The sequence below is a fragment of the Allocatenococcus thiocycli genome (genome assembly GCF_921292965.1).
Lineage (GTDB): Bacteria > Pseudomonadota > Gammaproteobacteria > Enterobacterales > Vibrionaceae > Vibrio > Vibrio natriegens.
In genome coordinates this window covers 57672-113095 of the sequence record NZ_CAKLCK010000026.1, presented here as the reverse complement: position 1 = coordinate 113095, position 55424 = coordinate 57672, and the positions used below count along the sequence as shown (strand labels likewise).

General features: G+C 46.1%; 66 protein-coding genes and 1 pseudogene (2 of these 67 cut by a window edge). 45 read left to right on the top strand and 22 right to left on the bottom strand.

Annotated elements, in window-relative coordinates; genetic code table 11:
- The 5 genes from hslU to priA form a co-directional block, all read right to left on the bottom strand.
- Positions 1–229: the 5' end (the start) of an ATP-dependent protease ATPase subunit HslU gene (gene hslU, locus L9Q40_RS09465; protein ID WP_014230657.1), read on the bottom strand. 1103 nt of this gene lie to the left of the window's left edge; only the first 229 of its 1332 coding nucleotides appear in the window; it begins with the start codon at positions 227–229; its stop codon lies beyond the left edge, outside the window.
- A gap of 23 nt (positions 230–252) precedes the next feature.
- Positions 253–804, bottom strand: a complete 552-nt coding sequence (gene hslV, locus L9Q40_RS09460; protein WP_014230658.1) for an ATP-dependent protease subunit HslV — start codon at positions 802–804, stop codon at positions 253–255.
- Positions 805–957: 153 nt separating this feature from the next.
- Positions 958–1503: an SPOR domain-containing protein gene (locus L9Q40_RS09455; protein ID WP_014230659.1), complete on the bottom strand. Its 546-nt coding sequence runs from the start codon at positions 1501–1503 to the stop codon at positions 958–960.
- Between the two features lie 161 nt (positions 1504–1664).
- Positions 1665–2672: a DNA-binding transcriptional regulator CytR gene (cytR, locus tag L9Q40_RS09450; RefSeq protein ID WP_118117602.1), complete on the bottom strand. Its 1008-nt coding sequence runs from the start codon at positions 2670–2672 to the stop codon at positions 1665–1667.
- Positions 2673–3007: 335 nt separating this feature from the next.
- Entirely contained in the window at positions 3008–5212 is a 2205-nt protein-coding gene (priA, locus tag L9Q40_RS09445) for a primosomal protein N' (RefSeq protein ID WP_498793099.1), read from the bottom strand.
- 297 nt (positions 5213–5509) lie between these two features.
- Here priA and rpmE point away from each other — a divergent pair, with 297 nt between their 5' ends.
- The 29 genes from rpmE (at position 5510) to rplQ (ending at position 19851) form a co-directional block, all read left to right on the top strand.
- Entirely contained in the window at positions 5510–5731 is a 222-nt protein-coding gene (rpmE, locus tag L9Q40_RS09440) for a 50S ribosomal protein L31 (protein ID WP_014230662.1), read from the top strand.
- 458 nt (positions 5732–6189) lie between these two features.
- On the top strand, positions 6190–6501 hold the full coding sequence (rpsJ, locus tag L9Q40_RS09435; protein WP_004410492.1) for a 30S ribosomal protein S10: 312 nt from the start codon (positions 6190–6192) through the stop codon (positions 6499–6501).
- Between the two features lie 14 nt (positions 6502–6515).
- On the top strand, positions 6516–7145 hold the full coding sequence (gene rplC, locus L9Q40_RS09430; protein ID WP_014230663.1) for a 50S ribosomal protein L3: 630 nt from the start codon (positions 6516–6518) through the stop codon (positions 7143–7145).
- Between the two features lie 17 nt (positions 7146–7162).
- Positions 7163–7765, top strand: coding sequence for a 50S ribosomal protein L4 (gene rplD, locus L9Q40_RS09425; protein WP_014230664.1), 603 nt, complete (start codon positions 7163–7165; stop codon positions 7763–7765).
- Positions 7762–8064 carry a 50S ribosomal protein L23 gene (gene rplW, locus L9Q40_RS09420; RefSeq protein ID WP_004398471.1) on the top strand — a complete coding sequence of 101 codons (303 nt, stop codon included), beginning with the start codon at positions 7762–7764 and terminating at the stop codon, positions 8062–8064. The genes rplD and rplW overlap by 4 nt, the downstream gene beginning before the upstream one ends.
- 15 nt (positions 8065–8079) lie before the next feature.
- Positions 8080–8904 (top strand): 50S ribosomal protein L2, encoded by an 825-nt coding sequence (gene rplB, locus L9Q40_RS09415; protein WP_014230665.1) that lies wholly within the window; start codon positions 8080–8082, stop codon positions 8902–8904.
- A 21-nt stretch (positions 8905–8925) separates the two neighbouring features.
- Positions 8926–9204 (top strand): 30S ribosomal protein S19, encoded by a 279-nt coding sequence (gene rpsS / locus L9Q40_RS09410; RefSeq protein WP_004394525.1) that lies wholly within the window; start codon positions 8926–8928, stop codon positions 9202–9204.
- A 10-nt stretch (positions 9205–9214) separates the two neighbouring features.
- Positions 9215–9547 carry a 50S ribosomal protein L22 gene (rplV, locus tag L9Q40_RS09405; RefSeq protein WP_014230666.1) on the top strand — a complete coding sequence of 111 codons (333 nt, stop codon included), beginning with the start codon at positions 9215–9217 and terminating at the stop codon, positions 9545–9547.
- 18 nt (positions 9548–9565) lie between these two features.
- On the top strand, positions 9566–10264 hold the full coding sequence (gene rpsC / locus L9Q40_RS09400) for a 30S ribosomal protein S3 (RefSeq protein WP_014230667.1): 699 nt from the start codon (positions 9566–9568) through the stop codon (positions 10262–10264).
- Between the two features lie 11 nt (positions 10265–10275).
- The gene (gene rplP, locus L9Q40_RS09395; protein ID WP_005379577.1) at positions 10276–10686 is read left to right on the top strand and encodes a 50S ribosomal protein L16; all 411 of its coding nucleotides are present in this window, start codon (positions 10276–10278) and stop codon (positions 10684–10686) included.
- Positions 10686–10877 (top strand): 50S ribosomal protein L29, encoded by a 192-nt coding sequence (rpmC, locus tag L9Q40_RS09390; RefSeq protein WP_005379576.1) that lies wholly within the window; start codon positions 10686–10688, stop codon positions 10875–10877. The genes rplP and rpmC overlap by 1 nt, the downstream gene beginning before the upstream one ends.
- A complete protein-coding gene (rpsQ, locus tag L9Q40_RS09385) occupies positions 10877–11131 on the top strand; it encodes a 30S ribosomal protein S17 (protein ID WP_005379575.1) in 255 nt (84 codons plus the stop codon). The genes rpmC and rpsQ overlap by 1 nt, the downstream gene beginning before the upstream one ends.
- A 163-nt stretch (positions 11132–11294) precedes the next feature.
- Entirely contained in the window at positions 11295–11666 is a 372-nt protein-coding gene (rplN, locus tag L9Q40_RS09380) for a 50S ribosomal protein L14 (protein WP_004410450.1), read from the top strand.
- 13 nt (positions 11667–11679) lie between these two features.
- Positions 11680–11997: a 50S ribosomal protein L24 gene (gene rplX / locus L9Q40_RS09375; RefSeq protein WP_014230668.1), complete on the top strand. Its 318-nt coding sequence runs from the start codon at positions 11680–11682 to the stop codon at positions 11995–11997.
- A gap of 24 nt (positions 11998–12021) precedes the next feature.
- Positions 12022–12561: a 50S ribosomal protein L5 gene (gene rplE, locus L9Q40_RS09370; protein ID WP_005455660.1), complete on the top strand. Its 540-nt coding sequence runs from the start codon at positions 12022–12024 to the stop codon at positions 12559–12561.
- Positions 12562–12578: 17 nt separating this feature from the next.
- The gene (rpsN, locus tag L9Q40_RS09365) at positions 12579–12884 is read left to right on the top strand and encodes a 30S ribosomal protein S14 (RefSeq protein WP_004745888.1); all 306 of its coding nucleotides are present in this window, start codon (positions 12579–12581) and stop codon (positions 12882–12884) included.
- Positions 12885–12913: 29 nt separating this feature from the next.
- A complete protein-coding gene (gene rpsH / locus L9Q40_RS09360) occupies positions 12914–13306 on the top strand; it encodes a 30S ribosomal protein S8 (protein WP_005450567.1) in 393 nt (130 codons plus the stop codon).
- Between the two features lie 13 nt (positions 13307–13319).
- A complete protein-coding gene (rplF, locus tag L9Q40_RS09355) occupies positions 13320–13853 on the top strand; it encodes a 50S ribosomal protein L6 (protein ID WP_014230669.1) in 534 nt (177 codons plus the stop codon).
- Between the two features lie 9 nt (positions 13854–13862).
- A complete protein-coding gene (gene rplR / locus L9Q40_RS09350) occupies positions 13863–14216 on the top strand; it encodes a 50S ribosomal protein L18 (protein ID WP_005435088.1) in 354 nt (117 codons plus the stop codon).
- 14 nt (positions 14217–14230) lie between these two features.
- Positions 14231–14734, top strand: a complete 504-nt coding sequence (gene rpsE, locus L9Q40_RS09345; RefSeq protein ID WP_004745894.1) for a 30S ribosomal protein S5 — start codon at positions 14231–14233, stop codon at positions 14732–14734.
- A 7-nt stretch (positions 14735–14741) separates the two neighbouring features.
- The gene (gene rpmD, locus L9Q40_RS09340; RefSeq protein WP_000201159.1) at positions 14742–14918 is read left to right on the top strand and encodes a 50S ribosomal protein L30; all 177 of its coding nucleotides are present in this window, start codon (positions 14742–14744) and stop codon (positions 14916–14918) included.
- Positions 14919–14923: 5 nt separating this feature from the next.
- Positions 14924–15358, top strand: coding sequence for a 50S ribosomal protein L15 (gene rplO / locus L9Q40_RS09335; RefSeq protein WP_498793098.1), 435 nt, complete (start codon positions 14924–14926; stop codon positions 15356–15358).
- 20 nt (positions 15359–15378) lie between these two features.
- On the top strand, positions 15379–16713 hold the full coding sequence (gene secY, locus L9Q40_RS09330; RefSeq protein WP_014230670.1) for a preprotein translocase subunit SecY: 1335 nt from the start codon (positions 15379–15381) through the stop codon (positions 16711–16713).
- Between the two features lie 38 nt (positions 16714–16751).
- Positions 16752–16865 carry a 50S ribosomal protein L36 gene (gene rpmJ, locus L9Q40_RS09325; protein ID WP_000868186.1) on the top strand — a complete coding sequence of 38 codons (114 nt, stop codon included), beginning with the start codon at positions 16752–16754 and terminating at the stop codon, positions 16863–16865.
- Between the two features lie 149 nt (positions 16866–17014).
- Positions 17015–17371: a 30S ribosomal protein S13 gene (gene rpsM, locus L9Q40_RS09320; protein WP_005383154.1), complete on the top strand. Its 357-nt coding sequence runs from the start codon at positions 17015–17017 to the stop codon at positions 17369–17371.
- Positions 17372–17389: 18 nt separating this feature from the next.
- Positions 17390–17779 (top strand): 30S ribosomal protein S11, encoded by a 390-nt coding sequence (gene rpsK, locus L9Q40_RS09315; protein WP_001118870.1) that lies wholly within the window; start codon positions 17390–17392, stop codon positions 17777–17779.
- A gap of 27 nt (positions 17780–17806) precedes the next feature.
- Positions 17807–18427: a 30S ribosomal protein S4 gene (gene rpsD / locus L9Q40_RS09310; RefSeq protein WP_014230671.1), complete on the top strand. Its 621-nt coding sequence runs from the start codon at positions 17807–17809 to the stop codon at positions 18425–18427.
- 24 nt (positions 18428–18451) lie between these two features.
- Complete coding sequence (locus tag L9Q40_RS09305) at positions 18452–19444, top strand: DNA-directed RNA polymerase subunit alpha (protein ID WP_014230672.1); 993 nt, start codon at positions 18452–18454, stop codon at positions 19442–19444.
- Positions 19445–19470: 26 nt separating this feature from the next.
- On the top strand, positions 19471–19851 hold the full coding sequence (rplQ, locus tag L9Q40_RS09300) for a 50S ribosomal protein L17 (protein WP_005383141.1): 381 nt from the start codon (positions 19471–19473) through the stop codon (positions 19849–19851).
- Positions 19852–20019: 168 nt separating this feature from the next.
- On the opposite strand, the gene L9Q40_RS09295 is transcribed toward rplQ, so the two are convergent.
- Positions 20020–20496 carry a DUF2780 domain-containing protein gene (locus tag L9Q40_RS09295; RefSeq protein WP_498793097.1) on the bottom strand — a complete coding sequence of 159 codons (477 nt, stop codon included), beginning with the start codon at positions 20494–20496 and terminating at the stop codon, positions 20020–20022.
- A gap of 144 nt (positions 20497–20640) precedes the next feature.
- Positions 20641–21261 (bottom strand): BamJ family beta-barrel-assembly machinery protein, encoded by a 621-nt coding sequence (gene bamJ, locus L9Q40_RS09290; RefSeq protein WP_014230674.1) that lies wholly within the window; start codon positions 21259–21261, stop codon positions 20641–20643.
- A 230-nt stretch (positions 21262–21491) separates the two neighbouring features.
- Between bamJ and L9Q40_RS09285 the strand changes: the two genes are divergently transcribed.
- Entirely contained in the window at positions 21492–22091 is a 600-nt protein-coding gene (locus L9Q40_RS09285) for a LysM-like peptidoglycan-binding domain-containing protein (RefSeq protein WP_014230675.1), read from the top strand.
- A gap of 89 nt (positions 22092–22180) precedes the next feature.
- Here the strand turns inward: L9Q40_RS09285 and L9Q40_RS09280 are convergent, their stop codons facing one another.
- Positions 22181–22642, bottom strand: a complete 462-nt coding sequence (locus tag L9Q40_RS09280; RefSeq protein ID WP_014230676.1) for a GNAT family N-acetyltransferase — start codon at positions 22640–22642, stop codon at positions 22181–22183.
- A gap of 146 nt (positions 22643–22788) precedes the next feature.
- Here L9Q40_RS09280 and dbpA point away from each other — a divergent pair, with 146 nt between their 5' ends.
- A complete protein-coding gene (gene dbpA / locus L9Q40_RS09275; protein ID WP_014230677.1) occupies positions 22789–24168 on the top strand; it encodes an ATP-dependent RNA helicase DbpA in 1380 nt (459 codons plus the stop codon).
- 54 nt (positions 24169–24222) lie between these two features.
- On the opposite strand, the gene L9Q40_RS09270 is transcribed toward dbpA, so the two are convergent.
- On the bottom strand, positions 24223–24795 hold the full coding sequence (locus L9Q40_RS09270; protein WP_498793096.1) for a Crp/Fnr family transcriptional regulator: 573 nt from the start codon (positions 24793–24795) through the stop codon (positions 24223–24225).
- Between the two features lie 117 nt (positions 24796–24912).
- On the bottom strand, positions 24913–26874 hold the full coding sequence (locus L9Q40_RS09265) for a bifunctional 2',3'-cyclic-nucleotide 2'-phosphodiesterase/3'-nucleotidase (RefSeq protein WP_498793095.1): 1962 nt from the start codon (positions 26872–26874) through the stop codon (positions 24913–24915).
- A 263-nt stretch (positions 26875–27137) separates the two neighbouring features.
- Between L9Q40_RS09265 and cobA the strand changes: the two genes are divergently transcribed.
- The 5 genes from cobA (at position 27138) to cysC (ending at position 33040) form a co-directional block, all read left to right on the top strand.
- Positions 27138–28013, top strand: a complete 876-nt coding sequence (gene cobA, locus L9Q40_RS09260) for a uroporphyrinogen-III C-methyltransferase (RefSeq protein ID WP_020335811.1) — start codon at positions 27138–27140, stop codon at positions 28011–28013.
- A 58-nt stretch (positions 28014–28071) separates the two neighbouring features.
- Complete coding sequence (cysD, locus tag L9Q40_RS09255; protein WP_014230681.1) at positions 28072–28980, top strand: sulfate adenylyltransferase subunit CysD; 909 nt, start codon at positions 28072–28074, stop codon at positions 28978–28980.
- A gap of 18 nt (positions 28981–28998) precedes the next feature.
- Complete coding sequence (gene cysN / locus L9Q40_RS09250) at positions 28999–30429, top strand: sulfate adenylyltransferase subunit CysN (RefSeq protein WP_014230682.1); 1431 nt, start codon at positions 28999–29001, stop codon at positions 30427–30429.
- 244 nt (positions 30430–30673) lie between these two features.
- The gene (locus L9Q40_RS09245; protein ID WP_118117613.1) at positions 30674–32398 is read left to right on the top strand and encodes an SLC13 family permease; all 1725 of its coding nucleotides are present in this window, start codon (positions 30674–30676) and stop codon (positions 32396–32398) included.
- Positions 32399–32422: 24 nt separating this feature from the next.
- A complete protein-coding gene (cysC, locus tag L9Q40_RS09240) occupies positions 32423–33040 on the top strand; it encodes an adenylyl-sulfate kinase (protein ID WP_498793094.1) in 618 nt (205 codons plus the stop codon).
- A 90-nt stretch (positions 33041–33130) separates the two neighbouring features.
- On the opposite strand, the gene L9Q40_RS09235 is transcribed toward cysC, so the two are convergent.
- The 7 genes from L9Q40_RS09235 to L9Q40_RS09205 form a co-directional block, all read right to left on the bottom strand.
- A complete protein-coding gene (locus L9Q40_RS09235) occupies positions 33131–34036 on the bottom strand; it encodes a TIGR03899 family protein (protein ID WP_498793093.1) in 906 nt (301 codons plus the stop codon).
- Between the two features lie 482 nt (positions 34037–34518).
- Complete coding sequence (locus L9Q40_RS09230; protein ID WP_014230686.1) at positions 34519–35016, bottom strand: DUF3299 domain-containing protein; 498 nt, start codon at positions 35014–35016, stop codon at positions 34519–34521.
- A gap of 4 nt (positions 35017–35020) precedes the next feature.
- Positions 35021–36280, bottom strand: a complete 1260-nt coding sequence (locus L9Q40_RS09225; RefSeq protein WP_498793092.1) for an ABC transporter permease — start codon at positions 36278–36280, stop codon at positions 35021–35023.
- Complete coding sequence (locus L9Q40_RS09220; protein ID WP_498793091.1) at positions 36277–37005, bottom strand: ABC transporter ATP-binding protein; 729 nt, start codon at positions 37003–37005, stop codon at positions 36277–36279. Before L9Q40_RS09220 ends, L9Q40_RS09225 begins: the two co-directional genes overlap by 4 nt.
- 52 nt (positions 37006–37057) lie before the next feature.
- The gene (gene zrgA, locus L9Q40_RS09215) at positions 37058–37723 is read right to left on the bottom strand and encodes a zinc uptake protein ZrgA (protein WP_498793090.1); all 666 of its coding nucleotides are present in this window, start codon (positions 37721–37723) and stop codon (positions 37058–37060) included.
- 107 nt (positions 37724–37830) lie between these two features.
- The gene (locus tag L9Q40_RS09210) at positions 37831–38154 is read right to left on the bottom strand and encodes a DUF2607 family protein (RefSeq protein WP_014230690.1); all 324 of its coding nucleotides are present in this window, start codon (positions 38152–38154) and stop codon (positions 37831–37833) included.
- A gap of 146 nt (positions 38155–38300) precedes the next feature.
- Complete coding sequence (locus L9Q40_RS09205) at positions 38301–38852, bottom strand: YtfJ family protein (protein WP_118117623.1); 552 nt, start codon at positions 38850–38852, stop codon at positions 38301–38303.
- Between the two features lie 280 nt (positions 38853–39132).
- Between L9Q40_RS09205 and L9Q40_RS09200 the strand changes: the two genes are divergently transcribed.
- Complete coding sequence (locus tag L9Q40_RS09200) at positions 39133–39336, top strand: DUF1107 domain-containing protein (RefSeq protein ID WP_014230692.1); 204 nt, start codon at positions 39133–39135, stop codon at positions 39334–39336.
- Positions 39337–39419: 83 nt separating this feature from the next.
- Here L9Q40_RS09200 and msrA read toward each other — a convergent pair whose 3' ends face one another.
- The gene (msrA, locus tag L9Q40_RS09195; RefSeq protein WP_065296290.1) at positions 39420–40058 is read right to left on the bottom strand and encodes a peptide-methionine (S)-S-oxide reductase MsrA; all 639 of its coding nucleotides are present in this window, start codon (positions 40056–40058) and stop codon (positions 39420–39422) included.
- A 175-nt stretch (positions 40059–40233) separates the two neighbouring features.
- Between msrA and tamA the strand changes: the two genes are divergently transcribed.
- From tamA to L9Q40_RS09180, 3 genes and pseudogenes are all read left to right on the top strand, one after another.
- On the top strand, positions 40234–41949 hold the full coding sequence (gene tamA, locus L9Q40_RS09190; RefSeq protein ID WP_014230694.1) for an autotransporter assembly complex protein TamA: 1716 nt from the start codon (positions 40234–40236) through the stop codon (positions 41947–41949).
- A pseudogene (gene tamB, locus L9Q40_RS09185) lies at positions 41946–45852 on the top strand (autotransporter assembly complex protein TamB). Before tamA ends, tamB begins: the two are co-directional and overlap by 4 nt.
- Positions 45853–45879: 27 nt before the next feature.
- Complete coding sequence (locus L9Q40_RS09180) at positions 45880–46227, top strand: gamma-glutamylcyclotransferase family protein (protein WP_014230696.1); 348 nt, start codon at positions 45880–45882, stop codon at positions 46225–46227.
- 146 nt (positions 46228–46373) lie between these two features.
- Here L9Q40_RS09180 and ppa read toward each other — a convergent pair whose 3' ends face one another.
- Entirely contained in the window at positions 46374–46904 is a 531-nt protein-coding gene (ppa, locus tag L9Q40_RS09175; RefSeq protein ID WP_014230697.1) for an inorganic diphosphatase, read from the bottom strand.
- A gap of 114 nt (positions 46905–47018) precedes the next feature.
- Complete coding sequence (gene fbp / locus L9Q40_RS09170; RefSeq protein ID WP_020335825.1) at positions 47019–48032, bottom strand: class 1 fructose-bisphosphatase; 1014 nt, start codon at positions 48030–48032, stop codon at positions 47019–47021.
- Positions 48033–48343: 311 nt separating this feature from the next.
- On the opposite strand from fbp, the gene mpl reads away from it, so the two are divergent.
- The 5 genes from mpl (at position 48344) to thiQ (ending at position 53955) form a co-directional block, all read left to right on the top strand.
- Positions 48344–49702: a UDP-N-acetylmuramate:L-alanyl-gamma-D-glutamyl-meso-diaminopimelate ligase gene (mpl, locus tag L9Q40_RS09165; protein WP_498793089.1), complete on the top strand. Its 1359-nt coding sequence runs from the start codon at positions 48344–48346 to the stop codon at positions 49700–49702.
- Between the two features lie 5 nt (positions 49703–49707).
- Positions 49708–50343 (top strand): flavin prenyltransferase UbiX, encoded by a 636-nt coding sequence (locus tag L9Q40_RS09160; RefSeq protein WP_065301908.1) that lies wholly within the window; start codon positions 49708–49710, stop codon positions 50341–50343.
- A gap of 319 nt (positions 50344–50662) precedes the next feature.
- Positions 50663–51655, top strand: coding sequence for a thiamine ABC transporter substrate binding subunit (gene thiB / locus L9Q40_RS09155; RefSeq protein WP_498793088.1), 993 nt, complete (start codon positions 50663–50665; stop codon positions 51653–51655).
- 9 nt (positions 51656–51664) lie between these two features.
- The gene (gene thiP, locus L9Q40_RS09150; RefSeq protein ID WP_498793087.1) at positions 51665–53257 is read left to right on the top strand and encodes a thiamine/thiamine pyrophosphate ABC transporter permease ThiP; all 1593 of its coding nucleotides are present in this window, start codon (positions 51665–51667) and stop codon (positions 53255–53257) included.
- Complete coding sequence (gene thiQ, locus L9Q40_RS09145) at positions 53251–53955, top strand: thiamine ABC transporter ATP-binding protein (protein ID WP_498793086.1); 705 nt, start codon at positions 53251–53253, stop codon at positions 53953–53955. The genes thiP and thiQ overlap by 7 nt, the downstream gene beginning before the upstream one ends.
- Before the next feature lie 75 nt (positions 53956–54030).
- Here thiQ and L9Q40_RS09140 read toward each other — a convergent pair whose 3' ends face one another.
- The gene (locus tag L9Q40_RS09140) at positions 54031–54468 is read right to left on the bottom strand and encodes a universal stress protein (RefSeq protein ID WP_014230704.1); all 438 of its coding nucleotides are present in this window, start codon (positions 54466–54468) and stop codon (positions 54031–54033) included.
- Positions 54469–54511: 43 nt separating this feature from the next.
- Positions 54512–55424 carry the 3' end of a TRAP transporter permease gene (locus L9Q40_RS09135; protein WP_498793085.1) on the bottom strand. The gene runs 1667 nt beyond the window's last position, so only the last 913 of its 2580 coding nucleotides appear in the window; its start codon lies beyond the right edge, outside the window; it ends in the stop codon at positions 54512–54514.

The window sequence follows — 55424 nt, the reverse complement described above, 5'->3', positions numbered from 1 at the left end:
GTGCATTTGCAAGCTTCGCGAGGCGGCGTGCAATTTCAGTTTTACCAACACCAGTTGGACCGATCATCAGGATGTTTTTAGGTGTAACTTCGACACGTAGGCTTTCTTCAAGCTGCATACGACGCCAGCGGTTACGAAGAGCAATCGCAACCGAACGTTTTGCTTTGTCTTGACCAATAATATGGCGGTTCAGTTCATGAACGATTTCGCGAGGGGTCATTTCAGACATATTCTTTCCTTAGTTCGTTACGATTACTCGGCTGGAGCGGCCAGCTCTGCAGTTGATTCTAGCTCTTCTACAGTGTGATTGTGGTTGGTGAATACACAAATATCGCCCGCAATGTTCAATGCTTTTTCTGCGATTTCACGGGCATCCAGATCTGTGTTCTCTAACAGTGCCGTTGCTGCCGCTTGTGCGTACGCACCACCAGAACCGATCGCAATCAAGTCATTTTCTGGCTGAACCACATCACCATTACCGGTGATGATTAAAGATGCGGTTTCGTCTGCAACAGCAAGTAGTGCTTCTAGCTTACGAAGCGCGCGATCACTACGCCAGTCTTTCGCCAGCTCTACAGCGGCTTTGGTCAAATGGCCTTGGTGCATTTGCAGTTTGCTTTCGAAGCGCTCGAAAAGGGTGAAGGCGTCCGCAGTACCGCCGGCAAAACCAGCCAGTACTTTATTGTTGTAAAGGCGGCGAACTTTACGCGCGTTACCTTTCATTACGGTATTGCCTAGAGATACCTGGCCATCACCCGCGATGACGACTTTATTATTTCGACGTACAGATACAATGGTAGTCACAGTCGACCTCTTAATTATTTCTCTTTGGAAGTAATATTGTATATGGGGGAGAGGAAAAGGGGATTCAAGGGGAAATTAAAGGATGGGGTTTCGGTGGAGTAGGTTTCTAGTGACCTAGGGCCGATTAAACTGGCCCCAGGTTGTACTCTATCGCTAGAAATTCTCTTTCCAAATCGCACACGGCTCGATTTTAGCGCGTTGCAATTTATGGCGATCTTTTTCTGCATCGCGCTTAAATTTGTATGGGCCTAGAATAATTCGGTACCAAGAGCTGCCTTCTTTCTTAACAATTTTGCTGGTTAAGCCCTGGAAAGCGATGGCGAGCTTACGCTCTTCTGCCTGTGCCTGGGTCTTATAAGCGCCACACTGCATGATGTAAGGGATTTTCGAGACTTGAATCTCTTTGGCGACCACTTCCACTTCGCGATTTGGGAGAGATTCTACGTATTCCCATTTTTCTTCGGGTGGGGGAGGTAAATCTGTCTTTGCCTTAGGTTTGCTGACCGGAGCCGTTGATTGCTGCACAACTTGTGGCTGAGGCTCTGGATCATTGTTTAGCAAATATAGCCCGTAGCCAAAACCACCCACTAGCACGATTGCCAGTAGACCACTACGCCAAGGTTTCTTTCTTGAAGGCTGTTTTTTTGTCGACTTTTTTGGGGTACCACGCCCCCTTCTTACATAATCTTTGTTTGCCACGGTCATTTCTGGTCATCAAGAATTCTTCCAAATATGTTAATCCAGAACGAGTTGAGAAAACACCCTGTTTCTCTAATCTTGATAGATACATATAAAAAAGCAGCACCAAATGAGTGCTGCTTTTAATGGACAGAAACTTAACTGATCTTAGCGAGAAAAGCTTACGCTCGCTGAGGAGGCGCCGTACTTCCGCGCACAATCAGGTTAGTCTCCAGAAGACGAGATCCAGAATGCACATCGTGGCCTTTTAAAAGCTCTAACATCATTAGCATCGCTTGTCGGCCAATCTCGTAGCGAGGTTGAGAGATAGTCGTTAACGGTGGATCAGAGTACTGCGCGAAATTGATGTCGTCAAAACCTACGACCGATAGATCTTGTGGTACACAGAAGCCGAGCTTCTTCGCTTCTTGAATGGCGCCGATTGCCATCGTGTCACAGTGGCAGAAAATCGCGGTTGGTGGCTCCGCTAGTTCCAGCAGTTTACGCACTGCTTTTGCACCGCCGTCAAAAGAGAACTCGGTGACAATACTGTATTGCGGGTCTTTATTTATCCCTGCACGACGCAGTGCTTGCTGGTAACCTTGTTGACGGAATTGGCACAATACCGCGGTATCAGGACCTGAAATTTGCGCAATACGTTTGTGGCCGAGCTGAGTCAGATAATTGACCGCTTCAAAGGCAGAAGTCAGGTTATCGATATGAACGGTTGGCAGTTCCAGCTCAGGCGCAAATTCACACGCCATGACCATTGGTGGCAGGTTTTTCTGCTCTGGCTTACTCACATCAAACGGTAAGTCAGTACCAAGTAGCAGCATCCCGTCTGCTTGCTTTGTAAATACCAAGTTTACGAATGAGCTTTCGCGTTTCTTCTGCTGGCCACTGTCTCCAAGTAAAACCAGGTAGCCGTGCTCCATCGCTGCATCTTCGATACCACGGATGATTTCGGAAAAGTAAGGGTCGCAGATGTCAGGAACGATCGTAACAATCGTCTTCGACTCATTTCGTCGTAAATTACGCGCTAATGAATTTGGTGAGTAACCTGCTTCGAGTATCGCGTCTTCAACTCTTTTTCTGGTTGAAGAGGAGACTTTCTCCGGATTCATTAATGCTCGAGATACCGTCGCGGTAGACACTCCCGCAAGCTGGGCAACATCCTTCATTGTCGCCATAGTGTTTTAACCTCTCAAATTGTTCGCCAAGGTGACGTTATTCCCTGTAGTGAAATTACTGTCATTGAGTACAGATAAATTCGCACTTTACCATCACATTTCTGGTGTTTATTTGCCGAGTAAAGTACGTCTTTATTACCAGAACAACACTTCAAATTTGGGGAATCGCTATGGTGTTCATTTAAAGTCTTTTTCTGCAAAGCACTAAAGACTTTACTAATTGGGATAGTCTATTCATTTCTATAGCGAAAGTTACGGTCTGTTTAACAAAATCCACAATGACAACGTGACGTGTATCACATTAAAAGGTAATTCATTACATAGCTAAACGTTTGCTAGCTGAGATCCTGTGGTTCTATGTCTAAATTCCAACGTACTTTCTTGGCATTAGGTAACAACTCAATAGCAGGTTTTGCACTGGTTAATAACTTTTGCATTAATGACCGGTGTTGGGTTTGCAGCAAGAGTTGCCAGCGATATTTGCCCGCCCGTTTAGCCAAAGGTGAGGGGGTCGGGCCAAGTACCATACAAGTGTCGTCAAACAGTGGGTGAGACTCCAGCGTAAAACGAACTTGGCGCAGGAAGTCTTCGACTACCTCACTTTGGTTTGCCTCTGCTTTAAATAGAGTCAGGTAACTGTAGGGAGGTAGTTGCGCTAACTTCCGCTCCTCTAATGCGGTCATGGCAAAGTGGCGGTAATCTTTTTGCAGCAATGCTTGTAACAAACTGTGCTCGGGGTGGTGAGTCTGCAAAATTACTTCTCCAGGCTTACTCGCACGACCAGCCCGCCCCGCAACCTGAATGAAAAGCTGCGCGAGGCGTTCCGCAGCCCGGAAATCACTGCTGTATAAAGAGCCATCCACATCCAACAAGGCAACCAGCGTTACGTTGGGGAAGTGGTGTCCTTTAGCAAGCATCTGGGTACCAATTAAAATCTGGAACTCACCTTTACGAATCGATTCAAGGGCATCTTCTAAGCTGCCTTTACGGCGGGTGCTGTCTCTGTCGATACGAATGGCTTTGTATTCTGGGAAGAGTTGCGCCAATTGATGCTCTAACTGTTCTGTGCCAACACCGACCGTTACTAACTGAGTGGAGCCACATCCCTGACACTGATGAATTACAGGTTGCTGTGAGCCGCAATGATGGCAGCGTATTTCGTTACTGTATTGATGGAAGGTGTAGTAGGCATCACAGCGCTTACACTCGGCTATCCAGCCACATTCATGGCACATTAGTGCAGGGGAGAAACCTCTGCGGTTAAGAAACAGCATTACCTGATTGCCCGCTTTTAGGTGTTTACGCATTTCAGCAATCAGTGGCGCAGACAAGCCGCTTTCTAAATATTGACCTTTCACGTCGAGCACTTTATTTGTGGTCGGTACCGCAGAGCCTGCACGCTGAGTTAGTGTCAGGTGATGATATTTACCCGTCAACGCATTGTGCAGCGTTTCAAGTGCCGGAGTCGCAGATCCCAACACAATAGGCACTTGCTCTTTGTGCGCACGCATTACAGCAACATCACGAGCGTGGTAGCGCAAACTGTCTTGTTGTTTATATGAAGAGTCGTGTTCTTCGTCGACAATAATAATGCCGAGATCAGCAAATGGCGTCAGTAGGGCGGAGCGTGTCCCAATGATAATTCCAGCCGCTTTATCACGAGCCGATAACCAAGCGTTTAAACGTTCGGTATCATTTAATCCTGAGTGGATAACATCAACAGGGACATTGAAGCGGTGCTTAAAACGGTTGATGGTTTGTGGTGTCAGGCCAATTTCTGGCACCAGAACTAACGCTTGTCGTCCTTTTTCCAACACCGGCTTGATCAGATTGAGGTAAACCTCGGTCTTACCAGAGCCTGTTACGCCCTCTAATAAATAGCAGGCAAAACCACTTTGGCTATTGACGCTGGCGATGGCTAACGCCTGCTCATGGTTAAGTTTGGGTTTGTCGACGTCGTTTTCGACTTGCTGAGGCCAGTTTGAAATCGTTGGCATCTTCTCAATTCGCTCAATCCAACCTTTCTCTTCGACCGATTTCAGCACTGTTGAGGCGATCTCTTGCTCTACAAATTCTTGGTGCGGTACGGCTCCGTCTACCAGGATTTGCAGAACTTTTTGTTGCTTCACGGCCCGACGATCAAGCCCTTGCATCAGTTTGTCTTTACCCGCTTCGGTGATCTGCCATTCCTGCAAGGTGGCAAAATCGGCTGGTTTTCCTTTTCTCAGCGCGGCTGGCATCGCATTGTGAAGCGTATCGCCTAATGGATACTGATAAAAATGGCTACACCATGTGAGCAATGAATACAGCTTTTCTGACCAGATAGGTTGTGAGTCCAATACGGCTTTAATTGGTTTAAGCTGCTCTTTAGGAAAATCAGAGTGATTCACCATCGCAGTAACGATGCCGACTAAGGTCTGGCGTCCAAAAGGTACGGAAACGCGCCCACCAATGATCGGGAACAGGTGCCCCGGGATGGCATAATCAAACTGTTTGTCGAGTGGAACGGGTAATGCCACTCTGGCAATGGATGGACGCATAAAGTTCAGCTGTAATATAAAGAGGGAAAGGAGCTTAGAGTCTATTAAAGTTGGAATGAAAATTCGAGTAAAGCTCACTGATCTCAGTTCAAACAGGCGATGAGCAGTAGACTGGCTAAAAAAGTGGCGAAAAAATTGCCAAATGTGTTGATCCCATCAGTGCGATTCATTAGTATATCGCGCCTTGAGATATGGCTTCAGCATTATGCTGATGCGGTATCGCACTTTTGATATTAATTACGTGTGGTGTGCGGCTTAGACTCGTATAGCGACACGGCCTACTATTGAGGTTATCCCATGAAAGCTGGTATCCACCCAGAATACAAAGCAGTACAAGCTACTTGTTCTTGCGGCAACTCTTTTGAGTTCAACTCTACTCTAGGTAAAGAGTCTATCCACCTAGACGTATGTGACAAGTGCCACCCATTCTACACTGGTAAGCAACGTATCGTTGATACAGGCGGCCGTGTTGATCGCTTCAACAAGCGTTTCGGTGCACTATCAAGCGGTAAGAAATAATAGCAACTGCTATTACGATTACAGTTTAGAAAAGGACGCTTCGGCGTCCTTTTTGTTTATGGTAACACTGGCTGGTGGTAGTAAATCAGTGAGTTAAAAATTGTCTCGATTATTTTTCACTCAATGCTTGCAACCTAAAATGTGATCTGTATAATGCAGCGCACTGGTTAAGCCAGTTGTGAACCAATGAGCAGTGAGGAGCTAATAAATCCAAGGATTTATTAGGTAATGTAGACTCAGCTTATGTTCGCGGTTAATACAATTAGCTATCTTTTCTTCGGAAAAACTATCCCCAAAGGTGACTTTGGTATGTAGGGATAGTTAATCGAAAATTAACTGACAATGCGTCCTAATCTTGGATGCTACGGTTTCACATAAATCAATCGGCATTCTCTCGTCTTGACGAGTTTGAGTGGCGATATTGTTTGTGTAATTTATTTAATTTGGAGCTCTGTCTCATGCAGAACCAACGTATCCGTATCCGCCTAAAAGCTTTCGATTACAAACTAATCGACGCTTCTACAGCGGAAATCGTTGAAACAGCTAAGCGCACTGGCGCACAGGTTCGTGGTCCAATCCCACTACCAACTCGTAAAGAGCGTTTCACAGTTCTTATCTCTCCACACGTTAACAAGAAAGCACGTGACCAGTACGAAATCCGTACTCACAAGCGTCTAATCGACATCGTTGAGCCAACAGACAAAACTGTTGATGCTCTAATGCGTCTAGACCTTGCTGCGGGCGTTGACGTTCAAATTAGCCTAGGTTAAGGGAGATTAGAAGAATGATTGGTCTAATCGGTCGTAAAGTGGGCATGACCCGCGTATTTACTGAAGACGGCGTTTCTATCCCAGTAACTGTTGTTGAAGTTGAAGCTAACCGCGTTTCTCAAGTGAAAACTCTAGAAACTGACGGCTACGCTGCAATCCAGGTTACTGCTGGTGCAAAGAAAGCTAACCGCGTAAACAAAGCTGAAGCAGGTCACTTTGCTAAAGCTGGCGTTGAAGCTGGTCGCGGTCTTTGGGAATTCCGTTTAGAAAACGGCGAAGAGTTTGAAGTTGGTTCTGAACTAACTGTTGAACTATTCAACGAAACTAAGAAAGTAGACGTTACTGGTACATCTAAGGGTAAAGGCTTCCAAGGCGCTGTTAAGCGTTGGAACTTCCGTACTCAAGATATGACTCACGGTAACTCATTGTCTCACCGTGCTCCTGGTTCTATCGGTCAATGTCAGACTCCAGGTCGCGTATTTAAAGGCAAGAAAATGGCAGGTCACATGGGTGCAGAGCGTGTAACGACTCAAAACCTAGAGATCGTACGTGTTGACGCTGAGCGCAACCTGCTTCTTATTAAAGGTGCAGTCCCAGGCGCAACTGGCGGCAACGTGATCGTTAAACCAGCTGTTAAAGCATAACGTCTCAGGAGTAAGTAATGGAACTAATGGTTAAAGGTGCTGATGCACTAACTGTTTCCGAAACTACTTTCGGACGTGAGTTTAACGAAGCTCTTGTACACCAAGTAGTTGTTGCGTACGCAGCAGGTGCTCGTCAAGGTACTCGTGCTCAAAAAACACGTTCAGAAGTTTCTGGCGGTGGCGCTAAGCCATGGCGTCAAAAAGGTACTGGCCGTGCGCGTGCTGGTACAATCCGTAGCCCAATCTGGCGCTCGGGTGGTGTTACTTTTGCTGCGAAACCACAAGATCACAGCCAAAAAGTAAACAAGAAAATGTACCGCGGTGCTATGAAGAGCATTCTTTCTGAGCTTGTTCGTCAAGAGCGTCTAATCGTTGTTGATAACTTCTCAGTTGAAGCACCAAAGACTAAAGAGCTAGTTGCTAAGCTTAAAGAGCTTGAGCTAACTGACGCTCTAATCGTGACTAGCGAAGTAGATGAGAATCTATTCCTAGCGGCTCGTAACCTATACAAAGTTGACGCACGTGACGTAGCTGGTATTGATCCAGTTTCACTAATCGCGTTCGACAAAGTTGTAATGACTGCTGAAGCAGTTAAACAAGTTGAGGAGATGCTAGCATGATCACTGAAGAGCGTATCCTAAAAGTTCTACGTGCACCGCACATCTCTGAAAAAGCAACTATGGCAGCTGAGAAAGCGAACACTATCGTTTTCAAAGTAGCTAAAGATGCAACTAAAAAAGAGATCAAAGCAGCTGTAGAAAAGCTATTTGAAGTTGAAGTTAAGTCTGTAAATACTCTTATCACTAAGGGTAAGACCAAACGTCAAGGTCTACGCCAAGGTCGCCGCAGCGACGTTAAGAAAGCGTACGTTACTTTGAAAGAAGGTCAAGATCTTGACTTCGTTGGCGGCGCGGAATAACAGGAGTAGTTAAAAATGGCTATTGTTAAATGTAAGCCGACTTCCCCTGGTCGTCGTCACGTTGTTAAAGTTGTTAACGCTGACCTACACAAGGGCAAGCCATACGCACCTCTTCTAGAGAAAAACTCTAAGAATGGTGGTCGTAACAACAACGGTCGTATCACAGTACGTCATATCGGCGGTGGTCACAAGCATCACTACCGTGTAATTGACTTCAAACGTACTAAAGACGGTATCCCAGCGACAGTTGAGCGTCTTGAATACGATCCAAACCGTAGCGCAAACATTGCTCTAGTTCTTTACAAAGACGGTGAGCGTCGCTACATCCTAGCACCTAAAGGTGTTGTAGCTGGTGATGTTGTTCAGTCTGGTGTTGATGCACCAATCAAAGCTGGTAACACTCTACCAATGCGTAACATCCCAGTAGGTTCAACAGTACATAACGTTGAACTTAAGCCTGGTAAAGGTGGTCAGCTAGCTCGTTCAGCTGGTGCTTACGCTCAAATCGTTGCTCGCGACGGTACGTACGTAACTATCCGTCTACGTTCTGGCGAAATGCGCAAAGTTCTTTCTGAAGGCCGTGCAACAATCGGTGAAGTTGGTAACTCTGAGCACATGCTACGTGAACTTGGTAAAGCTGGTGCTACTCGCTGGCGCGGTGTTCGTCCAACCGTTCGCGGTGTGGTAATGAACCCGGTTGATCACCCACACGGTGGTGGTGAAGGTCGTACTTCTGGTGGCCGTCATCCAGTATCTCCTTGGGGTATGCCAACTAAAGGCTACAAGACTCGTAAGAACAAACGCACTGACAAGTACATCGTACGTCGTCGTAACAAGTAATCTATATAAAGAGGAATCGCCATGCCACGTTCTCTCAAGAAAGGTCCTTTTATTGACCTACACTTGCTGAAGAAGGTAGAGAAAGCGGTGGAAAGCGGAGACAAAAAGCCTATTAAGACTTGGTCCCGTCGTTCAATGATCATCCCTACGATGATCGGTTTGACCATCGCTGTCCATAATGGTCGTCAGCACGTACCAGTATTTGTAACTGATGAAATGATCGGTCACAAACTGGGTGAATTCGCACCTACACGTACTTACCGCGGTCACGCTGCGGATAAGAAAGCTAAGAAGCGCTAAGGAGTAGATAATGGAAGCAATTGCTAAACATAACTTTGCTCGCATTTCGCCTCAGAAAGCTCGCTTAGTTGCGGATCAAATCCGTGGTAAATCTGTTGACCAAGCTCTAGAAATCCTAACTTTCAGCAACAAAAAAGCTGCTGAACTAGTTAAGAAAGTTCTTGAGTCTGCTATCGCTAACGCGGAGCACAACGAAGGTGCAGATATTGACGATCTGAATGTCGCAAAAATCTTTGTAGATGAAGGCCCAACCATGAAGCGTATTATGCCTCGTGCTAAAGGTCGTGCGGATCGTATCTTGAAGCGTTCAAGCCACATCACTGTTGTTGTAGCAGATCGCTAGAGACTAGGAGAGTAAGCAATGGGTCAAAAAGTACATCCTAATGGTATTCGTCTAGGCATCGTTAAGCCTTGGAATGCTACATGGTTTGCTAACACCAAAGATTTCGCTGACAACCTAGACGGCGACTTCAAGGTACGTCAGTTCCTTACAGGTGAACTGAAAAAAGCGTCTCTATCACGTATCGTTATCGAGCGTCCTGCTAAGAGCATCCGTGTGACGATTCACACTGCTCGTCCAGGCGTTGTTATCGGTAAGAAAGGTGAAGACGTAGAGAAGCTACGCGCAGCTGTAGCTAAAATTGCAGGTGTACCAGCGCAAATTAACATCGCTGAAGTACGTAAGCCTGAACTAGATGCGCAACTTGTTGGTGACAGCATCGCGTCTCAGCTAGAGCGTCGTGTTATGTTCCGTCGTGCTATGAAGCGCGCGGTACAAAACGCAATGCGTCTAGGCGCTAAAGGTATCAAAGTGGAAGTAAGTGGTCGTCTAGGCGGCGCTGAAATCGCACGTTCTGAGTGGTACCGTGAAGGCCGTGTGCCTCTACACACTCTACGTGCTGACATTGATTACGCAACTTCTTCGGCTCACACTCAATACGGTGTGATCGGCATTAAAACGTGGATCTTCAAAGGTGAGATCCTAGGTGGTATGCCAGCAGCTAACGCTGTAGAGCCTAAAGGCGACAAGCCTAAGAAGCAGCGTAAAGGCCGTAAGTAAGGAGTCGACAGATGCTACAACCTAAACGTACTAAGTTCCGTAAGGTTCAGACTGGTCGTAACCGTGGTCTAGCTAAAGGTACTGATGTAAGCTTCGGCGAATTCGGTCTTAAAGCTGTTGGCCGTGGTCGTCTAACTGCTCGTCAAATCGAAGCGGCACGTCGTGCAATGACACGTCACGTTAAGCGTCAAGGTAAAATCTGGATCCGTGTGTTCCCAGACAAACCAATCACAGAAAAACCACTTGAAGTTCGTCAAGGTAAGGGTAAAGGTAACGTTGAGTACTGGGTAGCCCAAATCCAACCTGGTAAGGTTATGTACGAAATGGGTGGTGTACCTGAAGAATTGGCACGTGAAGCGTTCCGTCTTGCGGCACGTAAACTGCCTTTCAAAACTACATTTGTAACTAAGCAGGTGATGTGATGAAAGCACAAGATCTACGCGAGAAAAGCGTTGAAGAGCTTAACGCTGAGCTAATGAATTTGCTACGTGAACAGTTCAACTTGCGCATGCAAGCTGCAACTGGTCAACTACAGCAAACTCATACTCTGAAAGCTGTACGCCGTGATATCGCACGTGTGAAAACTGTTTTGACTGAGAAGGCAGGCGCATAATGAGCGAAGTAAAACGTACTCAACAAGGTCGTGTTGTTAGCGATAAGATGGACAAGTCTATCACTGTTGCTATCGAGCGTTTCGTAAAACACCCTATCTACGGTAAATACGTTAAACGTACGACTAAAGTACACGCACATGACGAGAACAACGAGTGTGGCCTAGGCGACACAGTTGAAATCGCAGAGTGTCGTCCACTGTCTAAGACTAAGTCTTGGACTTTGGTAAAAGTTCTAGAAAAGGCGAAGATTTAATCTCGTTAATTCTATGAAACTAAAGCGGCTCCAAAATATTTTTTGGAGCCGTTTATTTTTTGACTACCCAATCACAAAAAAGGGTGGTACAATTCGCGTCCCTTTTAAAGAGGCAGCCCGACCCGTGATGGGTCTAGTTATTAATATTTAGCGGAGCACTAACATGATCCAAATGCAAAGTATGCTGGACGCAGCTGATAACTCAGGCGCACGCAGCGTAATGTGTATTAAGGTTCTGGGTGGCTCTCACCGCCGTTATGCACATATCGGTGACGTCATCAAAGTTACTGTGAAGGAAGCAATTCCTCGCGGTAAAGTAAAAAAAGGTGATGTTCTGAAGGCGGTGGTAGTGCGCACCCGTAAAGGCGTACGTCGTCCTGACGGTTCTGTCATTCGCTTCGACCGAAATGCTTGCGTATTGTTGAACGACAATACAGAGCAACCAATCGGTACACGTATCTTTGGTCCTGTGACACGCGAACTTCGTGGCGATAAGTTCATGAAGATCGTTTCACTGGCTCCAGAAGTTCTGTAAGGAGCACGTAGAAATGGCAGCTAAAATCCGTCGTAACGACGAAGTAATCGTTCTTGCTGGTAAAGACAAAGGCAAGAAAGGTAAAGTAACTAAGGTTCTAGCAACCGGTAAAGTTATCGTTGAAGGTATCAACCTTGTTAAGAAGCACCAAAAGCCGGTTCCGGCTCTAGGTCAACAAGGTGGCATCGTTGAACAAGAAGCAGCAATTGATGCTTCTAACGTTGCAATCTTTAACGCAGCTACTGGTAAAGCTGACCGTATCGGTTTCCGTTTTGAAGATGGTAAGAAAGTTCGTTTCTTTAAGTCTAACGGCGAAACCGTTTCTAACTAATTAGAAGTAATTTGGAGTTCTACTATGGCGAAACTGCATGATTACTACAAGTCGTCTGTAGTCGCTGAACTGACCAAACAGTTTAGCTACACAAGCGTCATGCAAGTCCCTAGAATCGAGAAAATCACCCTAAACATGGGTGTTGGTGAAGCAATCAACGATAAGAAACTGCTAGAAAATGCAGCGTCTGATATGGCAACGATCTCTGGTCAAAAGCCACTTATCACAAAAGCGCGCAAATCTGTTGCAGGTTTCAAAATCCGTGAAGGCTACCCTATCGGTTGTAAAGTAACCTTGCGTGGCGAACGTATGTGGGATTTTCTTGAGCGTTTGATTAACATCGCTCTTCCACGTGTACGTGACTTCCGTGGCGTTAGCGCTAAGTCTTTTGACGGACGCGGTAACTACAGCATGGGCGTTCGCGAGCAAATCATCTTCCCGGAAATCGACTTTGATAAAGTTGATCGAGTACGCGGTCTAGACATCACTATTACGACGTCTGCTGGTACTGATGAGGAAGGCCGTGCTCTGCTGGCTGCCTTTAACTTCCCATTCCGTAAGTAAGGTGAAGGGTTACTGTTATGGCTAAAAATTCAATGAAAGCACGTGAAGCAAAACGTGCAAAGCTAGTAGCTAAGTTCGCTGAAAAGCGTTCAGCGCTAAAAGCTATCATTAGCGATGTAAACGCATCTGAAGAAGATCGTTGGAATGCAGTTCTTAAATTGCAATCTCTTCCACGTGATTCAAGTGCATCACGTCAGCGCAACCGTTGCAACCAAACTGGTCGTCCACACGGTTACCTACGTAAGTTCGGTCTAAGCCGTATTAAGGTTCGTGAAGCTTGCATGAAAGGCGAGATTCCGGGTCTTCGTAAGGCTAGCTGGTAATTGCCACTTAATCATTTGGAGTAAATCATATGAGCATGCAAGATCCGATTTCGGATATGCTGACCCGCGTTCGTAACGGTCAGGCAGCAAACAAAGTTGCTGTAAAAATGCCTTCTTCAAAGCTTAAAGTTGCAATTGCTGCACTACTAAAAGCTGAAGGTTACATCGTTGACTTCGCTGTTGAAGGCGAAGCAAAACCTGAGCTAGAAGTTACACTTAAGTACTTCCAAGCTAAACCAGTAATCGAGCAACTTAAACGTGTTTCTCGTCCAGGTCTACGTGTTTACAAGAAGAAAGATCAACTTCCTTCTGTAATGGGTGGTCTTGGTATTGCTATCGTTTCTACTTCCAAGGGTCTTATGTCAGACCGCGCTGCACGTAAAGCAGGTCTTGGTGGTGAAATCATCTGCTACGTAGCTTAATAAGGAGTAGACTATGTCTCGTGTTGCAAAAGCACCTGTCGCTATTCCAGCTGGCGTAGAGGTGAAACTAAACGGCCAAGAAATCACTGTAAAAGGTGCTAAAGGCGAACTAACTCGCGTTCTTAACGATGCAGTTGTTATCGCTCAGGAAGAAAACAACCTAACTTTCGGTCCTAAAGAAGGTGTTGTTAACGCTTGGGCACAAGCAGGTACTGCTCGTGCACTAGTAAACAACATGGTTGTTGGTGTTACTGAAGGCTTTACTAAGAAGCTAACTCTTAAAGGTGTTGGTTACCGTGCTGCTATCAAAGGCAACGCTGTAGGTCTAACACTAGGCTTCTCACACCCAGTTGAGCACGAGTTGCCAGCGGGTATTAAAGCTGAATGTCCAAGCCAAACTGAAATTGTGATCACTGGTGCTGACAAGCAACTAGTTGGTCAAGTTGCGGCTGACATTCGTTCTTACCGTCAACCTGAGCCTTACAAAGGTAAAGGTGTTCGTTACGCAGATGAAAATGTGCGTACTAAAGAAGCTAAGAAGAAGTAAGGTAACACTATGGATAAGAAAGCATCTCGCATCCGTCGTGCTACACGTGCACGTCGTAAGATTGCAGAACTGGGTGCGACTCGCCTAGTTGTACACCGTACTCCTCGTCACGTGTACGCACAGGTTATCGCGGCTAATGGCTCTGAGGTTATCGCAGCAGCTTCTACTGTAGAAAAAGCGATCCGTGAGCAAGTGAAATACACTGGTAACGTTGATGCAGCTAAAGCAGTAGGTAAAGCTGTTGCAGAGCGCGCTCTTGAAAAAGGCGTAACTGCAGTTGCATTTGATCGTTCTGGTTTCCAATACCACGGTCGAGTAGCGGCGCTAGCAGAATCTGCTCGCGAAGCTGGTCTGAAATTCTAAGGTAGGGTTGGAAGATGGCTAAAGAACAACAAGTTCAAGCGAATGATTTGCAAGAAAAATTAATCGCAGTTAACCGTGTTTCTAAAACGGTTAAAGGTGGTCGAATCATGAGCTTCACTGCACTAACAGTAGTTGGTGACGGTAATGGTCGTGTAGGTTTCGGTTACGGCAAAGCTCGTGAAGTACCTGCAGCGATTCAAAAAGCAATGGAAAAAGCGCGTCGTAACATGACTACGATCGCTCTAAACGAAGGCACTCTTCACCACCCAGTGAAAGGTCGCCACTCGGGCTCTAAAGTTTACATGCAGCCTGCTGCAGAAGGTACTGGTGTTATCGCAGGTGGTGCGATGCGTGCAGTACTAGAAGTTGCTGGTGTACACAACGTACTATCTAAAGCATACGGTTCTACGAACCCTATCAACATCGTTCGTGCTACGATCGATGCACTAGGTAGCATGAAGTCACCAGAAATGGTTGCTGCTAAACGTGGTCTAACTGTTGAATCTATTTCGGAGTAAGAACACCATGGCAACTATTAAAGTAACTCAAACTAAAAGCTCAATTGGTCGTCTACCTAAGCACAAAGCTACTTTGCGCGGTCTAGGTCTTCGTAAAATCAACCACACAGTAGAACTTGAAGATACTCCGTGCGTACGCGGTATGATCAACAAGGTTTACTACATGGTTAAAGTTGAGGAGTAATCAGAATGCGTTTGAATACTCTAGCACCGGCTGCTGGCGCGAAAACTTCTGCGAAGCGAGTAGGTCGTGGTATCGGTTCAGGCCTAGGTAAAACTGGTGGCCGTGGTCACAAAGGTCAAAAATCACGTTCTGGCGGCAGCGTTCGTCCAGGTTTCGAAGGCGGTCAGATGCCTCTGAAACAACGTCTACCAAAATTCGGTTTCACTTCTCGTAAGAGCCTAGTGTCTGCTGAAGTTCGTCTAGCTGAGCTAGCGAAAGTTTCTGGTGACGTAGTTGATCTTAACAGTCTTAAAGCTGCTAACATCATCACTAAGAACATCGAATTCGTAAAAGTTGTTCTTTCTGGTGAAATCAACAAAGCAGTGGCTGTAAAAGGTCTACGTGTGACTAAAGGCGCTAAAGCTGCAATCGAAGCTGCAGGCGGTAAAATCGAGGAATAATCTCGAGGAACGAGGTACAGATGGCTAAGAAACCAGGACAAGATTTTCGTAGTGCTCAGAGCGGCTTAAGTGAGCTGAAGTCGCGCTTATTATTCGTAATTGGTGCACTTTTAGTATTCCGAGCAGGCTCTTTTGTGCCGATCCCTGGTATTGACGCTGCTGTACTTGCCGAATTGTTCGACCAGCAAAAAGGTACCATCGTAGAAATGTTTAACATGTTCTCCGGTGGTGCTCTTGAGCGTGCATCTATATTAGCATTGGGCATCATGCCGTATATTTCGGCATCTATTGTTGTCCAATTGCTAACTGTAGTTCATCCAGCGTTAGCTGAACTCAAAAAAGAGGGTGAAGCAGGCCGTCGTAAGATAAGCCAATACACACGCTACGGCACGCTTGTACTTGCAACCTTCCAGGCTATAGGTATTGCAACGGGCTTACCAAACATGGTCGATAATCTGGTTGTTATCAACCAAACCATGTTTACGCTTATTGCTACCGTAAGTTTAGTAACCGGCACCATGTTCCTAATGTGGTTAGGTGAACAAATTACAGAGCGTGGAATTGGTAACGGTATTTCGTTACTAATTTTTGCAGGTATTGTTGCTGGATTGCCTTCTGCAATCGGTCAAACAATCGAGCAAGCGCGTCAAGGTGAATTGCATGTACTTCTTCTGTTGCTAATCGCGGTATTGTCTTTTGCAGTCATTTACTTCGTTGTTTTCATGGAGCGTGGTCAACGTCGAATCGTTGTTAACTACGCGAAGCGTCAACAAGGTCGTAAAGTATTTGCTGCACAAAGCTCGCATCTGCCACTTAAAATTAATATGGCAGGTGTTATTCCAGCGATTTTCGCATCAAGCATTATCCTGTTCCCAGGAACACTGGCTCAGTGGTTTGGTCAGAACGGTGAGAGCAGCGCGTTCGGTTGGTTAACTGACGTGTCTTTGGCTCTTAGCCCAGGTCAACCGCTGTATGTAATGCTTTATGCTGCAGCAATTATCTTCTTCTGTTTCTTCTACACAGCGTTGGTTTTCAACCCTCGCGAAACAGCAGATAACTTGAAGAAGTCAGGTGCATTCGTACCCGGCATCCGCCCAGGTGAGCAGACAGCGAAATACATTGATAAAGTGATGACACGTCTTACCCTTGCAGGTGCACTGTACATTACCTTTATCTGTCTGATTCCCGAGTTCATGATGGTCGCGTGGAACGTACGTTTCTACTTCGGCGGTACATCACTACTAATCGTAGTGGTTGTAATTATGGACTTTATGGCACAGGTACAGACTCATATGATGTCTCAACAGTATGATTCTGTGTTGAAGAAAGCGAATCTGAAAGGCTACGGCCGTTAATCCGGCGGTAGACTCAGTTTCATTTACGGAGTTTAGCAATGAAAGTTCGTGCTTCCGTTAAAAAAATCTGCCGTAACTGTAAAGTAATCAAGCGTAACGGTGTCGTTCGCGTGATTTGCAGTGAGCCAAAGCACAAACAGCGCCAAGGCTAATTAGCAGAAATTTTTACTTGAAAACGAAGGTTAGGTCGAGTATATTCCTCGGCCTACCTTTTGCGTGCAAAAGAAGTAGTACTCCGCAGCGTATCCATAACGGGCTTTGCTGCGGCTAATTCTTTTATAGAAACACTTAGGAGTGAATAATGGCCCGTATAGCAGGCATTAACATTCCTGATCAGAAGCATGCTGTAATCGCACTAACTGCGATCTACGGCATCGGTAAAACTCGCTCTCAAGCTATCCTAGCTGAAGTGGGTATTGCTGAAAATGTTAAGATCAGTGAACTAACTGAAGAGCAGATCGATCAACTGCGTGATGGTGTAGCTAAGTACACTGTAGAAGGTGATCTACGTCGTGAAGTATCTATGAACATCAAGCGTCTTATGGACCTTGGCTGTTACCGTGGTCTTCGTCATCGTCGCAGTCTACCACTACGTGGACAGCGTACTAAAACCAACGCTCGCACCCGTAAGGGTCCGCGTAAGCCGATCAAGAAATAATCGGGAAGGTAGAGTACAATGGCTAAACAACCAACTCGCGCTCGTAAGCGCGTACGCAAGCAAGTTGCAGATGGCGTTGCGCACATCCATGCTTCTTTCAATAACACAATCGTAACCATTACTGACCGTCAAGGTAACGCTCTTGCATGGGCTACTGCAGGTGGTTCTGGTTTCCGTGGTTCTCGTAAGTCTACTCCGTTCGCTGCACAGGTTGCTGCTGAGCGTTGTGCTGAAATGGCTAAAGAATACGGCCTAAAGAACTTGGAAGTTATGGTTAAGGGTCCAGGTCCAGGTCGCGAATCAACTGTTCGTGCACTGAACGCTGCTGGTTTCCGCATCACAAACATCGTTGATGCTACACCAATCCCTCATAACGGTTGTCGTCCACCTAAGAAACGTCGCGTATAACGTTTCTAGGACAATTGGAGAAGAATCATGGCAAGATATTTGGGTCCTAAGCTGAAGCTTAGCCGTCGTGAAGGCACTGACTTATTCCTTAAGTCTGGTGTTCGCGCGATCGATACCAAGTGTAAAATTGATAACGCACCAGGTGTACACGGCGCTCGTCGCGGTCGTCTATCTGAGTATGGCGTTCAGCTTCGTGAGAAGCAAAAAGTTCGTCGTATGTACGGCGTTCTAGAAAAACAATTCCGTAACTACTACAAAGAAGCTGCTCGCCTGAAAGGCAACACTGGTGAAAACCTACTTCAGCTTCTTGAAGGTCGTCTTGATAACGTAGTTTACCGCATGGGCTTTGGTGCAACTCGCGCAGAAGCACGTCAGCTAGTTAGCCACAAAGCTATCCTAGTAAACGGTAAAGTTGTAAACGTTCCTTCTTTCAAAGTAGCGGCTAATGACGTTGTTTCTATCCGCGAGAAAGCTAAACAGCAATCTCGTATTAAAGCTGCTCTAGAAGTTGCTGAACAACGTGAAAAACCAACTTGGATTGAAGTAGATGGTGGCAAGATGGAAGGTACATTCAAGCGTATGCCTGAGCGTTCTGATCTATCAGCTGACATCAACGAACAATTGATCGTCGAGCTTTACTCTAAGTAAGGTTTAAACTAAAGAGAGGACACAATGCAGGGTTCTGTAACAGAATTTCTTAAGCCACGTCTAGTTGACATCGAACAAATCAGCTCGACTCACGCAAAAGTAACTCTTGAGCCATTAGAGCGTGGCTTTGGTCATACTCTGGGTAATGCACTTCGCCGCATTCTTCTATCTTCTATGCCTGGTTGTGCAGTGACAGAAGTAGAGATTGAGGGCGTACTTCACGAATACAGCACTAAAGAAGGTGTACAAGAAGATATTCTTGAAATCCTTCTAAACCTTAAAGGTTTGGCAGTGCGTGTGGCTGAAGGCAAAGATGAAGTGTTCATTACTTTGAACAAATCAGGCTCGGGCCCTGTGGTTGCAGGTGACATCACCCATGATGGTGATGTAGAGATCGCTAACCCTGAACACGTTATTTGTCACCTAACTGATGACAATGCTGAAATCGCTATGCGTATTAAAGTAGAACGTGGTCGTGGTTACATTCCAGCTTCTGCGCGTATCCATACTGAAGAAGACGAGCGTCCAATCGGTCGCCTACTAGTAGATGCTACTTACAGCCCAGTAGACAAAATTGCCTACGCTGTAGAAGCAGCTCGTGTAGAACAGCGTACTGATCTAGACAAGCTTGTTATCGATATGGAAACAAACGGTACTCTAGAACCTGAGGAAGCAATCCGTCGTGCAGCTACTATCCTAGCTGAACAATTGGATGCATTCGTAGATCTTCGTGATGTACGTGTTCCTGAGGAGAAGGAAGAGAAGCCAGAATTCGATCCGATCCTACTGCGTCCTGTAGACGATCTTGAACTAACAGTTCGCTCTGCTAACTGTCTGAAAGCAGAAGCGATTCACTACATCGGTGATCTAGTACAACGTACTGAGGTAGAGCTACTTAAAACGCCTAACCTTGGTAAAAAATCTCTTACTGAGATTAAAGACGTACTTGCGTCACGTGGTCTGTCTCTGGGCATGCGCCTAGAAAACTGGCCACCTGCATCAATCGCTGAAGATTAATCGATACTAGTTAGAAGGATTAGGTCATGCGCCATCGTAAGAGTGGTCGTCAACTCAACCGCAACAGCTCACATCGCAAAGCGATGTTCAGCAACATGGCTAGCTCTCTAGTACGTCATGAAGTTATCAAGACTACTTTGCCAAAAGCAAAAGAGCTACGTCGCGTAGTTGAGCCTTTGATTACACTAGCTAAGACTGACAGTGTTGCTAACCGTCGTCTAGCATTTGCACGTACTCGTGACAACGAAGTAGTTGCAAAACTATTTAACGAACTAGGTCCACGTTTTGCTGCTCGTCAGGGCGGTTACACTCGTATCCTAAAAGCTGGCTTCCGTGCTGGTGACAAAGCTCCAATGGCTTACATTGAGCTTGTAGATCGCCCAGCTGCTGAAGAAGCTGCTGAGTAATCAGTTCGTAAGAACGAAAAAGCCGAGCGTTAGCTCGGCTTTTTTGTATCTGTAACTTTTCAAATAAGTAAAAATCTAAGCGCGTTATAACTTTGTGACGTTAAGAAATTCACTCTAGTCTGAATATTGAATAACAACGCTTAGCTCTTATTACTTCGCAGCTCTTACTTATTCACCAGACCATAAACCAGTTAAAGAGTCGAGCAAGCCTGTGCTTGCGCCCTGTTCGTTTAGGTATTGCAGAATAACTGGCGCAAACTGGCTAATCATCGAAGCATCAAGTCCTAGCGTATCAAATGCACTTTGTACCGCGCTTAGGCTTTCGACATTACCTAATAAGCTTTGTGCTCCACTCAGGCTAGACAGTCCAGGAATAAGGGACTCTAACTCACTGCTATTTTCACCAGACAGTTGGCTTTGTGCTAGCGCTAGTAATGCACTGCTGCCACCTGCAGCTTGTTCAGTGGATACTGGTAATTGACTTGTCAGCAATTCAGTTAATGGTGAAGACTCGGTACTTAAACTTTTACCGATCATGTCCATCAGTCCGCTCTCGTTACTTTTTTCTACTACTGAATCAAGGAAAGCATGTGCACTGCCGATATTCATCGATAGCAGTGCTAGAGTTAGGAGTGTTTTACGCATAGTACCTCCAACGGTTGAGCGTGTTTTTAATTATTAGGTCGTTAGAGTGACAGTTTATGTTTAAGAGAACAACGACTTTTAACTTAAACAAAAAAAGCGGCGCAAGAGCGCCGCTTTAGAAACCGTAATTGAAATGAATTTCAATTATAGGATGTCTAGTAGTTCTACTTCGAATACTAGTGCTGCGAATGGAGGGATTGCAGCACCTGCGCCACGCTCACCGTACGCAAGATCTTGTGGTACGTATAGTTTCCACTTAGAACCAACTGGCATTAGTTGTAGTGCTTCAACCCAACCTTTGATTACGCCCGTTACTGGGAACTCAGCTGGTTGACCGCGAGAAACAGAGCTGTCAAATACAGTGCCGTCTGTTAGCTCACCGTGGTAGTGAACACGTACAGATTTGTCTGCTGTTGGGATTTCGCCAGTACCTTCAGAGATAACTTCGTACTGTAGGCCAGATTCTAGAACTTTAACTTCTGGGCGTAGAGCGTTGTCTTTTAGGAACGCTTCGCCGTCAGCAGCTGCAGCTTTAGCTGCTTCTTGACGAACTGCTTCAGCGCGAGTGTGTAGCTCTTGTAGCGCTTTGTTGATTTCGTCGATTTCAATTGCTGGCATGTCACCAACTAGTGCAGTAGCAATACCTGCTGCGATTGCATCAACGCTAAGACCTTCTAGACCAGAACCTGCTAGTTGCTGACCCATTTGCAGACCAATGCCGTAGCTTGCTTTTTGTTCTGCAGTTTCAAATTTAATTTCAGACATAAATGTCGCTCTTATTAGGAGTGTTAAAGGTCACAGGATATCAGTTTCGAGCTAAGGTTTAAATGATTGGCTCAGATTGTCTCGTCTGACCATTGAGGGTGTGACTTATCTCTTACTCCAAGTGAATTTTCTGCTAATTTAATCCAAATTCCATTTTACTTGAGTGAAAAACATATACTCTCCGCGCTGGTATTTTTATACTGGCAGTAAGCATTAAGGGGTCTATCGCAATGAATCGTCGCAGAAAGAAAAAGCAGCAAGTCGACTACGTCGAGTTGATCAAACAAAAATACGCTGCTATCGACTGGAAGCAGCCGTTCGACAAAACTAAGTGGTTAGAACGCGTACAGCCAGTTACTGCGTTTTGGCAACGTCTACCTAAATTCCATCAACGAGCATTGATGGTGTTGGTGCCACTGCTGCTTTTGATTCTTATTGTCCCGATGCCAAAGAAAACCGAAGAGTTAGTTGAGCAAACTCAGCCTGTTGATCATCAACGTGTTGCGATTAATTTGAACACCCAAAGTTTGAGCCAGCAACGCACGTCCCAGAACTCTGGTCCAAAGTCTGAAAATTGGAAAGAGTATCAAGTGAAGAATGGCGATACGCTCGCGCAGGTCTTCCGCAATAACCAGTTGTCTATGGCCGATCTCAGCTCGCTGGTCAAAATAGAAGGCAGCGACAAGCCACTGAGTCATATCAGGCAAGGGCAGTTGATTCGCTTTAAGTTCTCTGATGATGGTCAGCTTGATATGTTACAGCTCGAAAAGGGCGACCATTCGGTTATGTTCTTCCGCTTATCTGATGGAACTTTCGGACGCAATAAATAGCGATATCGGCTAAAAGACATGTTGTAAAAAAGACGCGCTCAAGTCGCGTCTTTTTTGTTGGAAGATTGCGGGGAGGTCATTGTCTCGGTTTACTTCGTCGCGGCTTCTCTACGCATGTCGACATGCGGAATACCATCTTCAAGGTAGCTGTCTGAAATGACATTAAACCCGTGGCGTGAGTAGTACTCAATGAGGTGTTCCTGAGCGCCAATATCGATGGTTTGTTCAGGCCAAAGTGCTTCACACTGTGTTAATGCTTCTTCCAGCAGTTTATGACCTAAACCCCCGCCGCGAGCCGTCTTTTTAGTAACGACGCGACCAATACTGACGTTGTCGTAGGTTGTTCCTGCCGGTAATAAGCGAGCGCAAGCAACTAATTCATCATCGTGATAGCCGAGCAGGTGATAGACTCCGTCCAGTGTGTCTTTGCCATCTAGCTCCGGATATGGGCAGGTTTGCTCTACAACAAACACATCGACACGTAATCTCATTAGCTCGTAGAGTTGTAGTGTGGTCAGTTGAGCGAAAGGCAAAGTCATCCAGGTAAGCATTTCTCTATTCCGTTATTGATTTTGTGTTACTGACTTTACTCGGTTTTCTGCTAATACTCATTAACAATGGTTAATTTTAACTGGTCTTCCTGACAAATCTGGCGATAATGTGCCCTCTTTTTCATCCCACCTGAGGATATTCCCCTGTGAGCAAACAAACTTTTGACCACGTAGGGCTAAGCCCGGCGTTACTCGCGACGCTTGATTCAATGAATTACACCCACATGACGCCAATTCAGGCATTAAGCTTGCCGGCGATCCTGAACCAGCGTGATGTGATTGGTCAGGGTAAAACTGGCTCGGGCAAAACCGCTGCGTTTGGTCTTGGGGTTTTATCTAACCTAAATGTGAAGCGATTCCGTGTGCAGTCTTTGGTGTTATGTCCCACACGTGAACTGGCCGATCAGGTGGCGAAAGAAATCCGCACTTTAGGGCGTGGTATCCACAACATTAAAGTTCTGACATTGTGTGGCGGTATGCCAATGGGACCACAAATTGGTTCACTGGAGCATGGCGCTCATATTCTGGTTGGTACTCCAGGGCGTATTCTTGATCACCTTGAGAAAGGCCGAATTGATCTTTCTGAGCTCAATACGCTGGTACTGGATGAGGCTGACCGCATGCTAGACATGGGCTTCCAGGATGCGCTGGACGCTATCATTGATGCAGCGCCGAAAAAACGTCAAACGTTGCTTTTCAGTGCCACTTTCCCTGAAAAGATCGAGCAAATTGCCCAACGTATCATGCAGTCACCTGAGATGATTAAAGTGGAATCGACACACGATACCTCAAGCATCGCTCAGTATTTCTACAAAGTCGAAGGCTCGGAAGCGCGTGATGAAGCATTGGCAAACCTTCTTCTTACTCATCAACCTGAATCTGCGGTTGTATTCTGTAACACCAAAAAAGAAGTGCAGAGTGTGGCGGATGAGCTGCATCACCGTGGCTTCAGTGTGATTGATCTTCATGGTGACTTAGAACAGCGTGAGCGCGATCAGGCGTTGGTTCAGTTCGCGAATAAGAGCGTTTCTATTCTGGTTGCAACAGACGTTGCGGCGCGCGGCTTGGATGTTGATAACCTGGATGCAGTATTTAACTTTGAATTGTCTCGCGACCCAGAAGTACACGTGCATCGCATTGGTCGTACAGGCCGAGCGGGCAGTAAAGGTTTGGCGTTCAGCTTCTTTGGTGAGAAAGATGGTTTACGTGTTGCACGTATCGAAGAATATTTAGATATGGATATCCTTCCTGCGACGTTGCCAGAGAAATCAAAACAACAGCCTTACCAAGCAAAAATGGTGACGATAAATATCGACGGTGGCAAAAAACAAAAAGTGCGTCCGGGCGATATCCTAGGCTGTTTAACCGGGAAAAATGGTATTCCGGGAGCTCAAGTGGGCAAAATTCATTTGTTCCCAATGCGTGCTTATGTGGCGGTAGAGAAGTCTGCGGCGAAGAAAGCTCTGCAAACCATCAGCACGGGTAAGATGAAAGGACGTCAGTTCCGAGCTCGTCTTCTTAAATAAGTATTTAATTTTAAGTAAAGGCTCTTCTATTGAAGAGCCTTTTTTGTTTTTTGCTTACTGGTTGTCTTTTGCTAACCGCGTTTTAATTCGGCTCAAACTGATGGCTGTGATCCCAAGATAGGCGGCAATTTGGCTATCGGTAATTCGTTGTTCTAAATCGGGGTAGTGCTGGCAGAACAACTGATAACGTTCTTCCGGCGAGTAAAGCAGCATAAAGCGTTCTTTGTGCTCTTTATTTAGCAACTGTGTTTCCAGCAGTTTGAGATAAATAGAATGCTTGTCTGAACGCCAACGGTGAAGTGTCTCGATAGGTAAGCAAAATAAACGACAGGCAGTGAGTGTTTCCAATAAATAGAGAGAAGGCTGGTTGTTGATGACGCTTTCGAAACCAATTACCCAGTCTTTTTCCCAATAGAATTCTTTACTGAATTCCTTACCTTGTTCAGTGAGGTAGCTAGCATGGCATAGTCCCTCGAGAATGAAATAGATATGCGAGCCAAATTCTCCCTGAATGCAGAGAATATGTCTGGTCGGCAATTCGAGTTCTTGCCCATGCTCTATCAGTTGTGCGGCTTCTTGTTCGGAAAAGCCATTTTTAGTCAGGTCAGAAAATACGTCGTTTGGCATCAAGGGGAGAAAAGTCTAAAAGTCGTTGATACATTCTAACGTTTCTTGCTCAACAACAGAAAGTCGCTTAATAAAAAAAGCGGCCCTGAAGAGCCGCTAATAGCTATAGAACCTTGATTACTGGTTCAGATTAATTTGATAGATTGCAAAGCCGATTTCATCGGTCGCCACTTGCTTCATCGGGTATTGCGCTTTGTCTTTGATGAACTTCGCTGCTTTATCACTTGGTGAAGTCTCAAAGCGAATATCCAATGGTTTGTCCGATTTAATTGGCGCGAATGACCAGTTGTTGTCTGCACTTGGTGTGACTTCGCCTTGTTCTTCACTGACTCGTGAAATATAAGCCGCCACGACCGAACGGTTTTCATCTGGTGAGTCAAACGCGATAAAGTCTGGCCCTGTACCTGGGAACGTGTTGCTGTATGCTCGATAGTTGTTGGTGGCGATAAGGAAGTCTTGTTTAGGATCGAGTGGTTTGCCGTTGAAAGTCAGATTCACAATACGCTGCGACTCTGGGTTTATTTCTTTACAGCTTGCATCATACTTAGGTGCTTTGGTTACATCGATTTGATAATTAACCCCGTCAATCACGTCGAAGTTGTAGGTACGGAAATTATCCCAGTCAATCAGAGACTGAGGTTGGGTGTTAGCAACATCAATCTGCTTAAACTGACCAGCGCTGCACTCTAACCATTCCTGAACTTGTTTGCCTTTCACTTTTAGCGCGACCAGTGTATTTGGGTACAAATACAGATCGGCAGCGTTACGGAAAGTCAGTTGACCCGATTCCACTTCCGTAAAGTTATTGGGATCGTTTTTACGGCCGCCGGCTTTAAATGGCGCAGCTGCACTGAGTACAGGAATGCCTTCTAAATCCGGGTCGCCCTGAATAAATCGTTCAACATAATCTTTTTGCGCTAAATTCACGATTTGGATCGTCGGGTCGTCCTGAACCAAAGACAGGAAGCTGTACATCACGTCATTCGCTTTACCAATCGGTTGATTAACGAATTCGCGAGTTCCTTTATGGTCACCTTCTAACGCCTTTACGATGTCCGGGTCAGCTTCTGCCAAAGATGCCTCGTTGGCCTTATCAAAGATTGGACGTGCTTCAGATTGCCCGTCAACCACGTGCCATTTGTCATCTTTTTGTTTTAGGACCAAGTCCATGACGCCGACATGACTTCCCCAGCGGCCTGGCATCACCGCAGTTACACCATTAATAGTGCCATTCTTGTTGTCTACACCTTGTAGGTTTTCAAATCCTTTTCCTGGGAAGACCGCATGAGAGTGTCCAAAAGCAATCGCATCAATCTCTTCAACCTGGGTTAAGTAGTAAACCGAGTTTTCTGCCCCTAGCTTATATGGATCTGTCGAAACGCCAGAGTGGGGGATGGCCACAATCACGTCTGCGCCTTCCGCTTTCATTTGAGGGACAAGCTTCTGAGCGGTTTCTTTAATGTCTTTGGCGAAGACTTTTCCTTCCAGGTTCTTTTTATCCCAGACCATGATCTGCGGCGGCACAAAACCGATATACCCGACCTTGATTTGGTGCGTTTCACCATCTGTGTCTTTCATGGTGTAGGTTTTGATTAGATAAGGTTTGAACAAGTGCTCACCGGTTTCTTTATCAAAGACGTTGGCGTTGATGTAGGGGAAGTTGGCACCTGCGAGCGCTTTTTGCAAAAAGTCCAAACCGTAGTTGAATTCATGGTTACCGATATTGCCGACCTCATAATGAAGTTGGTTCATGGCTTTGTAGACGGGGTGAATTTCGCCATCTTTAATTCCTTTTGCCGCCATATAGTCACCCATAGGGCTGCCCTGAATGAGGTCACCATTATCCACTAACACGTTGTTTACGGATTCTGATTGAGCTTGTTTAACCAGAGTAGCGGCTCGGCTTAGACCAATTTGCTGAGACGGCTGGTCTTTGTAGTAGTCGTAGTCCATTACGTTGGTGTGAATGTCAGTCGTTTCGATGATGCGTAGCTTGATCGTGTCAGCCATTGCTGGTCCGGCAAGCGTTAACATTCCGCTCAAAACCGCGACGGAAATAGGATTAACAGCCAATTTCATTAGGTGCTCCAATTCAAGGGGTAAAAGATAAATGTAACGAAATTCTTTGCAACATGATGATTTAAGAGCAGAAAATTGTGAACAAACGCATTTTACTGAACCCTTTTCATATAAAACGCCCCCTTTTTCACGCTTTTGAATGAGACCAAACAAAAACTTCTTAGCAGATTTTTGAATAAAAAATGAAATTTTAGAATTTCAGGTAATATAAACGCCCCGCCATAATGCACGCATACCAAAATCTATGGACGATGAGCAAACACATGGCAGCGAAAGATACAGTCACCACTTTTCCCACATCAAAGCCTCGTTTGGTTTCTGATAACCCAACGGCAGTGACAACGCGATTTGCAAAGCGCTCACTGCAGCCTGGTGAAGTTGCACTCGTTGGTGCGGGTCCGGGTGACCCTGAACTTTTGACTGTCAAAGCACTGAACTGCTTACAGCAAGCCGATGTAGTTTTGTATGACTACCTTGTTTCTGAAGAGATCATGGCGTTGATCCCAAGCGATACTATCTTGGTTTGTGTTGGCAAGCGCGCTGGACACCATAGCGTACCGCAAGAGAAAACCAATCAACTGCTGGTAGATTTCGCTCAACAAGGATACCGAGTTGTACGAGTAAAAGGTGGCGATCCATTTGTGTTTGGTCGTGGTGGTGAAGAGCTCGAAGTTCTGGCTGATGCAGGTGTGCGCTTTCAGGTTGTGCCTGGCATTACCGCGGCGGCTGGAGCAACAGCTTATGCTGGGATTCCTCTGACTCACCGTGATTACGCTCAATCAGCCATTTTTGTCACTGGCCACTTGAAAGAAGAAAGTGATGAGATGGATTGGTCGACACTGGCTCGCGGCAATCAGACTTTAGTGATCTACATGGGGCTGATGAAATCACACTATATTCAGAGTCAGCTTATTAAACATGGTCGCTCAGCCTCAACACCGATAGCTATTATCGAACGTGGTACGCAAATAGAACAGAAAGTATTTACGGGAGAATTGTCCCAACTATCTGATTTATCGAAGGACGCTCAATCTCCTTCTTTAATCGTGGTAGGTGAAGTGGTGCGATTGTCTCAAAAGTTAGACTGGTTTTTGTCTAGTACTGAAATCAACAAAAGTGCTATTGCCAACTCCATATAATTTCAGTCCAAAGATTAGAGACGTAATGCGCCTTCAAGCTTAAAAGGAAATACAAAACATGGACCAACAACGTTTAACTCACCTTAAACAACTCGAAGCGGAGAGTATTCATATTATCCGTGAAGTTGCGGCTGAGTTTGGTAACCCAGTCATGATGTATTCGATTGGTAAAGACTCATCAGTGATGCTGCACCTAGCGCGTAAAGCGTTTTACCCGGGCAAAATTCCATTCCCACTTTTGCATGTCGATACGGACTGGAAATTCCGCGAGATGATTGAGTTCCGTGATCGTACTGCAGAAAAATACGGTTTTGAGCTTTTGGTTCACAAGAACCCAGAAGGTCTTGCGATGGGTTGTAGCCCATTTGTTCACGGTTCTTCAAAGCACACTGACATCATGAAGACTCAAGGTCTTAAGCAAGCACTAAATAAATACGGTTTTGATGCGGCTTTCGGTGGTGCGCGTCGTGATGAAGAAAAATCACGTGCGAAAGAGCGTGTGTATTCATTCCGCGATAAGAACCATACGTGGGATCCGAAAAACCAACGTCCAGAGCTTTGGAAAACCTACAACGGTCAGGTGAACAAAGGCGAGAGCATTCGTGTGTTCCCTCTATCAAACTGGACAGAACTGGATATTTGGCAATACATCTATCTAGAAAATATTGAGATCGTACCGCTTTACCTTGCTGACAAGCGTCCGGTTGTCGAGCGCGATGGCATGTTGATCATGGTTGATGATGACCGCATGGAAATTCAGCCAGGTGAAGTAGTAGAAGAGAAGAGTGTTCGTTTCCGTACTTTAGGTTGCTACCCGTTAACCGGCGCGATCGAATCCGAAGCCAATACGCTGACGGGCATCATTGAAGAGATGCTGGTGGCGACATCGAGTGAGCGTCAAGGGCGAGCGATCGACCATGATCAGTCAGGATCGATGGAACTTAAAAAACGTCAAGGTTACTTCTAAAGGATCTAAGGAAAGATAATGAACAGTGCAGTTGAAGCTCAATTAGCCGAGCTTGGTATCGAAGGCTATTTAACCCAACACCAGTACAAGTCTTTACTTCGATTTCTGACTTGTGGTTCTGTTGATGACGGTAAGAGTACCCTTATTGGTCGCTTACTCCATGACTCAAAACAAATTTATGAAGATCAACTAGCGGCAGTGCACTCAGACAGCCAACGAGTAGGTACAACAGGTGAAAAACCTGATTTAGCCCTACTTGTTGATGGTCTGCAGGCAGAGCGCGAACAGGGTATCACTATCGATGTGGCTTACCGTTACTTCTCTACACAGAAGCGTAAGTTCATCATTGCTGATACTCCAGGGCATGAGCAATACACTCGTAACATGGCAACAGGCGCTTCGACGTGTGATTTAGCCGTGATTCTTGTGGATGCGCGTAAAGGCATTCTTGACCAGACTCGTCGTCACTCATTCATTTCAAACCTATTGGGCTTGAAGCATTTCGTTGTTGCAATCAACAAAATGGACTTGGTTGACTACTCACAAGCACGTTTTGAAGAGATTCGTGATGAGTACCTTGAGTTCTCTGAAAAGCTGACCGGTGATATTGATATTCAAATCATTCCGATTTCAGCGCTTGAAGGCGATAACGTGGTCGACAAAGGTGAAAACCTGGATTGGTTTGAAGGTCCGTCACTGCTTGAGCTACTGGAAAACGTTGATATTGACCACGAGAAAGGCAGCGGTGAATTCCGCTTCCCGGTTCAGTACGTTAACCGTCCTAACCTAGATTTCCGTGGTTTCGCTGGCACGATTTCTTCAGGTTCAGTGAAAGTGGGAGACAAGATCAAAGCACTTCCATCAGGTAAAACGTCGACAGTTGCACGAATCGTAACTTTTGATGGCGATATCGAAGAAGCACGCGCAGGTCTTGCAGTAACGCTGACTTTGAACGACGAAATCGATATTAGCCGTGGTGATTTGATTGTTTTAGAAAATGCTCAGGTAGAAACCACAAACCATCTTCTTGCAGACGTTGTGTGGATGACTGAACAGCCACTTCAACCAGGTCGTGATTACGATATTAAGATCGCGGGCAAGAAAACGGTTGGTCACGTTGAGACGATTCGCCATCAATACGACATCAACAACCTTTCTAGCCATAGTGCGGCCGAGTTGCCACTGAATGGTATTGGTTTGTGTGAGTGGTCATTGAACGAGTCTGTTGCACTTGATAATTACCAAGATTGTGCAGACACGGGTGGTTTCATCATTATCGACCGTCTGACTAACGTTACTGTTGGTGCCGGGATGGTAAAAGAAAGCCTGGCATTGGTAGAGCGTGATCTGACCGATATCTCTGCATTTGAACTGGAGCTTAATGCACTGGTTCGCAAACACTTCCCGCATTGGGAAGCTAAAGACCTAAGCCAATTACTTAAAAAGTAATTGGTGTTCCTGAGCAGTGAAGGAGCCAATTTTGCCTCTTTTTCTGCTCAGGTTTTTAGCCCGACTGAGTTGCGAAATGCAGTCTGGCTCTTTTCCCCCAGAAACCAGAATGCACGATGAAGTGTGAGTCATTCTGGCTTTCTTTTTCGCTTGCTTTGCTCTGGTTACTTATTTTCTCGCTCTGCAACATTTGATGTGCAGTCGCTGTTTTCGCCCTGTTCGGGCTATTTGGTAAGGAAAGGCTATGTGGGAACAAGGATTTGTATTAGCGATTTTGCTTGGCATTATCACTTGTTTGCTTGTCACGAAAATTAAGCCTAGTTATGTTTTTGCTGGTGCAGCCTTTATTTCGTTTCTAGCTGGTATGATGGATTTGACATCCATTGCCTCTAACTTTACCAACTCGTCATTACTAACCTTAGTGTTACTAATACTTGCGTCGTGTGCCTTAGAAAAAACGCTTCTTATCAGCTGGGTCAGTCGCAGTATCTCTGAAGGACATTTAGGTAGTGTTATCGCTAAGTTGGGACTCTCTACGGCGTTGCTATCATCGTTCACCAATAATACGGCTGTTGTCGTATCTCTGATTGGCGCTATCAAACGAAACCAGCAGCATGCGCCGTCAAAGCTATTAATCCCACTTTCATACGCGGCTATTTTGGGCGGCACATTGACCTTGATCGGCACGTCGACCAACCTCATTATCAATAGCTTCGTGGAAGATGCAGGCTTACCTAGCTTAGGATTTTTTACTCCGACGCTGATTGGTTTAGCGGTTTTGGCTGGTGGCTTACTGATCTTGATTCCACTGAGCTACCTGCTGCCGAATTATGATGATCAAACTCAGGAAGATCTGCCTTATTTCCTTGAATCACGCGTTGAACCGGGCTCGCCATTAGTTGGGCGTACGGTTAGCGAAAATAATTTACGTGCGTTACGTAAACTGTTCTTGGCAGAAGTCATACGTGATGGCGTTACTGTCTCGTCAGTCGGGCCTGAGTTTGTGCTTAATGCAAAAGACCGCTTACTGTTTTGTGGCGATGTCGAAAGTGTCGCGACGTTGCAGGAAATCCCTGGCCTGACGCTGTTTGGTCATCAGCACTTGAATGGACAAAACTTCCGAGAAGTTGTCGTCAGTTCTTCGGCTACTTTTTGTCATAAAACGCTGAAAGAGAGCCGATTTCGTGACCGTTTTGATGCGGTTGTTGTCGCTATCCGCCGTGGCCATGAGCGACTAGAAGGCGGGTTGGGCAGTATTAAACTTGCCCCAGGTGACACCTTAGTGTTGGTTCCGGGTAAGCGATTTGAATCTGAGCGTCGTGCGCATCGTAAAGAGTTCGTATTGGTGCATGATTTGGACTCGAGCGCACGTCTGGACGCAAACAAATCTTCTATCGTATTACTCGGTTTCGCCGCGGTCATTGGCTGTGCGTTACTGGATCTGGTGCCAATCATAAAAGGGCTGGCGGTTTACATTTTATCCCTGCTGGCATTTGGCATTGTGCAAGTTTCTGAACTTCGCCGACGTTTTCCGATCGACATTGTTGTGATTGTTGGCTCTGCGCTTTCCATAGCTCAGTTAATGATCTCTTCGGGGTTATCCGTCAGGATGGGTGAGATGTTTATCCAGGCCTTTAATGGCTGGGGCGTTTTCGGCGCGTTGGTTGCGACGTATATCATGACGCTGGTGTTAACTGAATTAGTCACCAATAACGCAGCTGCAGCGCTCTCTTTTCCTATCGGCTACAGTATGGCGATAGGGTATGGCGTCGATCCAATGCCATTTATTATGGCGGTACTGTTTGGCGCAAGTGCGAGCTTTATTTCTCCCTACGGTTATCAAACTAACTTGTTGGTTTACAGCGTAGGTAATTACAAATTGACCGATTATGTGCGAATTGGTGTGCCGATTTCTATTGTGTATTCCGTATTAGTACTGACACTGATTCCGGTCTTCTTTCCGTTTTAATTCCGATATTTACAAGGATACGTTATGACAGCCGACACCACGGTAAAAGATGAAAACATTGTTTGGCATCAGCACTCGGTTGATAAAAAGTTTCGTGCTGACTTAAAGCAACAAAAACCAGCAGTACTCTGGTTTACGGGCTTATCTGGTGCGGGTAAATCAACCGTAGCGGGCGCATTGGAAAATCGTCTTGCTGAGCTTGGTTACCATACTTATTTACTTGATGGTGATAATGTTCGTCACGGGTTGTGCAGTGATTTAGGCTTTTCTGAGCAGGATCGTCGCGAGAATATTCGCCGCATCGGGGAGTTGGCTAAGTTGATGGCCGACGCAGGTTTGATTATTCTGTCTGCTTTTATTTCTCCTCATCGAGCTGAGCGCCAACTGGTACGCGATCTATTACCGGAAGGTGAGTTTATCGAAGTGTTTGTCAATGCTTCTCTGGAGGTGTGTGAAGGACGTGATCCTAAAGGGTTGTACCGTAAAGCTCGCGCAGGGGAAATTCCAAACTTCACGGGTATTGACTCGGAATATCAAGCACCTGAAAACCCAGAAATAGATTTACCAGCGGGAGAAAAGAGTGTCAATGAGTTGGTAGAACTGTGTATCAATGACTTAAAACAGCGTGGTGTGATCCGCTAAATAAGCATTTAGATCATGGGTGACTCAAAAGTCGTGAAAGTGTTTAAAGAGCTTTTGGAACATAGGTGACCAAAAGCTCTTACTGCATAACTAAACGGTGTGGTCTACGCGACTGTGTGATTCTGTGTTTACAGTAAACTTATGATTTATAAGTGCTATTAATTGGTCGTAGTAATCTGTGTTGAGTTTGTTGCCAAGTAGCTTACACAGTTCGTTGCCCGTTAAGGTAAATCGATAATAAAGCAACCTTACTCCTTTGGTGTTGGCGTGGAGTGATAGGTTTTTACCTTGGTAAGTGAGAATTAAGGGTGTTTCAACACTGATTTCTCCAGACTCGAGCTCGGCACTGTGCAGCAGTCCCAACTCAATTAACATCAATAAGCTGGAGTAGGGGAGCTGGAACGTCCCCATGTTCAGATTGCTGGTGGTATCCCGCTTGCCAAAGCTGAAAATACCGTTCTGAGCTTTATAACCAATCAACAACTTACGGCTGCCATCACCACCAAAGCTGCAAGCCAAAGAGGCCGCTCTTTGTAGTGTCTGTGCTTCTTTAGGTGACATGTCTTTGAGGGCTTTAAGCGCCTTCATCGATGTGGAACCGGGGTTGGTCACCTCCCGCTTGAGCACCTGCGCCCATAGTTTCTGCATCGCACTGTTGTGAATATCCTGAGCCATGTCGAAAAAGCGATACAACCAATCCTGTTCCGGCTCGCCCGCAGTTTCGTCTCGGCAAGCACCGTGGGCCAATTTTAACACCTGTTCAAGGTTCTGTTGCCGTTGCTCCTGACGTCGTTGCTCGCGCAGCTGAGCTCTCTCAAAGGTCGATTGCTTCGGAGTATCGGCTTGAAGCAAGGCATCGAGCCCATAACTTTGTGCAATGTTTTGAATTCGACTGGTACTGTCTTTGATATAGCTGCTTTTCGTGTCGTTTTTAGGACGTTGCTGGGAGTTGGGCTGTTGTACCATTACGCTAGGTTTCTTTGCTGATTCTGCCATTTATGTTCCTACTCAGGTAGCGACGAGTCACGCTTGCCTCAATTTACATCTTAATCCGCTTAACGACCAGAAAGTGACTATCAAAATTTGATCAAATTAAGGCTATCCAAGATGATAACAAATTGTTAAAATTGTTATCGTTATTTTGGAGGGGCAATGAAGTTCTCGGAAGCAAGCAAACTGAAAAAGCACCTGTCGATAGCGTTTCTTTTGATTCTCTATGTGGGCGTTCTAGCGTACCTGTCTCGCTATATTATGTAACACCAATCTAAATAAGCATTTGCTTATTCATTCGGGTGGAGATCACTGATAGCTGCGTTATATGTTTTGTCATTAGAATAACCAGTTACCGCAAGTTGTACTTTGACCTAAGCTATTTTTCCTGCACAGAGCCTGACTACTTATTTATCCAGACTGGTATCTCTTCACATATGAAAATGGCGCCTAAGCGACGCCATGGATTTACCTAAAAATTCGAGATATTACATATCGTCGTAACTTTCTATTTTTGTCCCTTCGATCAAATACGCTGTTTGAGCTAGCTCATGGCTAATGACTTCGGTTTTAAGCGTTCCGACCACGTAAACCACATCCCAAAGCTCCTGAACTGGCGCTCCTTCTGGGAACTTCACGTAAATGATTTGATTTGGTGGTGGCGGTGGGACGTGAATACATGCCCCGAAGTAGGGTACCAACAGAAACTCAGTCACTGTGTTGGCGTCACCTTCTAGCGGAATGACAAATCCTGGTATTTTTACCAAACTGCCATTCAGCTCCGTTCTCACACTGCCAATCTTAGATTGTTGTGCTGCGCCACCACTATGCTCTGACGCCGAAGGCATGCCGACACTATCAAACAGTTTCCGTTCTGATTCTGGAACCAGATCAAGCCAGTCGATCTTCAATGGCTCGTCACTTGCCATTACCGGTGCCGTAAAAGAAATCACCAGCAAGCAGCTAGCGAGTATTTTTTTCCACATTTGTTTATATCCTTATTGTCATTCCATCACTCAGAGATTGTCGATAAGCACGTAGTGCTGGGATGAAACCAATCATAATACCAGCGCATTGGACAAAACCGAGTAGCATCCATTCATATGAAGAAAGAAAGCTTAGTGTCAGATGTATACCATAATGTTGCTGCATGATCGGTTGCAATAGAGCCAGAATGGAATAAAGCCCCGCAACTCCAGAGATAATACCCGCAGCGGTCAGTAAACTGGCTTCGCTTATCAATAGTGAAAACACATGGCGTGGTCTTGCGCCCATGGCACGCAGAATAGCCATTTCCCGGCGTCTCTCCTGCAAGCTTGTCAGCAGGCTGCTTAGCATGCCAAGTAACCCCGCTACGACGACAAAACCGGATACAGCCATCAACGCTTGCTCTGCGACGGACATCATTCCCCACAATTCATGCAGTGCAACGCCCGGCATGATGGCACTGAGCGGCTCTTGCGGGTAGGTATTGATTTGTCGTTGCAAGGCGAACGTTTGGATGCGTGATTTTAAACCGACGAGCATCGCCGTGATCTGCTTTGGTTGAAAGTCGACGGTTTTTAAAACTTCGGCTTTTGGTGCTGCCCCTAGATTCGCACCACTTTCCCACCCTACGTGAATGGCTTCGATCGCTTCTAAAGATACGTGAACGGTTTTATCTACTGGTGTCCCCGTTGGGGCTAAAATGCCCACGACTTTAAAAGGCAGATTGTCATGGCGGCTAAAGCCCACATCACTGATGCCATGAGCTATGATGATCTCGCTACCTATTTGGTAACCCAGTGCTTTCGCAACATCTGCCCCAATGACGGTTTCAAATAATTCATTGAACTCTCGACCTTTTTCGAAAGTAAGTGGTTGCTTACTTCCATACTTGAAATGCTCGAAGTAGCTGTGGTTGGTGCCCATGACACGAAAGCCTTTGTGGGAGTCTCCCAGCGAAATTGGGATAGCCCAATCAACGGAGCGGTGCTGACTGAACTCTTGATAGCTCTTCCAGTCGATGTTGTTGGTGGCATTGCCGATACGAAATACTGAATAAAGCAATAGGTTTACCTGACCTGAACGGCCACCAATAATTAGGTCGGTACCAGAAATCGTATTGGCAAAACTGTCTTTGGCCTGTGTTCGAATTCGCTCAACGCCAAGTAGCAAAACCACAGAAATTGCAACGGTCATCACGGTGAGCAATGCCGTCGCCTTACGGTTCATCAGGCTCTTCCAGGCGAGTGTCACTACCGCTGTCATGACGAACCTCCAGCGCTACTACATTGGTTAATATCAGGAAGGTTAATGGTCCGGTTGAATAGAGGCTCCAGAGTTGGGTCATGGCTGACAAATACCAAGGTCGCGTTGACTTGATTGGCTTGCTCCATGAGCAGTTCAATAAAAGCCATTCTATTGTCATGATCCAAAGCGGAGGTTGGTTCGTCAGCAATGACTAACGCGGGATGCCCCATCAGAGCTCTGGCTGCTGCAACGCGCTGCTGCTGGCCGATACTCAATTCGGATACCGGACGCGAATGCAGGCTTTGTGGCAAATGCAGCCTTTCTAATAATGCCGAAGCCTGTTCAGCTAACGCCTGATTGCTGGCATTCGCTGCAATACGATTACGTCTGACTTTGCTAAATTGGCATGGAAGCAAGACATTTTCGATTACGTTGAGGTAGGGCAACAGATTGAATTGCTGGAAAATATAGCCAATATGATCTGCTCGAAATTTGTCTCTTTGGCTGGCAGTCAGAGTCGATAAGTCGGTGTCGAGTACCGATAGAGAACCCGCACTCAATGTATTAATACCGGTCAGCAGCGCGAGAAGCGTCGACTTACCACACCCGCTCGGTCCTTTGATGAATACATGTTCACCGGGCGTGATGCGTAAGTGAGGTATATCGATGGTAGCGATGTCTGAACTCGGCCAAATAAACTGGGCGTTATTGAGTTCAACAACGCTTGATATTGAATCAGTCATAGAAAGTTACCAAAGTAATAGCGTGTAAGTGGGTACTTACACGCTATGTGGTTTATTTGATTACGATTTCGGCGTTGTCTTTGTTCAAACTGGTCGCTGATTGCGTGGTATCCGTGAACAGGTTAACGCTGACTGATTCTGTATTCGGGAATTGATTGAACCAAGCCGTTTTGATTGTGCTCAGCTCGCTGACCTTTTCACAGTTGAAGCGGTACTGTGCTGAGAACTCACCATGGCTGCTGTGCGCATCATGGTCGTGACCTTCGTGACCTTCGTGACCTTCGTGATCATCATGGTCATCGTGGTGTTCATGTTCGTCATGGTCACTGTGATCATGGTCTTTATGTTCATCATGATGTTCATCATGGTCATGACCTTCATGTTCGTCATGCGCGCCACCAAGGGTATGCTCTACATGTACATCTGCGATGTCACATTCCGCTTGTGAATTGATAGTAAAAAGGCTGCTGGTGTCTTCCAGCTTTGCGACCGCTTGTTTTAATTGCTGCTCTTGCTCTGCGTTCTCTGGAGCGTGTTCGAAACCAACCACATCGGCACCCGGAGCGGTGATTTCAACTAACAAATCTTTGCCGTCTTGTGCGATGTTAAACTCTACATGGCCATGCTCGTGCGCATCGTGTTGGCGATATTCTTCTGCCATTGCTGTAGTAGACAGAGACAAGCCGATAACAAGAGCCAAAGTGTGTTTAGATGGCATTTTATTTTCCTAATTTTGCGTCTATCAATTTGAATGATTATGCATCCCAATTGATACTAAGTCTTTTAATACATTATTAAAAATCGCGAATGTGCGAGTTAATAACACTAAATGGTTTGGGTTAATGAAACTTGAGCAAAATTAGGCGGTGCGCGGGCAGAACTGCGTATTTCTTCTAGGTGGAGTGAGTTTTCAACTACATCATGAAACTTGAGCCGAGTGTAAGTCTGGGCTGGTATGGTGGGTTGAGCTTTTGCCAGACCATGGTGAGTCCCGGCAAACATTTGACAGTGATGGTGCGTGTGATGCTCAGGTGTTACATCCATTTGATGAAATAGGCTGGCAAAATTCCATACGATCAGCAAAGCCGTACTGAAAAGTACAACAGTACGATAGCAATGTTGAATTGTTGTTTGCCTGGAGAGAACCATCATAGCGCCTGAGACCCAAATGAGTGTTATAATATAACACTCATTTTTGGTAAAAGTTCACTCTTTTGTCAGTTAAGGGAAAATTCAGACAATGCTGAGAAACTGACTCCTTGTACTTGCCGAAACAAGGAGCCTATTGGTAGCCGTTAAATATTTTGCTTGATTAACTCAATCACTTGCGTGATTTCGTTTTGTTCTAAAGGTCCTTCTTTGCTGAAAAGCACTTTTCCTTGCTTATCCTGAACGATGATCGCTGAACTCTCTTGCTCTAATCCCCAAGCTTTTGCGACTAAGCCATTTTCATCCAATACCATTGATGACCAAGGAAATTCCTTCTTGCTGTCTTGTGCTGAAGACTTGACGAAGGAGCCTGTACCCCAAATCGCATCATCCTGATTGATGATGGTTGTGGTTTGGTAACTTTCTTGAGGAAACTTCGCGGCAGTAATGGCAGACATTAGCGGGGCGTTCATCTCTTTCGCACTGCTGCGTCCGGCTATCGCCTGAATAACGCGTACTTTGCCCAGCATGTTTTGCGCAGCCCACGGTTGATACGCAACGCCTTCGCCCTGCATGACAATTTCACCATAAGCACCAACTCGAACGTCTGGAACATTTTCGCCGATGGTTAAATTATTTGCGAATGAAAGGCTTGGCGTCATAGCCAGCAGAAGTGGTAGGAGAGTCTTAATTTTCATATTGTTATATTCCATATATGTGAGAGCTTTATAACCAAGTAACCATCTGGATGATGGATACAATCAGACGAGCTTGGTTTATAGGAACCATCTGGATGTCGCCAGTATATAAGTAGAACAAGTAAAATTACAGCGAGCTTGTTAACATTTATTTAACGTTTGAGGTGATGTAACATTGCGTTGTTTTTAGGATTTGCTAGAATGAAGTCGTTCGCAAATTGCGCTACAAGATTGTTAAGGATAGACAATCTGTACTTTCTCAAAGGAATTGAGGTGAATTATGCTACGTGAATTCGCGGTATACCGACCACTCCAGGTGGCTCGTTTTGTAAAGACGCTATTTAAAGGTCAGTTTTTCATCGCAGGCGTCGGGAACTTTGATTTTGATAATGGCAAGGTTCTTCTACCAGACGTGAAAGATCAGAAAAGACTCTCTGTGTTCAAAGAAGTGAACCAGGAGATCGCATCGTTGAAACTACGATGAGCAGGTTACAAGCAACGTTATGGTAAGAGCGACTAAGGTCGCTCTTTTTCGTTAATGGCTGTTGATTTTAAGTTGTTTCTCAATCAGCTTTGTAAACTTGGTGGAAAGCACACACCTGTACCACCAAGGCCGCAGTAGCCTTCAGGGTTCTTCGCCAGATATTGCTGGTGGTATGTTTCAGCAAAGTAGTACGTCCCTGCCGGTTGGATTTCCGTGGTGATAGAAGCTCTTTGTTCCTCTTGCAGTGCTTGTTGGTACTGATGCTTTGAATGCTCTGCAATGTCTTGTTGTTCTTGCGAAAAAGTATAAATAGCGGAACGATATTGCGTGCCTAGGTCGTTCCCCTGACGCATCCCTTGTGTAGGGTCGTGCTTTTCCCAAAATGCAGCCAGAAGTTGCTCCAGAGAGATAACTTGCTCATCAAATACTACTCTGACGACTTCAGCATGTCCGGTTTGTCCTGTACATACTTCTTCATAAGTCGGGTTTTTCGTGTACCCACCAGAGTAACCTACTGATGTTGAGATGACGCCATCCAGTTGCCAGAACAGGCGCTCCGCTCCCCAAAAACAACCCATACCTAATAGAATTTGCTGTTGGTTAGACTGCAATGGTGCCGTTAAACTGGATTGATTAACAAAATGCGTATCTTCAATTTGCATTGGCTGCTCTCGACCTGGTAGAGCATCTTCTATACTGATTAGTGTCTGTTTGTTGAGCATGCTATCTGTCCTTTAAATTTGTCTTAAATTTGCGAACTTTTCCCAGTTCGTCTTTATGTGAATACGGATTTACAAAGGCTGCGGTAAAGTTATGAATATTACAGACTTAGCCTTTAATTGGCGCTATTATGACACAAGTTTCTTTAATCTCACGAATCTCACGCATCTAAAACGCATGATAAAAAAAGCTCTCCCGATCATTGTTGTTGGCTTGTTTGCCTTTTCCCATAACGCCTCTGCCAAAGTATCTATTAAGCTACAAGGTATAGACGGCGCGTTAGAAGAAAATGTCAACGCTTATCTGACTTCGATTCCTGAAGAAGATTACTCGACTTCGTTGCGTTTTCAAGCGCGATTAGATGAAAGCATCACTGAAGCACTCAACGCACTTGGCTATTATCACGCAGATATCTCATATTCTGTTACTGAAAATAATGATGAACTGATCATCGATATTGCGAAAGGCTTACCAGTCAAGATCAAAGTTATGGATGTCGTGATCACTGGTGAAGCGCAAGACGATGAAGCATTTGAAGCGCTTCTCGCGGCGTCTCCTTTAAAAGTTGGCCGGGTTCTGAATCAAAGCGAATACGATAGCCTCAAGTCAGGAATACGTAATTTAGCGTTGCAGCGCGGTTACTTCAAAGGGGATTATCTACTCAGCCGTTTGGAGGTGGTACCTGCATTCAATGAAGCGAACATTCGTTTGCATTATGACAGTGGTATCCGCTATCACTTTGGTTCCATTAATATCACCGGCAGCCAGATTTGGGATGAGCGCGTCGCTTCGTTAAGTCCTTTTGAGGAGGGCGAACCTTACTTAGTTTCGAGTGTTGGTGAGTACAACCAGAACTTGTCTAATACTGACTGGTTTTCGTCTGTATTTGTTGAGCCTGATCTGGCAATGCTGGAGGAAGGACGTGACTTACCAGTAAAGGTTTCTCTTGCTCCGGCGGCCAAAAACCAGATAGAAACGGGTCTTGGTTACTCCACTGATACTGGCGTACGTGGCACATTGAAATGGAAAAAGCCCTGGATCAGTTCCCGTGGCCACAGTCTAGATACCGCACTTTCCCTGTCCCAACCGGAACAAACCATTACAGCAGGCTACAAAATACCGCTTGATGACGTTTTGCATGAATACTACCAGCTTCAGTTTGGCTTAAAGCATTTGGACAACCGTGATACCGAAAGTCTAGAAACGAATTTAGCGGTAGAACGCCACTGGATCGTCGATGGTGGCTGGCGTAAGACTTTGTATATACGTCACTTGTACGAAAACTTCTCTCAGGGTCTACAGGAAGACGGTGTGCAGTTCTTGCTTCCTGGCGCTACGTTCTCACGTACAAGAAGTCGAGGCGGCAGCATGCCAATGTGGGGCGACAAGCAAACCATCACGTTTGAATATGGCGACCCAGCCGTTTTATCTGCGACCCGAGTCTTTCGCTTTTTGGGCCGAACCTCTTGGATCCGTGGGATTGGTGAAAACCATCGTGGACTTTTCCGCTTAGAAGGCGGCGCTAACTTTATGGACGAGTTTGATAAGTTGCCTCCATCGTTGCGTTTCTTTGCTGGTGGTGACAATAACATCCGTGGTTATGGTTATGAATCTATCTCGCCTGTCGATGAAAGTGGAGCGTTAACGGGGGCAAAATATATCCTGAGTAGCACACTTGAGTATCAATATCGTCTTACCGGTAACTGGTGGGGGGCGACTTTCTACGATATTGGTGATGCATTTGATGATACCCCCGTATGGAAAGCGGGTGCCGGGGTAGGTATCCGCTGGGCTTCGCCGGTTGGTCCGGTCAGCTTTGATTTTGCATGGGGATTGGATGACCCACAGAAGAACGAATTTCGTATCCATTTCTCATTGGGGCCTGAACTATGATGCAAAAGATGTTTAAGTGGACCAAATGGCTATCGCTAGGTTTGATTGGTCTTCTGTTGTTGATCATCATTTTAGTCTCAACAGTTCTCTTTACTCACCCTGGGTTAAAGCTCGCCATATGGGGGGCAGAAACAGCCGTGCCACAATTGAAAGTGGAGAACGTCCAGGGCTCGTTATTTCCGCGTTTTGCATTGGAAAACGTCAGCTTTGTTGATGAAACACTGAATGTTGATGCGAAAGTTGAACGCCTGACCTTAGCAGTTAACTTTCGTTGTTTTTTCGATCCTAGAGTGTGTGTCGATGAGCTTTCATTGCAGGGCGTCAACTTTCAGATGCCGGAACTGCCACCTGCGAACGACGAGCCAGAAGAAGAGACGCCTCCGCTGCGTTCAATCAGTACGCCAGTGCCAATTTTCGTCAACAAAGTTAGCCTTAATGATATCAATCTGAATGTTCTGGGTAATCAAGTTGACTGGCAGGATTTCACGACCGCGTTATCGATGCAGGGCGACCGCTTAGTCATTGCGCCAACAGCATTAAAAGAGATAAATGTTGCATTAGCGCCAACGGACACCGAGCAAGCACCTACTGAAACTGATGTCGCAGAAGCCCGGACAGCCACAGCCGAAGGGGCTGACAGCGAGGGGGATGAGACCCAGAGTGCTCCAGTCGCGGGCACTGATACTGAAGTCGCTGATTCCCAGACCGATGCAACTAACGCAACGGATTCGGAAATAGTAAAAACAGCCGATGCAGAGCCGCAAGATATTGTTTTACCTGAAGTCTGGATTCCGTTGACCGTCGATGTACGACGTCTCGATATTCATAACTTCAAGTTAGCTGGTGAAACGCCGGTTATTGTTTCATCATCTCGGTTTGGTGGCGAAGGCGGGCCGTGATCGTGTTGATTTGCAAACACTTGAGCTCGACATGCCTGAAGTTGAGGCTACGCTGAGTACGCAAGTGACACTTTCTGCAGACTATCCTCTTAGTGCCCAGCTGGATGCGCTAGTGAAACATGCGGAAGCGAAAGGACAGAAGTTGTCGCTGTCAGCATCTGGCTCAGCAGGCGACTTATCGCTGCAGGCAACATTGTCTGAACTGACTAAAGCTGAAATCCAAGCCAAAATTCAGCCACTGAAAGTGCAGTTACCGTTTGATGTAACCCTCAACAATGTCGAAGCGCAGTGGCCTTTGTTGGGAGAAAGTGACTATCAGGTTGCTGTACCGAGTCTTACCGCTAAAGGTTCGTTAGAGGGCTACGAGGTAGCGCTGGAAACTAAAGCATCTGGTAAGGATATTCCTGCGGTAGATGTGGCACTAAACGGAAAGGGCACCTTAGAGCAAATTGATCTGGAAAGTCTTGTGGTGAAAACCTTAGGCGGCGAACTGTCGGGCAAGGTTATGGCTAACTGGGCGGCGCCAATCAACTGGCAAGCCGATCTCAACTTACAACACATCCAGCCGGGTCTTCAGTGGCAGGAAGCGGAAGGGGACATCAGCGGTAGCTTATCAACCTCTGGGTCGCTGACGGAGCAAGGCGGCTGGCAGGTTAGCCTTCCTACCCTGGATATTGATGGTGTTTTACGTGGTTACCCACTAAAAGTGAAGGGGCAGTTAGAAGCCTCTGATAAAAATGGCAAAGCCGAAGATATCCAGCTTACAACTCAAGGTTTAGTATTGGCTCATGGTCCTAACCAGTTGAGTGCCAAGGGTAAAATCGATAAACAAATCTTGATGGACGTTGAGGTTAACTTCCCTGATTTTGCGAAAAGTGTGCCTGATCTTAGCGGCAATATGAACGGTAAAATTGCGGTACGAGGCAGCTTAAAAGAGCCGAACATCAACCTGGATCTTGCCGTCAATAAAGCGAACTGGCAGCAGTTAGCCAAAGTAGAAACGGTCACGCTGAAAGGGGATGTTTCACCGTTACCCGTACCAAAAGCTAACGTGAGCTTAGTAGCAAATAACATTAACTATGACGGCATCAAGATTGATAGCGCTGATCTCGATGTCTCAGGTGATGAAAAGCAGCATCAACTTACCTTAGATGTGGCCTCGGATATCGTATCAACCAGCCTGGAGATTCAGGGCGCATTTACTCAGAAGCCTGAAATGATCTGGGACGGTGCGCTAACTCGTTTGTCGCTTGATACCATTCAAGGGCCTTGGGCACTGGAAAAGTCGACGGCAGTGAAGGTCAATATCGACAAGCAGATCGCGGATGTTCAGGCGCACTGTTGGTTACAAGCTGATTCAAGTGTGTGTTTATCTGAAAACATCAGTGTAGGCAAAAGTGGTGAGGCGAAGTTAGCGGTGAATAACTTTGACTTTAGCCAAATCAAGACACTATTGCCGGCAGAAACGAAACTGCAAGGTGAAGTGAACGCACAAGCCTTTGCTAAATGGGCTCCAAACATGAAGCCTGAAGTGACGTTGAATGTCGATATGCCACAAGGTCAGGTGGAACAAGCGCTGGAGCAACCAATTACGGTTGGTTGGGAAAGTGTTAGCTTTAAAGCGGCGTTAGCAAAAGACAAGCTCGATGCTCAGTGGCTCGTCGATGTGGCGGATAACGGTGATCTCTCCGGTAATGTGTCACTGATTAATGTCTCTGCTGAGTCTCCTGAGATCGCGGGTAACGTGTCACTTTCGACACTCCATCTGGACTTCTTAGCGCCATTGATTGGCGAATACAGCTTGTTTAAAGCCAATATGAATACCGATTTGGCGTTATCTGGTGATGTCATGCACCCAAGGGTGAACGGCCAGTTCCTGATTGACCAAATTAAACTGAACGGTGAAGTGACGCCAATTGATATCGACTCAGGTCAGGTAGAAATCAACTTTAAAGGCCATCAAGCTGACCTCAACGCTGGCATCAACACCCCAGATGGCAAATTGGAAATTACCGGTGATGCGGACTGGCAAGACCTACAGGACTGGCATACCAAAGCTCGAGTGTTCGCTAAAGAGCTGAAAGTAGATATGCCTCCTATGGTGAAAATCAAAGTCGAGCCAGATATGACGCTTGAGGTGACGCCAAATTTAGCCAAAGTTCAAGGTAATATTAATCTGCCGTGGGGACGCATTGTCGTTGAAGAGTTACCACCAAGCGCGGTTGGCGTTTCGAGTGACGTAGTCATTTTGGATGAAAACTTACAGCCAGTTGATGACACTGTGGCAGTACCGTTTAATGTCGAGACCGATATTAATATTAAGATTGGCGACGATTTTCAGCTGTCGGCATTTGGTCTGAAAGGTGGTCTGAGGGGTAACCTCAATGTGACTCAAAAAGACAAAGGTCCATTTATTGTTGGTGAAGTTAACATTGTCGATGGTTCCTACCGCTCATTTGGCCAAGATTTGGTGATTGATGAAGGTAAAATCATGATGAATGGCCCAGCGGATGAGCCTTATCTGTCGATTTCTGCCATCCGTAACCCTGATAACACGCAAGATGATGTGACCGCAGGTGTTCGTGTTACTGGCCCTGCATCTGACCCAAGTTTGGAGATCTTCTCAGATCCTGCTATGCCTCAGGCAAACGCGCTGTCCTACCTATTACGAGGTCAAGACATCGATGCAGAATCTGGTGGTAATGCCATGACCACTACCCTGATTGGCTTGAGTTTGGCAAAAAGTGGTCGTGTTGTTGGACAGATAGGTGAAGCCTTTGGTGTTCAAGATTTGCAGCTCGATACTGCGGGATCGGGTGACGACTCTCAGGTGACGGTGAGTGGTTATATATTCCCGGGTCTTCAGGTGAAATATGGTGTCGGTATCTTTAACTCTCTGGGTGAATTTACTGTTCGTTACCGATTAATGCAGGATCTGTATTTAGAAGCGGTTTCTGGTGTAGACAGTGCAGTTGATCTACTCTATCAATTCGAGTTTGATTAAAGCGTAACTCATAACTAAGGAGTGGTTATGCAGCATTTAGTCTTTGTATACGGAACGTTACGCAAAGGAGAGTACAACCATCACTACTTGAGCTCGGGGCAATTCCTGGGGCTGCATGAAAGTGATGCTCAATACACCTTGTATGATTTAGGTCCATACCCTGGGGTGTCGAAAGGTCACCAAACCATACAAGGTGAAGTCTATCTGATTGATGACGATACGCTAACGGCGCTAGATAAACTGGAGGATGTTCCGGTAGAGTACCGACGTGAGAGCATTAGCACACCGTTTGGTCAGGCTTGGATTTACATTTATCAGGATACCGAGCAACTAACGGAAGAGATCGCATCCGGAGATTGGTGCCAAAGAGTATAGGTCGGCCGAGTGTCACTGCTGAGTCTTATCATGGCTACGACGTTAGTCGCATACTATGTTGGCGTACAAATCGACTGAAGCTTATGTGACGTTCAGGCATAAAAAAGAGCTGCGTATTTGCAGCTCTTTTTTCATTCTGGTCGCATTTATTTGTTTTGTGCGCGATCGTAAGATTCCAGGATTTCAGCTTTTGCGGCTTCCACGTCTGCCCAGCCATCAACCTTCACCCATTTACCGGATTCCAGCTCTTTGTAACGCTCAAAGAAATGCGTAATTTGCGCTTTCAGTAGCTCTGGGATGTCACCGACGTCTTGAATGTGCTCGTACTCTTTAGAGATTTTAGAGTGAGGAACCGCGACAACTTTAGCATCTTCACCAGATTCATCAGTCATTTTAAGCACACCAACAGGGCGGCAACGAATCACTGAACCTGGCATCAATGGGTATGGAGTCGGAACAAGTACGTCTACAGGGTCACCATCTAGAGACAGTGTGTTGTTCACGTAACCGTAGTTACATGGGTAGAACATTGGTGCAGACATAAAACGGTCAACAAATACAGCACCAGAGTCTTTATCTACTTCGTATTTAATTGGGTCTGCGTTTGCAGGAATTTCGATAACGACATAGATATCTTCAGGCAGAGATTTACCTGCTGGTACATGGTTTAGGCTCATTTGAAACTTCCTTTTCATTGAGGATGAGGGAACCTCATCTTATTACGATTTATTCGCAACTCACTTTAGCGACAAAAACACGGCAGGTAAACACCTGCCGCGTTGGACAAAGGTCTATTCGTCGCGATTCTTCTCAAGGAATTCTTCGACCTTACGTACCATGTTTTTTGAACCGACAAAGAACGGCACACGTTGGTGTAATTCTGTTGGCTTGATGTCCATGATGCGATTCACGCCGTCAGAAGCGATACCACCTGCTTGCTCGATTAGGAATGCCATTGGGTTGCACTCGTAAAGCAGACGCAGTTTACCTTGTGGATGGCTTTGCGTGCTTGGGTATAGGTAGATACCGCCTTTTAACAAGTTGCGGTGGAAGTCTGCTACTAAAGAGCCGATGTAGCGAGACGTGTATGGACGACCATCTTCAGGTACATTTTCCTGACAGTACTTGATGTACTTCTTCACACCAAGTGGGAAGCGGATGTAGTTACCTTCGTTGATAGAATAGATTTTGCCTTCTTCAGGGATCATCATGTTTTCATGAGAAAGACAGAAGCTGCCGATAGAAGGATCGTACGTGAAGCCATTCACGCCGTTACCTGTTGTGTAAACCAACATGGTTGAAGAGCCGTAAATCACGTAACCAGCCGCAACTTGTTTGTGACCTGGCTGAAGGAAATCTTCTTCTGTTGCTGGCGTACCAATTGGTGATACACGGCGGTAAATTGAAAAAATAGTACCTACAGAAACGTTCACGTCGATATTAGATGAACCATCAAGTGGATCCATTAATACAACGTACTTGGCGTTTTGGTTGAGTTCTTTATTGAATGCAACCGCCTCATCTTCTTCTTCGCTGGCTACGCCACAAACTTGGTCACGAGCTTCAAGTGCCGCTTTAAACTTGTCGTTTGCATAAACGTCTAGCTTTTGCTGAGCTTCACCTTGGACATTCTCTGTGCCAACAGCACCAGTAATATCGCCAAGGCCAGCTGCATTAATTTCGCGGTTAACGATTTTCGCAGCTAAACGAATGGATGCTAAAAGAGATGATAGATCACCGCTAGCGTGGGGGAAATCCGCTTGTTTCTCGACAATGAATTCGCCTAGGGTGCGCAATCCAGACATGGTCAATCCTTACATTTTCATTTATTGGGGGTGTTGCGCAACGGGGCATCTCTTTATGGATGTTAAACGTTTGCGCTAAACGTAATTTTATGTCGAAGATCTTTTTAATGGTAATGAAGTAACCGTCTGAGATCTCAATTTATTTGTCTTGTCACTGACGAGTTCATCATTTACTTCAGTGACTGTACAGTCCGTGTTCAGGCTTGTCATTTTTTTGAAAGTGACAGCAAGAACAAGGTGAAAGTCTCTCGCTTTTCTGGTGGTTATCGCGATAATGAAAGCATCAAACACGGCATTACAAGGTTAAGTTTATGCACATCCATATCTTGGGTATCTGCGGCACGTTTATGGGTGGCGCGGCAATTTTAGCTCGCCAGCTCGGCCACAAAGTAACGGGCTCTGATGCGAATGTTTACCCTCCGATGAGCACATTGTTGGAGTCTCAAGGTATTGAAATTATTGAAGGCTTCGACCCTTCTCAGCTTGATCCTGAACCTGACCTAGTCGTGATTGGCAATGCCATGAGTCGTGGCAACCCATGCGTAGAGCATGTACTCAACAGCAACATGCGTTATACCTCCGGTCCGCAGTGGTTGAATGAGTTTTTACTTCACGATCGCTGGGTGCTAGCGGTGTCTGGGACGCATGGCAAAACGACCACTTCAAGCATGCTGGCTTGGATACTCGAAGACTGTGGTTACCAACCTGGTTTCCTGGTTGGGGGCGTTCTGGGTAACTTTGGTGTTTCTGCTCGACTGGGAGAAAGCATGTTTTTCGTTGTTGAAGCGGATGAATACGACAGTGCTTTTTTCGACAAGCGTTCTAAGTTTGTCCATTACCACCCACGTACGTTAATCATGAATAATCTTGAGTTTGATCATGCAGATATCTTCGACGATCTTGAAGCGATTAAGCGTCAATTTCACCATTTGGTACGTACTGTCCCGGGCAATGGTCTTATTCTGTCTCCTAAACAAGATCAGGCACTTGCTGATGTACTTGAGCGCGGTTGTTGGACAGACAAGCAGTTTTCTGGTGAAGATGGCGACTGGCAAGCGCATAAACTGGTCGTCGATGGCTCGAAGTTCGAAGTATCGCTGCAAGGTGAGAAAGTCGGTGTTGTTGAGTGGGACTTAGTGGGCGACCACAATGTGGATAATGCATTGATGGCAATAGCTGCTGCAAGGCACGTCGGCGTGACTCCAGAGTTAGCCTGTCAGGCATTGGGCCGTTTTATCAATACCAAACGCCGCTTAGAACTTAAAGGTGAAGAGCAAGGTGTGACGGTTTACGACGATTTTGCTCATCATCCTACCGCTATTGAACTAACGGTTGGCGGTCTGCGTAACAAGGTGGGTGACAAACGTATCTTAGCAGTACTGGAGCCTCGCTCTGCCACCATGAAGCGTGGTGTGCATAAGAATACGCTAGCGGACTCATTACACAGTGCCGATGAAGTGTTCTTGTTCCAGCCAGACAATATTGAATGGTCGGTACAGGAAATTGCAGACCAATGCCAGCAACCAGCTTTTGTTGACGCTGATTTGGGCCGTTTTGTTGCGAAAATCGTTGAACGTGCAAAGCCTGGTGATCAAATTCTGGTTATGAGCAATGGTGGCTTTGGCGGTATTCACGGTAAACTTCTCGAACAATTAAAACAAAAAGCTTAATCCTTATGTCTCACAAAAAACATCAACAAAGAAAAGCCATTACCCTAGCACTTACTGGTGCTTCTGGTGCGCCTTATGGCTTGAGACTTCTGGAATGTTTGGTCGCTGCGGATTATCACGTCTATGTGTTGATATCTTCCGCAGCGAGGGTTGTGATGGCAACCGAGCATGACCTGAAGCTGCCAAGTGGTCCTGAAGCGGCGCAAAAAGCGCTGGTGGAGCACCTGAAGTGTAACCCTGACAACATTACTGTCTGTGGTAAAGATGATTGGTTCTCGCCAGTGGCTTCAGGCTCTGCGGCTCCAAAACAAATGGTGGTTTGTCCGTGTTCGGCAGGCAGCGTCGCGGCGATTGCACACGGTATGTCGGATAACCTGATTGAGCGTGCCGCTGATGTGGTGATGAAAGAGCGTGGCCAGCTGCTTCTTGTAGTGCGTGAAACGCCATTTTCGACCCTGCATCTGGAAAATATGCACAAGCTATCGCAAATGGGCGTTACCATCATGCCCGCAGCGCCGGGTTTTTATCATCAGCCAAAGACTATCGAAGACTTAATCGACTTTATGGTGGCGCGAATTCTCGACCATCTGGGGATTGAGCAAGGATTGGTCCCGCGCTGGGGATACGACCAACGTTCATAATTCATAAATAGTTACCTTGCTACGTAGCCTGATCTTCATCTAAGTCCCAAACCCCCTCGCGCAACCTAGCATCGCGAGGGGGTTTGGGTATACAATCCATCCAACTCATCGGGGAGCAACCCCATTTTGTATTGTGTTGATCAATACTTAAGGGCGCTGAGACCTAATGGCTTAACCTAGTTAGGCTACGGGGACCCGTAATACCTGAACCAGATAATGCTGGCGTAGGAATTGAGTCTGGATATTAGCAATCCCAAATAGCCACCTCATACCTGTGCCGCTCAACTAATTTCTCTGAAATACACGTGGAGAGCGAGCAGTGAAAACCACTCTAAGCCTAATTGCCCTTGCTGCAATGACAACAACTTCAGCGTTTGCTGCTGAAAACACATTGACCATCTACACCTACGACTCATTCGCTGCGGATTGGGGACCGGGTCCTAAACTCGAACAAGCTTTTGAAGCGAAATGCGGCTGTGACGTAAATTTCGTTGCTCTTGATGATGGCGTATCGATTTTGAACCGTCTTCGCTTGGAAGGCAGTAATAGCAAAGCCGATATTGTTCTGGGTCTGGACAACAATCTGATGGTCGAGGCACAGAAAACGGGTCTGCTTACAGAGCACAAGGTCGATACCTCTAAAACCATTTTACCAACGGGCTGGGACGATAAAACATTCGTGCCTTACGACTATGGTTATTTCGCATTCGTTTACAACAAAGAAAAATTGGCTAACCCGCCAAAAAGCATGAAAGAGCTGGTGGAAGAGCGTGATGATCTTAAAGTGATTTATCAGGACCCTCGTACTTCAACTCCGGGGCAGGGTTTGATGCTGTGGATGAAATCAATCTATGGCGACAATGCTACCCAAGCTTGGCAGCAATTGGCTGGCAAAACCGTTACCGTGACCAAAGGTTGGTCTGAAGCTTATTCCATGTTCCTTAATGGTGAGTCTGACTTAGTGCTTTCTTACACGACATCACCAGCTTACCACCTGATTGCAGAACAAGACGCTAAGTTTGCTACTGCTGATTTTGCTGAAGGGCATTACATGCAAGTGGAAGTTGCTGCCAAAGTGAAAGGTTCGAAGAATGCCGAGTTGGCTGACGAATTCATGAATTTTATTTTGAGTGATGAATTCCAGTCAGCAATGCCAACGGGTAACTGGATGTACCCAGTCACTGACGTTGCCCTTCCAAAAGGCTTTGAAACCTTGAACGTACCAAGTAAGCCACTGAGCTTTAGCGCCGAAGAAGTGGCGAAAATGCGTAAGACTTGGATTCGTGAATGGCAAAGCGCCCTGACTTTCTAAGAGTTACCTTTGAATACTGTACCCAAATTAGGCATAGGGGTCGCGATAGTCATCGCGGCCTTTGTTCTTTCTGCGCTGAGTGCTTTAGCTTTTCAGGCTCCGTCTATGGATGTGTTGCTGATTTGGCATGATCCTTATTATCAGCACGTTACTAAGTTCAGCTTCTATCAGGCTTTTTTATCCACGTTGATTAGTGTGGGTTTAGCGATTCCCGTCGCCCATTCGCTTTCCCGCCGTGAATTTTTCGGTAAGTCATTACTGCTCAAACTGTTCGCTTCCACCTTAGTTCTGCCTGTTTTAGTCGGGGTTTTTGGATTGTTGGCGATATATGGCAACAGCGGTTTGATTGCCCAATGGTTACAAACATTTGATGCCAACCTGCCATTTTCTATCTATGGCTTGAACGGTATTTTACTTGCGCATGTGTTCTTTAATCTGCCTTATGCTGCGCGACTATTGTTGCAAACACTGGAGTCGATTCCTGCTGAGCAACATAAGCTATGTGCTCATCTCGGCATGAGCCATTGGGATAAGTTTCGTTGGGTTGAGTGGCCTCGATTAAGACAACAATTGCCACATGTAAGCGGCCTCGTTTTTATGCTGTGCTTTACCAGTTTTGCCACGGTGATGGCACTGGGAGGCGGGCCTAAATCGACCACCATTGAGTTGGCCATTTACCAAGCGATAAAATTTGACTTTGACCTGCAGGCTGGTGCGCTATTAGCACTGTGGCAAATGTTGTTGTGCGGTGTGATCGCGATAGGCGTACAGAAGCTGACAAAGCCAGTTTCTATAAGCTCTGGCAGCACATCGGTACAGCAATACTTAACGAAGGATCATGGGTGGTCAAAAGCTTGGGATAGCTTTTGGATCATGGGTGCCTTTTTACTGGTTATCCCACCACTTGCGATGGTGATTCTGAGCGGCATAAATCAACAGGTTGGCTCAGTATTAAATGACGAACGTTTTTGGTCTGCGCTATTTAACTCTTTAAAAGTTGCAGCAATGGCGAGCACTCTTGCAGTGGCTGCTGGCGTTTCCATTTTGCTCACCAGTCGGCGTTGGCGTCTGGAGTATAAAAACTCACGGGCGGATCAAATTGAGTTGGTTGGTACCATTATTTTGGTAACGCCGGGCCTGGTGATCAGCACTGGTTTGTTTTTGTTGCTCCGTTCCTTTACCGATGTTTTCAGTCTGGCATTTTTTGTCGTCATACTGGTTAACGGTCTGATGGCGCTGCCGTATGTGATTAAGACGTTAGCACAGCCGATGTTACACATTGAACAGCAGTATCAATACGTTTGTGCCAGCTTAGGGATGCGAGGCTGGCAGCGATTTAAAGTTGTGGAATGGCGAGCACTACGTAAACCTTTTGCTCACGCTTTCGCAATCAGCTTTATGTTTGCGATAGGGGACTTAAGTGCGATTGCGCTATTTGGCGGACAAGAATTCAGAACCTTGCCATTGTATTTATTCCAACTGCTCGGCAGTTATCAGATGGAAGCGGCAGCGGTGGTTTCGGTCACCTTACTCTTGCTTAGTGTTGGCTGCTTTACTCTGATTGAAAAAGTATTAAAAACGAAGGAGAGCGCACAATGTTAGTGTTGGATGATGTGCAATACACCTATCAAAGTGAACTGTTTCGTTTTGATTTAACCATTGAGCGCGGTCAGATTGTCTCGTTGATGGGGCCGAGTGGGGCGGGTAAATCGACATTGTTGGCACTGGTCGCTGGCTTTATCCATCCTGACCAGGGGGATATCCAAGTTGATGGCGAATCCATTGTCGGTAAAGAACCTTATCTGCGTCCATTCTCAATGTTGTTTCAGGAGCATAACTTGTTTGCTCATTTGTCGGTGCGCGACAACATCAGTTTAGGATTGCATCCGGGCTTAAAGCTCACCGCAGACCAAAAGCTTCAGGTTGAGCAAGCCGCGCAGCAGGTTGGTGTTGCAGAGTACCTCGACCGATTGCCAGAGCATCTCTCTGGTGGTCAACGCCAACGTGTTGCGTTAGCACGTTGTTTTGTCCAGCCTCATCCGGTGTGGCTGTTGGATGAACCTTTCTCTGCGCTCGATCCTGTGCTTCGTGAAGAGATGCTTAGCTTAGTGAAAAGATTGGCAGCAGAACGAGGAATTACCGTACTTATGGTGACCCATCATCTCAATGATGCAAAAGCCATAGCAAGTCACTTTGCGTTTGTTGCAGGTGGGAAAATTGAGGCGGCAGGTGAGATAGGTCAGCTCTGCGTGACACATTCAAGTGAGGCTTTACAAGCCTTCGTTCGGGCAGCTGGTTAAGCTCTATTGGGTTAGAAAAACAAAAGGTTGATGTAAACATCAACCTTTTTCTTTTGTCTCGATCGTTTAGTGACTTTAGCTTTGTGGCTTCACTACCATCACGTTGACGGGAGAATACTCCACCACTTTGCTGGCTACTGAGCCGAGCATCACTTTATTGATTTTCGAACGCTTGTGGCTTGGCATGATGATCAGGTCAATCCCTAAACGCTTAGCGTGTTCAATAATGGTCGTGTACGGCTTACCTTCTGCCACGTGGATACTATAGGTGACGTCTTCCTTGATGTTGTCTTCCGCAAACGTCGTTAACTGCTTTTCGACATCTTGCTTCATCTTTAGGGCAGCATCTTTTGGAAAGTAAGTCGCGACCATCGACATATGGATACCAGGTACAACCGTCAGCAAATGGATGACCGCATTCGCTTGCTTCGCATGCCAAACAGCCAGTTCAACCGCTCGGTCTGAGAAGCCTTGATCATTAAGGTCTACCGGAACAAGAATTTGTTTATACATTCAATTTCTCTCACTCAGCCCCCGGTCTCCCGGGGGGAATCGTTTAGGCGCTCAGTTGTTCTTTGCGCATACGACGTTTCTGGTTCATCGCTAGTGCCAGCAGAATCAATAAGCAAGGCACAAACACCCACTCTTTCATTGGGCGATCAGCGTCTTGAACGACCGATTTGATCTCCCAGTCAAAATCGATACCAGAGGATTCAGCAGGGCTACCAAATTCCACCATATCAACGATCATTTTGCCGTCGTTTTCGACCAGCATCAGACCCATTGATGAGATACGTTCTTCTGCGGTTGTTGCATTGTCGTCAAACGGCAGCAGTACAGTTTTTTCAACGTTCTCACCTTCTAGGTTCTGTCCTGAAACACGCAGCTCGATTGATTGTCCCACACTTAGTCCCTCGACAATTTGAGCGACTTCAACCCCTGGGGAAAGTACTTTGGCAGGGAACATCATGTCCCACCAGAATCCCGGGCGGAAGAAGGAAAATGTCAGTACCAATAATAGGACGGTTTCCCACCACTTATTGCGAGTAAACCACCAACCTTGAGTAGCGGCGGAAAATATCAGCATCGCTATAATGGAGGACATGATGGTCAGGGCTAAATGCCACCATGTGTCGATACCCATCAATAGCAGTTGGGTATTGAAGACGAACATAAATGGCAAAATGGCGGTACGGATATCATAGGTGAAGCCCTGAATACCGGTTCGGATCGGATCTGATTTCGCAATGGCTGCAGCAGCAAAGGCGGCTAAGCCCACTGGCGGTGTATCGTCGGCCAAAATACCGAAATAGAACACGAATAGGTGAACAGCAATCAGTGGGATGATAAGCCCATGTGCCGCGCCAAGCGTGACAATTACTGGAGCCATCAGCGTCGATACGACGATGTAGTTTGCCGTGGTAGGAAGGCCCATACCTAATACCAAGCTGATCACTGCGGTGAACAGC

Excerpts from the sequence above, each read along its gene's own strand:
- rpmE (WP_014230662.1), top strand. The coding sequence starts at position 5,510 with ATGAAAGCTGGTATCCACCCAGAATACAAAGCAGTACAAGCTACTTGT.
- rplB (WP_014230665.1), top strand. The coding sequence starts at position 8,080 with ATGGCTATTGTTAAATGTAAGCCGACTTCCCCTGGTCGTCGTCACGTT.
- rplC (WP_014230663.1), top strand. The coding sequence starts at position 6,516 with ATGATTGGTCTAATCGGTCGTAAAGTGGGCATGACCCGCGTATTTACT.
- rpmC (WP_005379576.1), top strand. The coding sequence starts at position 10,686 with ATGAAAGCACAAGATCTACGCGAGAAAAGCGTTGAAGAGCTTAACGCT.
- rplW (WP_004398471.1), top strand. The coding sequence starts at position 7,762 with ATGATCACTGAAGAGCGTATCCTAAAAGTTCTACGTGCACCGCACATC.
- rplD (WP_014230664.1), top strand. The coding sequence starts at position 7,163 with ATGGAACTAATGGTTAAAGGTGCTGATGCACTAACTGTTTCCGAAACT.
- rpsK (WP_001118870.1), top strand. The coding sequence starts at position 17,390 with ATGGCTAAACAACCAACTCGCGCTCGTAAGCGCGTACGCAAGCAAGTT.
- L9Q40_RS09200 (WP_014230692.1), top strand. The coding sequence starts at position 39,133 with ATGCTACGTGAATTCGCGGTATACCGACCACTCCAGGTGGCTCGTTTT.
- cysD (WP_014230681.1), top strand. The coding sequence starts at position 28,072 with ATGGACCAACAACGTTTAACTCACCTTAAACAACTCGAAGCGGAGAGT.
- L9Q40_RS09205 (WP_118117623.1), bottom strand. The coding sequence starts at position 38,852 with ATGAAAATTAAGACTCTCCTACCACTTCTGCTGGCTATGACGCCAAGC.
- L9Q40_RS09305 (WP_014230672.1), top strand. The coding sequence starts at position 18,452 with ATGCAGGGTTCTGTAACAGAATTTCTTAAGCCACGTCTAGTTGACATC.
- mpl (WP_498793089.1), top strand. The coding sequence starts at position 48,344 with ATGCACATCCATATCTTGGGTATCTGCGGCACGTTTATGGGTGGCGCG.
- thiQ (WP_498793086.1), top strand. The coding sequence starts at position 53,251 with ATGTTAGTGTTGGATGATGTGCAATACACCTATCAAAGTGAACTGTTT.
- rpsM (WP_005383154.1), top strand. The coding sequence starts at position 17,015 with ATGGCCCGTATAGCAGGCATTAACATTCCTGATCAGAAGCATGCTGTA.
- cysC (WP_498793094.1), top strand. The coding sequence starts at position 32,423 with ATGACAGCCGACACCACGGTAAAAGATGAAAACATTGTTTGGCATCAG.
- rpmJ (WP_000868186.1), top strand. The coding sequence starts at position 16,752 with ATGAAAGTTCGTGCTTCCGTTAAAAAAATCTGCCGTAACTGTAAAGTA.
- rplQ (WP_005383141.1), top strand. The coding sequence starts at position 19,471 with ATGCGCCATCGTAAGAGTGGTCGTCAACTCAACCGCAACAGCTCACAT.
- L9Q40_RS09230 (WP_014230686.1), bottom strand. The coding sequence starts at position 35,016 with ATGTGGAAAAAAATACTCGCTAGCTGCTTGCTGGTGATTTCTTTTACG.
- L9Q40_RS09280 (WP_014230676.1), bottom strand. The coding sequence starts at position 22,642 with ATGCTTACCTGGATGACTTTGCCTTTCGCTCAACTGACCACACTACAA.
- rpsH (WP_005450567.1), top strand. The coding sequence starts at position 12,914 with ATGAGCATGCAAGATCCGATTTCGGATATGCTGACCCGCGTTCGTAAC.
- cysN (WP_014230682.1), top strand. The coding sequence starts at position 28,999 with ATGAACAGTGCAGTTGAAGCTCAATTAGCCGAGCTTGGTATCGAAGGC.
- rplP (WP_005379577.1), top strand. The coding sequence starts at position 10,276 with ATGCTACAACCTAAACGTACTAAGTTCCGTAAGGTTCAGACTGGTCGT.
- rplX (WP_014230668.1), top strand. The coding sequence starts at position 11,680 with ATGGCAGCTAAAATCCGTCGTAACGACGAAGTAATCGTTCTTGCTGGT.
- zrgA (WP_498793090.1), bottom strand. The coding sequence starts at position 37,723 with ATGCCATCTAAACACACTTTGGCTCTTGTTATCGGCTTGTCTCTGTCT.
- rplF (WP_014230669.1), top strand. The coding sequence starts at position 13,320 with ATGTCTCGTGTTGCAAAAGCACCTGTCGCTATTCCAGCTGGCGTAGAG.
- bamJ (WP_014230674.1), bottom strand. The coding sequence starts at position 21,261 with ATGTCTGAAATTAAATTTGAAACTGCAGAACAAAAAGCAAGCTACGGC.
- rplN (WP_004410450.1), top strand. The coding sequence starts at position 11,295 with ATGATCCAAATGCAAAGTATGCTGGACGCAGCTGATAACTCAGGCGCA.
- priA (WP_498793099.1), bottom strand. The coding sequence starts at position 5,212 with ATGCGTCCATCCATTGCCAGAGTGGCATTACCCGTTCCACTCGACAAA.
- fbp (WP_020335825.1), bottom strand. The coding sequence starts at position 48,032 with ATGTCTGGATTGCGCACCCTAGGCGAATTCATTGTCGAGAAACAAGCG.
- rpsN (WP_004745888.1), top strand. The coding sequence starts at position 12,579 with ATGGCTAAAAATTCAATGAAAGCACGTGAAGCAAAACGTGCAAAGCTA.
- L9Q40_RS09235 (WP_498793093.1), bottom strand. The coding sequence starts at position 34,036 with ATGGCAGAATCAGCAAAGAAACCTAGCGTAATGGTACAACAGCCCAAC.
- rpsC (WP_014230667.1), top strand. The coding sequence starts at position 9,566 with ATGGGTCAAAAAGTACATCCTAATGGTATTCGTCTAGGCATCGTTAAG.
- rpsE (WP_004745894.1), top strand. The coding sequence starts at position 14,231 with ATGGCTAAAGAACAACAAGTTCAAGCGAATGATTTGCAAGAAAAATTA.
- rpsJ (WP_004410492.1), top strand. The coding sequence starts at position 6,190 with ATGCAGAACCAACGTATCCGTATCCGCCTAAAAGCTTTCGATTACAAA.
- L9Q40_RS09225 (WP_498793092.1), bottom strand. The coding sequence starts at position 36,280 with ATGACAGCGGTAGTGACACTCGCCTGGAAGAGCCTGATGAACCGTAAG.
- rplE (WP_005455660.1), top strand. The coding sequence starts at position 12,022 with ATGGCGAAACTGCATGATTACTACAAGTCGTCTGTAGTCGCTGAACTG.
- cobA (WP_020335811.1), top strand. The coding sequence starts at position 27,138 with ATGGCAGCGAAAGATACAGTCACCACTTTTCCCACATCAAAGCCTCGT.
- L9Q40_RS09160 (WP_065301908.1), top strand. The coding sequence starts at position 49,708 with ATGTCTCACAAAAAACATCAACAAAGAAAAGCCATTACCCTAGCACTT.
- rplV (WP_014230666.1), top strand. The coding sequence starts at position 9,215 with ATGGAAGCAATTGCTAAACATAACTTTGCTCGCATTTCGCCTCAGAAA.
- rpsS (WP_004394525.1), top strand. The coding sequence starts at position 8,926 with ATGCCACGTTCTCTCAAGAAAGGTCCTTTTATTGACCTACACTTGCTG.
- L9Q40_RS09140 (WP_014230704.1), bottom strand. The coding sequence starts at position 54,468 with ATGTATAAACAAATTCTTGTTCCGGTAGACCTTAATGATCAAGGCTTC.
- rpsQ (WP_005379575.1), top strand. The coding sequence starts at position 10,877 with ATGAGCGAAGTAAAACGTACTCAACAAGGTCGTGTTGTTAGCGATAAG.
- L9Q40_RS09265 (WP_498793095.1), bottom strand. The coding sequence starts at position 26,874 with ATGAAATTGGCTGTTAATCCTATTTCCGTCGCGGTTTTGAGCGGAATG.
- rplO (WP_498793098.1), top strand. The coding sequence starts at position 14,924 with ATGCGTTTGAATACTCTAGCACCGGCTGCTGGCGCGAAAACTTCTGCG.
- tamA (WP_014230694.1), top strand. The coding sequence starts at position 40,234 with ATGATAAAAAAAGCTCTCCCGATCATTGTTGTTGGCTTGTTTGCCTTT.
- msrA (WP_065296290.1), bottom strand. The coding sequence starts at position 40,058 with ATGCTCAACAAACAGACACTAATCAGTATAGAAGATGCTCTACCAGGT.
- rpmD (WP_000201159.1), top strand. The coding sequence starts at position 14,742 with ATGGCAACTATTAAAGTAACTCAAACTAAAAGCTCAATTGGTCGTCTA.
- L9Q40_RS09220 (WP_498793091.1), bottom strand. The coding sequence starts at position 37,005 with ATGACTGATTCAATATCAAGCGTTGTTGAACTCAATAACGCCCAGTTT.
- L9Q40_RS09210 (WP_014230690.1), bottom strand. The coding sequence starts at position 38,154 with ATGGTTCTCTCCAGGCAAACAACAATTCAACATTGCTATCGTACTGTT.
- rpsD (WP_014230671.1), top strand. The coding sequence starts at position 17,807 with ATGGCAAGATATTTGGGTCCTAAGCTGAAGCTTAGCCGTCGTGAAGGC.
- L9Q40_RS09285 (WP_014230675.1), top strand. The coding sequence starts at position 21,492 with ATGAATCGTCGCAGAAAGAAAAAGCAGCAAGTCGACTACGTCGAGTTG.
- L9Q40_RS09245 (WP_118117613.1), top strand. The coding sequence starts at position 30,674 with ATGTGGGAACAAGGATTTGTATTAGCGATTTTGCTTGGCATTATCACT.
- secY (WP_014230670.1), top strand. The coding sequence starts at position 15,379 with ATGGCTAAGAAACCAGGACAAGATTTTCGTAGTGCTCAGAGCGGCTTA.
- L9Q40_RS09180 (WP_014230696.1), top strand. The coding sequence starts at position 45,880 with ATGCAGCATTTAGTCTTTGTATACGGAACGTTACGCAAAGGAGAGTAC.
- rplR (WP_005435088.1), top strand. The coding sequence starts at position 13,863 with ATGGATAAGAAAGCATCTCGCATCCGTCGTGCTACACGTGCACGTCGT.
- cytR (WP_118117602.1), bottom strand. The coding sequence starts at position 2,672 with ATGGCGACAATGAAGGATGTTGCCCAGCTTGCGGGAGTGTCTACCGCG.
- L9Q40_RS09295 (WP_498793097.1), bottom strand. The coding sequence starts at position 20,496 with ATGCGTAAAACACTCCTAACTCTAGCACTGCTATCGATGAATATCGGC.
- ppa (WP_014230697.1), bottom strand. The coding sequence starts at position 46,904 with ATGAGCCTAAACCATGTACCAGCAGGTAAATCTCTGCCTGAAGATATC.
- L9Q40_RS09270 (WP_498793096.1), bottom strand. The coding sequence starts at position 24,795 with ATGCCAAACGACGTATTTTCTGACCTGACTAAAAATGGCTTTTCCGAA.